Source organism: Mesorhizobium sp. M0598 (genome assembly GCF_040320865.1).
Classification (GTDB): Bacteria; Pseudomonadota; Alphaproteobacteria; order Rhizobiales; family Rhizobiaceae; genus Mesorhizobium.
In genome coordinates, this window is record NZ_JAMYQL010000043.1 from 1 (window position 1) to 41,501 (window position 41,501).

Here is a 41,501-nt window from a genome sequence, read left to right on the forward strand (position 1 = left end):
CGTGTTTAGCACTCACCAGAAGCGAGTGCTAACGCGGCAGTGAGATAGGCCGTAGGCTCCTGCTAGTCAAGACGGAAGAGGGACGGGCGAAGAGCAAACGAGCTTGGAAGCACCGAGCCTTTTACGTGAACGACGTCGGAGATCGGACATGGATGGGGCGGCTCACCATTTGCAACTGAAGGCTTTATTCATTTGGCACGATTGGTGCAGCGAATGATCCGCAAAGGTTGCGCGCGACCGATATAATGAGAGGTGAGCGCCATCAGGATTCCTGCGTTCACCGTCCACTCGGTCTTTACGGTGTGGCCGCCGCGCGGGCGCCAGGACTCCGGCCATCCCGATAGTCACCAATCCAATCTGCGGAGAACAGGAGGCAAGACGAGAGCGACAGTCAGCATGAACTCGAATTTGAAATGTTTGGCCAAAGCAACTGCCATCGCCTTGCTCTGGACGGTCACGGCTACATCGGCGGACGAAGGTATGTGGATGCCGGGCCAGACTGCGGAAGTGTGCGCGGCCATGCGCGCGGATGGGCTCCAGATCGATCCCGCCCAGTTGGGCCGTCTAGACGCTGACCCGCTCAACGCGATCGTATCACTGGGCGGATGCTCCGCCTCGTTCGTCAGTCCACAAGGGCTGGTCGCAACCAATCATCATTGCGTGTTAGAATCCATCCAATACCACAGCAAGGAGGGCCAGGACTATCTCACAGACGGCTTTCTGGCGAAGAGCCCTGGGTGAAGAATTGCCCGCGGCGCCAGGCAGCCGCATCTATGTGATCGAGGACATGCGGGATGTGACCGCCGAAATGCTCAAGAGCGTCTCGGACAAGCTGAACGGGTTTGCCCGCTATGAGCGGCTCGCCACGAACAAAAAGGCCCTGATCGCCGCATGTGAAGGACAGCCCAATCGCCGTTGCGACGTATGGCGGCGTCTCCTACTATCTCCTCCAGAAGCTCGAAATTGAGGACGTGCGCCTCGTCTATGCGCCCGCGCTCGGCATCGGCAACTTCGGCGGCCAAACGGACAACTGGATGTGGCTGCGCCACACGGGCCACTTCGGCTTTTATCGCGCCTATGTCGCTCCTGATCGTTCCTCCCGGCCATATGCGCGCGACAATGTGCCTTACCGGCCGAAGAGTTGGCTACCCATAGCCTGTGAAGGCGTCAAGGAAGGCGACCTTGTGATGGTCGCCCGCTTTCCCGGCGCAACCCACCAGTTCCTGACCGCGGATGAAGTCCGGTTCAACTTCGCGCAATTCGAACCGCGGTTGCAGCGTTCGCTCTCGGATTATCCCGCCCAGATCAATCAGGCAACGGCAGGCAATCGCGAGGCGCAGATCCATTGACCGCCCGCTTCACAAATTGGCTCGGCCTAAAACGCATGGGAGAAGCAGAAAAGGCAACAGATCGGCACCAGAATGAATATGGCCGCGCGAACTGACAGACGCGCCAACAATCGGCATCTCGCATGGTCGGTGGCACTGGACGTCGCTCCCACCCTGCTGGCGCGACTCCCCATCAGGTCGTCGGGGTTTCGCTGGCGAAAAAAACTTCCGCGTGTCTCTGCGCGACCCATCCCGCTTGCGCGTGCCTAGTCAACCAAAAAACTGACCATCTGCAGGATCAGGATCAGCAAAAAAAAGCCAAAGGCAGACGCCAAAACAGCTGCCAGCAGGACGATGCGTTGTTTCTTCACCCACAGTTCCCCCGGGAGAGAGTCTAATGATAATCCTTAAAAAAGGCGCCCTGGAACAGGGCGCCCTACGCTCATTTGTGCAAGTTTAAAGTTGAGCGTGCCTGCTTTACGTAATTAAACGTTTCTTTTATGCGACACGTCTCCAAGTGTTACTTGCACAAATCGAACGTATCGCACATTTAGACGAACTGTACATTCGATAGCGACTTTGACGCATGCGTTCACTGGCGGTATACATCCTTCACCGTTGCCGCAAGGCATTGGCCCACTCGCGCGGCACCTCCTTCACGACAAAGGTTGAAAGCCCGTCCTCGGGCGTTTCATTTCCAAGATCACTTCGATCCACTCATACGGGCTTCCCGAGCGAGACCGTGGGTTCGGACGGTGCGAATGAATTTCTCGTTATAATCGAATTGATTATAAGGGTATATTTCTACGTTGAGTATAAAGGATGTCAAGCCCGCGCCAGCGGCAATTTTGTCCGGGCGACCGCCGTTTCGTCGAGGACATGGTGGCGGAAGCGATAAAGCTTCGCCGGCCGACCGCCGGTGTCAAAAGCACTTTCGCCGGTCTCCTCCACCAGTTCCTGCTGCTCCATCAACCGGCGAAAGTTCTGCTGAAGCGCCCCTGCCGATGTAGTCGTCAACGCCGTCCGCGTCAGCGCATTGCCATCGGCGAGAAGCCAACGACATTGTTGATGACGAACGTAACGATCCGCGGCTTCAGAGAGGAATGCGCGCTTCGTCCAGATGGATGGAGTGGGCTGGCAGGTCCGGGCGGCCGCGCCGTTGAGGATGCAGCATCGAGAGCCGCGCTCGCCGAGGATGACATAGGTCGAGATTCGCGCGCCGGAAGTCTTGCTCCATGTCTCCACGAATCCATTGGCAGGATCCCGGCTTCTTCGCAGTGGTCAGGGTCGAGCGTTATCGAACCGTGGTAGTTGAGGTTTGCTTCGGTGACGTGGATGCCGTGCAGCTTGCCGGCGACTATTTTTCGCATTGGTCCCGTTGTCCTATTCATCTCACAAAGTCAGTCCTGATGTTGAGCAGCTTCGCTGGGCTAAATCCCGACGACGAGCGCCCCGCCGCTGAGTCCCGCACCTGCCGCCGCCAGGAGTATTTTCTTGCCCGGCCGAAACGGCTCCGCTTGATTGGCGAGCGACAGTGAGAGCGGGATCGTCGCGGCCGAAGAGTTGCCGTATTCGGCAATCGTCTTGACAATTGCTTGATCCGCTATGCCGAGGTTACTCCCGACAGCATCGAAAATGCGAGCATTGGCCTGATGCGGCACGAACCGGTCGACATCCTGTGGTCGCACTCCGGCAGCGGCTAGCGCGCTTATCGAGCAATCGGTCATCATCTCGACGGCCTTTGCGAACACTTCGCGGCCGTCGGTCATCGTCATTCGGGTTTGCGCGAGGTCGAGGTCACCGTGGAACGGGATGTTGCTTCCTCCTGCGGGAATCTGGATCAGGCCGTATCGCGAGCCGTCCGAATCCACGGAGGCACCGAGAATCCCCCGACCAGTATCCTCGCACGGACCGATCACGACGGCGCCGGCGGCATCGGCAAACAGCACGGCGCTGGCGCGCTCAGAGGGATTGATGCGGCGGCTGAGGATATTGGCGGCGATAACAAGGCTCGCTTTGCCGTGCAGGCGGGTAAATCCGTCCGCAAACATCAGCGCATAGATGAAGCCGGCGCAGGCGCCGGTCAGATCGACAGCGCCGGCGCGACCCAGTCCCAGCCGATGTGCGACCAGCGGTGCGCTTGGCGGCAGGAGGTGATCGGGCGTCGAGGTGGCAAGCAGCAGCAGACCGATGTCGTGGCGCGCAATGCCGGCGCTGGCCAGCGCCATGGCGCCGGCCTGCGCAGCAAGACCAGACAGCGTGTCTTCGTCCGTTGCCCAGAAGCGCGACCGGATTCCAGTACGCCGCTCGATCCAGCCCGGTTCGAGGCCGAGATTGTTCTCAATTTCGGCATTCGCCACCTTTCGGCCAGGCGCATGATGGCCAAACCCGAGAAGGCGCGACAACCTGCTCATGGGCTCGAACCGAAGCGTTCGCCGGCCTCCTCGATCGCGTCATGGAGCCGATCGAGCTCGTCGCCGGTGATGCAATAGGGCGGCATGAGATAAAGGACATTGCCGAGCGGGCGCACAAGCAGGCCGAGCTCGAGGAAAAAGGCCCGCAGCTTAGGTCCGATCTCGGCCAGATAGCCGGCAGAGCCGGCGCGCAGGTCGAGAGCCAGGATCGTGCCGATCGCGCGGCTGTCGGTGAAGTTGGCATTGTCGCGAAAGCGCCGAAGGCCGGCGGCCTGCCTCGCGCTCAGGGTGGCGATCCGCTCGGCCACCGGCTCGTCACGCCAGATCTCGACATTGGCGAGTGCTGCCGCGCAGGCAATCGGATTGGCCGTGTAGGAACTCGAGTGGAAAAACGTCTTCTTGCGATCCGCTGAATAATGAGCCTGGAAGATCGCATCGGTTGCAAGCGTGGCCGCCAGCGGGATCACGCCGCCGGTCAAGCCTTTGGAGGTGCACAGGATATCTGGAGAAATCGATGCCTGCTCGCAGGCGAACATGCTCCCGGTGCGGCCCCAGCCGGTCATCACCTCGTCGGCGATCAGGAGCGTGCCGGAGGCTTCGGCAATCTTCTTCAATCCGGTCAGAACCGAGGCCGGATACATCAGCATGCCGCCGGCGCCAAGCACGAGCGGTTCGACGATCAGCGCGGCGGCGCGCCGGTCGCGGGAGACTGCCTCGAATCTATCCAGCGTTTCCTGCTCGCGGCCGGCGGCCGGGAAGGGAATGGTGTCGACCTCGAACAGCAAGGGTTCGTAGGCGGCGTTGAACACGCCACGCGCACCGACGCTCATCGTGCCGATCGTGTCGCCGTGATAGCTGTGCTCCATGACGACGATGCGCGAGCGGGGCGCGCCGATGTTGCGGAAATAGCCGAGCGCCATCTTCAGCGCGACTTCGACGCTGGTCGAGCCGCTGTCGGAATAGAACACCCAGTCGAGTCCGGCGGGAGCGAGGCCGACAAGCGCCTTAGCCAAGCATTCGGCAGGCTCGTGCGTGAAACCTGCGAAGATGATCTGGTCGAGGCTCGAGGCGGTCGTCTCGATCGCCTTTATAATGCGGGGATGGCGGTGGCCATGCGTGACGACCCACCAGGAGGAAATGGCGTCCAGAATGCGCGCGCCATTGGCTTTGTGGAGATAGGCGCCTTCAGTCAGGACGATTTCAGGGATCGCTGGCTCGAGCGCGTGCTGGGTGAAGGGATGCCACACACGGGATTGCGACATCATTCGCCTCCGGCAATCAAAGCGAGGTCGAAGCCGGCAATCATCGCTTGTCTCAGCGTTTTGTCCGTCAGCGGATCGAGGTGCGGCAGCCTGCCGAGTTGTGGCACGTCGCCGAATTCCACGATCGTCCGTTGCGTATCGGTCATCTCATCGCCGATGAAGGCGATGCCAGCCAGCGGGATAGCGCGCGCCCGCAGGGCCTCGATCGACAGCAGGGTGTGATTGATTGTTCCGAGCGCGGTGCGGGCGCACAGAATGACCGGCAACTGCCATTGCTCGAATATGTCGATGAACCTTGTCCGGCGGTTCAGCGGCACCATCAGCCCACCGGCGCCTTCGATGACGAGCGGTGTCGGCAGGACCGGAAACGAAAGATCGGCAGCCTCGATCGAAACGTCGTCGATTTCGGCCGAACGATGCGGCGAAAGCGGGCTCTTCAAGCGGTAGGCTTCCGGCAGCACGCGCCCCGACGGCAGCCCGGCAAGCCGTGCAACCGCCTCGCTGTCGGTCTCGCCGTCGAGGCCCGATTGCACCGGCTTCCAGTAGAAACCGTCAAGCAGGCCGGCAAGCCCGGCCGAAAACACCGTCTTGCCAATTCCGGTGTCTGTTCCGGTGATGACGATGCGCTTGGTCATGTCGCCTCCGGTCATGTCTGAGCCAACACCTCGACGAGCGCCTCGACCATGGCGGAAATGTCGGCTTCGCCGATATTGAGCGTCAGTGAGATGCGCAGGCGCGACGTGCCCTCGGGCACGGTCGGCGGACGAATGCCGCGTATGTCGAAGCCGCGGGCCTGCAGGCGCGCCGCCACTGCCATGGTGCGCCTGACATCGCCGATCACCAAGGGCTGGATCTGAGAGCCACTTGGTGTCACGCCGCAGCGATCGACCAATTGGCGGCCTGCGAGGGCGACGCGTTCATGCAGCTGAAAACGCCGCATAGGCTCGTCGGCGAGCATTGCGAGCGCTTCGCGCGCCGCGACCGCCATCAGCGGCGATGGCGCGGTGGCGTAGATGAATGGCCGGCAACGGTTGATCAGATACTGGCACAGTGTCCTCGGCCCGGTCACGAGCCCACCAGATGCGCCGAGCGCCTTGCCGCAGGTGTGGAGCGCGACGATGTTGTCGCGGCCCTCGAAAGCGGCGGCCAGCCCCCGGCCGTCCGGTCCCCAGACGCCGGTCGCGTGCGCCTCGTCAATGACGATGAATGCGTTGTGCCGATCGGCAAGCGCGGCCAGGCTCTCCAAAGGCGCGCAGTCGCCATCCATGCTGTATAGGCTTTCCACCGCAATCCAGACGCATCCCATGCCGCCTTCGGCGCGCCAACGCGTGATCGCATCCTCGACAGCGTTGGCGTCGTTGTGCGCGGCCAGCACGAACTGTGCGCGCCCGGCCTGCGCACCCTCATGCATGCTGGCATGGGCGAGCTCATCGAGGACCAAAAGGTCGCCCTTCTGCGGCAGCGCCGTCAGCAGAGCGAAATTGGCGATGTAGCCGCTGCCGAAGAACAGCGCGCGGTCGGCTCCAAAGAATGCCGCCGCGTCTGCCTCGAGCTGCTCGTGTTCCGGCGCATTGCCGCGCAACAGCCGCGACCCGGTGGCGCCAACCGGCGTGCCACGCGCAATCGCCGCCGCAACCGCTTCGCCAAGTCTTTTGGAGGCGGCAAGCCCGAGATAGTCGTTCGACGAGAAGTCGCGCCCGGCGCGCGGCTTCAGCGTCCGCAGCCGGTCCTTGCGCGCCAGTCCCTGCAAGGTCGCCTCATAGCGGGCAAGCGGTGCCCCGTTCATTGCGCCTCGAGTTCCATCGGCTCGATGCCGAGGCGCCGGAACAGCAGGGTATCTTTGTCCTCGCCGGGATTGTCCGCCGTCAGCAGCGTGTCGCCGACGAAGATCGAGTTGGCGCCGGCAAAAAAGCACAGCGCCTGCATCTCGTCGGTCATGGCTATACGGCCGGCGGAAAGACGGATATGCGATTTCGGCATCATGATGCGCGCCAGCGCGATCACGCGCACGAATTCGATCGGCTCGATCGGCTTGGCGTCGGCAAGCGGGGTGCCGGGGATCGGGATCAGCATGTTGATCGGAACGCTTTGCGGATGTTCCGGCAGGTTGGCCAGCGTCACCAGCATGCCGATCCGGTCCACCGGCTTCTCGCCCATGCCGACAATGCCGCCGCAGCAGACCTTGATGCCGGATTGGCGAACGTGCTCGAGCGTCTCGAGCCGCTCGGCAAAGCTCCGCGTGCTGATGATCTCGCTATAGTAGCGTTCCGACGTGTCGATGTTGTGGTTGTAAAAGTCGAGACCAGCCTGCTTCAGTCGAGCGGCTTGCTCACGATCGAGCATGCCGAGCGTCATGCAGGTCTCCATGCCCAGCGCCTTGACGCCTTCGACCATCGCCACCACCGCATCCATGTCGCGCGCCTTGGGGTTTCGCCAGGCCGCGCCCATGCAATAGCGGGTTGCGCCGGCGTCACGCGCTTCCTTCGCCTCGGCGACGACGCGCCGGACCTCCATCAGCTTCGACGCCTTCAGGCCGGTCTCGTGATGCGCCGACTGGCTGCAATAGCCGCAATCCTCCGGGCATCCGCCCGTCTTGATGCTGAGCAGCCGGCTGAGCTGGACCTTGTTGGGATCGAAATTCTGGCGGTGCACGGTTTGCGCGAGGAAGAGGAGATTGTTGAAGGGGGCATCGTGAAGTGCCCGAGCCTTCTCCAGGGTCCACGCTCCAGGGTCAGGGGATTGAGCCTGTGGCGATGTCTGCGTTGGACTGGCTGTTTGCATGTCCATGCTGTTCCTCCGGTTCTGCCTTGCTTTGCTGTCTGATTGATGACGATCGGAAAGGACAGTTGATTCGATCCTGTCCGTTCCTCAGGCAATCATGAGCCCCAATAGTCGAGGCCGATATCCAAGATCGGCGCGCTGTGGGTCAGTCGGCCGACCGAAATCAGATCAACGCCGGTCGCGGCAATCGCTCGCGCTGTATCGGATGCGATCCCGCCAGAAGCCTCGGTGATAGCACGGCCGCCAACGATTGCGACGGCGCGGCGAAGATCGGCGAGGGACATGTTGTCGAGCAGAACCGCATCGGGACCGAAGCCAAGTACCTCCTCCAACTGGGCCAGCGTATCGACCTCGACTTCGATCTTGACGAGATGACCGGCCCGTCTTCGTGCTCGCTCGAGCGCCGGGCGAACGCCGCCTGCGATGGCGATGTGGTTGTCCTTGATCAGAATTGCGTCGTCGAGGCCGAAGCGGTGATTGGATCCGCCACCTGCGCGCACGGCATATTTTTCGACTGCCCGCAATCCGGGCGTCGTCTTGCGCGTGCAGACGATCTTCGCGCCATATCCACGAACCGCAGCGACGATCGATGCCGTTGCTGTAGCGATGCCGCTCAGATGGCACAAAAAATTGAGTGCGGTCCGTTCGGCTGTGAGAATGGCCCGGGCAGGGCCAACCACTGATGCAATGACCTCTCCATCCATGACATTGCAGCCGTCTGCCCGCTCCACCGAAATTTCGACATCAGGATCAATCAAGCGGAAAGCGAGCATCGCCAGATCGAGGCCGGCGACAACTCCGGACTGGCGCGCCGCCAGCACGGTTCCCGCTTGGTGTTCCTTCGGGACGATGGCCTCCGTGGTCAAGTCGCCGGCTCTGCCAAGGTCTTCAAGAAGAGCTGCCCTTACAAGCGGCTCAAGCATGACCGTGGGAAGCGGTGAGAGCGTCATAACTTTGCCCCTTCGAGGCTTGGCGAGTTTCCGAGTTCCCGCGCAGCGGCCAAGGCGGCTTCGAGGGTGATTTCGGACCGTCGGGCGACAGTCGCATGATGAGGAAAATCTGTCCGGTAATGAGCGCCGCGGCTTTCTTGGCGCAACAAGGCGGCAACCGCGATCATTAGCCCGACAGCCGCCGCATCCGAGGCCGCGTCCTTGCTTTCGGCGAGCGGCAATAAGGCACGTGCGGCTGCTTTCAAACCTTCACCATCCCGGACGATGCCGAGTGCGCGCGACAGGAAAACACGCACGGGTGTCGGCGCCGGCGATGGGTAAACGTCCGCAAACGCAGGCTTTGTTCTGCGAGCAGGCGTTCCGGCGACACTTTCAGCGACCCAGCGCGCGCACACGACGGCCTCGGTCAAGGAATTGCTGGCGAGCCTGTTGGCGCCATGCAGTCCTGTCGAAGCGACTTCGCCGCAGGCCCACAGCCCCTTGACGGAGGTCCTACCGGAGCCGTCCACGGCAACGCCACCCATGTGGTAGTGTTGGGCCGGACGAATGGGGATGAGATCGCGCGCGGGATTGATGCCGGCTCCACGACAGGCTGATGCGATTGTCGGGAAGTGTCGAGCAAATTCCGGGCCAGGCCGTTGCCGCGCGTCGAGAAAAACACGGTGGCCGTTGGCAAGATGGTTCCAGACGGCGCGCGCCAAGACATCACGAGGCGCAAGTTCCGCCCCTGGCACGCTCTGGAGAAAAGCCTGGCCGGTTTCGTCGATCAGGGCAGCACCTTCGCCGCGGACGGCCTCGCTGACCAGCACCATAGGGCGTTCCGGGCCGTCAAGCGCGGTCGGGTGGAACTGGATGAACTCGAGGTCGGCAAGGACAGCTCCAGCGCGGGCCGCAAGCGCCAGGCCCTGTCCGTAACTGCCCCAAGGATTGGTGGTGTCGAGAAACAGTCCCCCGATCCCACCGGTGGCGAGGACGACCCGCCGTGAGCCGAAGAAGACAGGTCCTATCGAACCGCTCGCCCAGACGCCTCGGATCGCATTCTCTCGCACCGCCAGCCGGCGCGCTTCCACCCCCTCCACGACAACAATCGACGGAGTGGAACGCACAGCCGCGATCAGGGCACGCATGATCTCACGCCCGGTGCCGTCACCATGCGCATGAACGATGCGACGTCGGCTGTGTGCGGCCTCCAATCCGAGGCACAGTGATCCTTTCGGCGTACGGTCGAAGGGAACCCCAAAGCCCGCAAGCCCCTCTATCGCCTTGGGCGCGGCTTGGAGGATGCGGCTCGCCACGTCTGTGTCGCAGAGACCATCCCCGGCGGCAAGCGTATCGGCCAGGTGCAGTGCCGGATCGTCGTCTTCGCCGAAACTTGCAGCCAGACCACCCTGTGCCCAGGTGCTCGAATTGTCAGCTCCCAGCAGCGTCCTGGACAGAAGCAGCACCGGCTCCGGCGCCAGTTGAAGCGCGGTCATCAATCCGGCGATGCCGCCGCCGATGATGATGGGCCGCCCGAAGAAGCTGCGGACATCGGCGCTCAAATTGCCAGCATCCGTTCGACCGCAAGCCGCGCGCGCCCGGCGATCCCGGGTTCGATGGTTACGACATGGTGGTTCTGCTCGAGCGCCATGCGGATGTTGGCAAGCGTGATCCGCTTCATGTGAGGGCACAAATTGCAGGGCCGGATGAACTCGACCTCTGGGTGCGCTAACGCGACGTTGTCGCTCATCGAACATTCCGTCATCAGCACGACACGTGCTGGCCTTTGCCTCTCGACATAGTCGGACATGGCAGCGGTCGAGCCGGAAAAATCTGCTTCAGCCACGACGTCGGGAGGGCATTCGGGATGCGCGAGCACGATCACGCCGGGATGGCTTTCGCGCAACTCGCGGATGTCGGCCGGTGTAAAGCGCTCATGCACCTCGCAATGCCCTTTCCAGGCGATGATCTGCACATCGGTCTGGGCGGCGATATTCTGGGCCAGATATTCGTCCGGCAACATGATCACCTGGGGAACGCCAAGGGATTGGACGACCGCCTTGGCGTTGCCGGATGTACAGCAGATATCCGACTCGGCTTTCACTTCGGCCGACGTGTTGACATAAGTGACGATCGGCACGCCGGGATAACGCTGGCGCATCAAGCGCACGTCTTCTGCCGTGATCGATTCCGCCAACGAACAGCCTGCCCGCAGGTCGGGAATGAGCACCGTCTTTTGCGGATTGAGCAGCTTGGCCGTTTCGGCCATGAAATGTACGCCGGCCAGCACGATGACTTGCGCCTCGATCGTCGCAGCCGTGCGGGCCAGTGCCAAGCTGTCGCCGACGATGTCGGCCACGCAATGGAAGATCTCGGGGGTCTGATAGTTGTGCGCCAGGATGATGGCGTTGCGCTCGCGCTTCAGTGCAAGGATCGCCTCGATATCCTCGACGAAAGCCGGCCATTCGATCGGCGGGATCACTCGTCGGACGCGCTCGTAGAGAAACGCGGTCGCAGGCAGCATGGCGCTCATCGACCCCTCCAGCTTATACTCTAGTTGAAAATAACCAGCATATACTTGCTGTGAGTATAAGCGATGTCAACCCCGCGCCAGCGGCAATTTTGTCCCGGCGATGACCCTCTCGTCGAGAACGGCGTGGCGGAACCGGTAAAGCTTCGCTGGCCGGCCGCCGGTCTCCGCGGTTGCCTCTCCGGTCTCTTCGACCAGCTCCTGCTGCTCGATCAGCCGGCGAAAGTTCGGCTTACGAACGAGCCTGCCGGCAAGCGCCTCCACGGTTCGCTGCAGCTGCAAAAGCGTGAAGACCGGCGGCATCAGCTCAAAGACGACCGGCCGGTATTTAATCTTGGAGCGCAGCCGCGCAATGCCGGTCGCCACGATGCGGCGATGATCGGCGACCATAGACTTGCTGGGCACCAGCGGAGGCAGCGTCGCGTCCCGTCCGCTTCCGGCCTCTTGGACCAGGCCTGCTTCGTAGACTAACTCATAGCGTTGAAGCGTGAGTTCCTCGTTCCAAAGGCGGTCGTCGAAGCCGAAGGCTATCGTCGCCCGCTGCCAGCGTTCACGTCGCGTGGCCGCGTCGCTGACGCCGTCTGCCCATTCAATCAGGCGCGGTCGCAGAACGTCCAGCACGACCGGAGGCGTGCCGGAGCGGTGGTCCTCCCATGGAAAATATTCATACCAGCTCTGCCAGCCGCACTTGGGCGAGCTAGCTGCCTGTTCCTTGCGGGTCAATGCGAGATAGCTGATGGAGATGACGCGCTGCTGGCGCTCGGCGCCGATGCGATCCCGATCCGCGAAGGTGTAGAGTTGCTCAATATACCCCAGCGGATGGCCGGTCTGCTGCTCGACCCACCCCCTCAAACCGGATTGCAGCGATCGGTGCTCAAGCGCAAATGGTCCGGAGGGCAGGGTGTCCGCCTGGCCGATGGTGAGGACACAGGGTTCACTGTCGTTTACGGCGACGACAAAGGCGATCAGGTCCACTTTGACTTCGTCGGCCTTGACGGCGGCTCTGTCTTTCCTGGGTCCTTTTGCCTGATTGTCCATGTTCGGGAAAGTGGTTGGCCAGCTCGGGGGCGCCTGAATCGATTTAAGTGTAAGCGCGCCTGTCCGCACGTCAACACCGCACAGCTGCACGGCCATTTTTAGCTCTTCGCACTTGCACAAAAATGTGGCAAACGCGACACCCGCGGTTGGTAACGTTGGGGAAGGAGGGTCCATTGAGTGCGTTTGGTGACACCAAGGCGATCACACCGCCGGATATTCGTTCGCGCAAAGGTGGGACGCCGCTCGTCTGCCTTACCGCCTACACGACGCCAGTCGCCCGGCTTGTCGATCCCCATTGCGATGTGGTGCTGGTCGGCGACAGCGTCGGCATGGTTCTCCACGGCCTGCCCTCCACGCTCGGTGTGACGCTGGAGATGATGATCACGCACGGCCAGGCCGTGCGCCGTGGCCTCGAGCAGGCGCTGATGGTCGTCGACCTGCCGTTCGGTTCCTTCGAGGAAAGCCCCGAGCAGGCTTTCCGCAATGCCGCGCGCGTCATGGCCGAGACCGGCTGCGGGGCCGTCAAGCTCGAAGGCGGCGAAACGATGGCAGAGACGATCCGCTTCCTCGCCGCGCGCGGCGTGCCGGTCATGGCCCATGTCGGCTTGACGCCGCAGGCGATCAACACCATCGGTGGCTACCGCGTGCAGGGCAGAGGCGGGGATGCCGAGCGCATCAGGCGCGACGCGCTTGCGGTGAGCGAAGCGGGCGCCTTTGCGGTCGTGCTGGAGAAGGTTCCCGAGGCGCTCGCCCGCCGGATCACCGGGGAGGTGGCGACCCCGACCATTGGCATCGGTGCCTCGGCAGCCTGTGACGGCCAGATTCTCGTCGTCGACGACATGCTGGGCCTCTTCGGCGACTTCCGGCCCAAATTCGTCAAGCGCTATGCTGAACTGGGGGAGGCCGCTGCGGCTGCGATCGCGGCCTATGCCCGGGAAGTGAAGGAGCGCCAGTTTCCGGCCGCCGAGCACGTGTTTGCCGATGCGCCCAAGCCCGCCGACGCGGACGCCACCAAGAGCGGAGAAGCAGCGTGAGCGTGCCGATTGTCAGGAGCGTTGCCCAGCTTCGCCAAATTGTCGCCGCATGGCGCCGCGAGGGCGTGAGGATTGCCGTGGTGCCAACGATGGGCGTCCTGCATGAGGGCCATCTCAGCCTGGTGCGCGCGGCACTCGAGAAGGCCGACCGGGTGATCGTGACGCTCTTTGTCAACCCGAAGCAATTCAACAGCCAGGCCGATCTCGCCGCGTATCCGAGCACCGAGGACGAGGATGCCGCCAAGCTGGCACCGCTTGGCGCGCACCTGCTTTATGCGCCGGACGCAGAGGAGATGTATCCGGCGGCCTTCGCCACGACCGTTTCGGTGTCCGGTATCAGCGAGGGCCTGTGCGGTGCCTTCCGGCCGGGACATTTCGATGGCGTGGCGACCGTCGTTGCCAAGCTCTTCCTGCAGACCAGCGCTGACTTCGGCTTCTTTGGCGAAAAGGACTTTCAGCAGCTTCAGCTAGTCAGGCGTATGGCCCGGGACCTGGATATTCCAATCACCATTGTTCCTTGTCCGACAGTCCGCGAAGCCGACGGTCTTGCACTATCATCGCGCAATGTCCGGCTCTCGCCAGCAGAGCGTGCTGTTGCCCCCGAGCTATCATCGGTCTTGCTCGAGACGGCTGAGTGGCTTGCCCGCGGCTCGCCCGTCCTGCCAACGCTTGCCGAAGCGCGCGCAGCAATTCTGGCTGCAGGCTATCGCGAGATCGAATACCTGGAACTTCGCGACGAGGCAGATCTGCGACCGATGACAAGCCTTGGCCGACCTGCACGCTTGCTTGTCGCGGCCTGGCTCGGCGGCACACGGCTCATAGACAACGTCAGAATATCACGGGTTTCAACAGGTTAACGGGGTTCTCGGCACGAGCTGTATCCGTCCGGGATCGTTTAAAACAAGGTCTCTGCCTGGCATCGAGCGATCACGGAGGTTACGCAAAGCGCAAATGCATCGCGTGTTTGAGAACTTCGTCGAGCAACTGTCTGCAAGTGTTGATGCTGCCGATCTCCGTGAGGCAATGGCATCCGCTGCAGCCGGCTTCGATTTTCCGCTATTCGCCTATTTCACTTACCCGTCGACCTCCGGCGACGCCCCGCAATTGATCTCAAACTATCCGTCATCCTGGACATCACGTTATCTGCAACAGCGGTACCACAGTCTTGATCCGGTCATCCTGCGGGGGCTGCAAGGCTGGGATACCTTCGATTGGGGTGTGGATCGCGCTCGGCACTGTCTGCCGAATTCGCAGCAACAAATTCTGGAGAGTGCGGCTGAGTTTGGCATCCGCGGCGGCCTGACGATGTCCATGCATGATCATCGCGGCCGGTTTGCTGCCCTGACCTTTGCTTCCGACGAGTCCCGTCCGCCTCTGTTGCGGTCACTGACACGTTACGAAAAAGCATTGCAGCTGGTGGCCATCAACTTTCATATCCATGTCCGGCGCAGGCTCGCCGACGATCGCGTGGTGGATGGTGTAACGCTCACCCCGCGGGAGTTCGAGTGCCTGAAATGGGCGGCGCGCGGCAAGTCGGCTTGGGTTATCAGCCAGCTTCTCGGCGTCTCAAAGCGCACCGTGACCTTTCATCTGGAAAACGCCAAGGCAAAGCTTGGCGTTCGAACGATCAACCAGGCCGTTGCACGACTGGCTGCCTCCGGCCAGGCGAGATCCTGATTCGTCGGCCACGATAGCTGTAAACCTCTACAGGCTGCATCGCTGCCGGCTTTGCCCTTCGATGGCGGGAACACATCCCGCACGGAGGCGACCATGATGCAGCTGATAACACCAGACCTTTACGACGAGTTCGCAAGCGAGCTCAAAGAGATGCACGGGCTCAGGTTTCGGGTGTTCAAGGAAAGGCTCGATTGGGAAGTTGATACCGAAGACCAGATGGAAACAGACCCGTTTGATGGTCTGAAGCCTGTCTATCTGCTCCTCAAGGGATCCGACTGGCGAATTCGCGGTTGCGTGCGTCTTTTGCCCAGCACCGGACCCACAATGTTGCGCGACACGTTCCCGGTGCTGCTGGGTGCTGACGTCGTGCCTTCGACCTCCGACATATGGGAGAGCAGTCGTTTCGCGCTCGATCTCCCTCCGTCGGCGCCCAAGGCAGCGGGCGGACTGGCCCAGGCAACCTACGAGCTCTTCGCGGGCATGATCGAGTTCGGCTTGGCCAAGGATCTGACCCGGATAGTAACGGTGACGGACACGCGCATGGAACGGATCCTTCGCCTCGCGACGTGGCCATTGTCGCGCATCGGACAACCCAAGTCCGTCGGCAAAACGGAGGCGGTGGCCGGGTTTCTCGAGATTTCCCGCGCGAGCCTTTTGCGCATCCGCAGCAGGGGACGTCTGAGCGGACCGGTACTGTGGCAACCGGTTCTAGGCCCGTCGGCATAGCGCCATTGTGGACACCTGAGCCGTGAAGGATGCTGGTCTGCCCAAGGAAGCGACGGTCGGTCTTGTATGCTGGCCGGACTGGCGTCGTCACGAAGCTTACCACTACGCCAGACGATTGCCACGCACTGCCTGGGCCTGGGAGTTTCTTCGGCGCAATCCACAATTTCAGCGCGACCACGCCAAAATGGCACCGTCCGCCTACATTGTCGGAGCCCAGGCCGACATGAAGATAATCGAGTTGACGACAGGATCATCTTTCCTAAGACAATGGAGCCTCCTTTTTCGCGGACGCGCCACAGTCGGACGCTACGTCGGCAAGGGTCTTTTGGGATCCGCGCGACTGCGCCCGTATTCTACGAGCGGCCGCGGAGCCGGTTGGGCTCGACCACGATTTTGAACCGCTTGATCTCCCTTCGCTCTCATGCTGCAAGGACATCCTGCTGACACCTGCCGGCGTGCAGCACGTGCTGCTGAGGGAGGACTGCCGGAGTCTGCAGATCGCCCTTTCCGGTGCATCCGTTCTCCGCCCGTTGCGGCTATATGTCGACGCGATCGTGCAGCCGCAGCACCTGAAGTTCCATGTCGCTGCCCTTCAGTTCCTGAACGACATCAATGGTTGCGGCCGCCTGGCAGCTGCTTGCTTTCCGCCGGAACCCCGCGGAGCGCGTCTGCGTATCGTGCTCCAGGCTTTGGATGGCTCGATTGCGGGAGCATCTCATCAGGAGATCGCCATTGCCCTGTTCGGGAGACGCCGTGTCGAAGAAGATTGGTCTCATCCAGGTAGCCATCTTCGCGATCAGGTGCGTCGCGCCATCCAACGTGGCCGCTACCTGATGGGCGGCGGCTATAGACAGTTCCTGATGTAATTCGGGTGACAGCTTGGTGATTGTCTTATTCGAAAACGCGCAGGCATCAATCTCCATTTCTCACTGCTATTGTGCCTTGTACAAGACGTGACACGCGAGGGCCTAGTTCTTCCGCTGCGGGAATCGGGTTTGAGTAATACGGACGAAGCACTGAGAACCAACGTTTTCGTGATAGTGCATTCATGCCCCGAGAATCCTGATGACCGTTACGAACCCCGACAAAGCCGGCGCTGACTGAAACGGTCGCTGAACGTGCTCTGTGGCCTGCGCCCCCTGACTCGCGGTTTCGGCTATGCCGACTAACAGCGTATTGATAGGCCATCGCGGGCTAAGCTCTACCGGCGAAAGCCGCGTCAAAGCGGCAGGCAATCAGAAACTAGATCGGCGGCGACGATGATTATGATCAACGTGACGAACACGTGGATCATGCCGACGGCGCCGACGTTGCCGATGATGATGATGCCGACCATGCGTCGCTGATGCTGCCTAACTACAGTGCTGTGTGATCATGCCGATCACCGCGTGACCACGAGCGGCGGCGGTTCGTGGTCAGGTGCGTGGCCGGGATGATCGCGCATGGCCGATTGTTCCTTCGTGCCGCGGGGTGTGGGCTTGCGTTCGGTCATGAGGACGTCAGGCGCAACGAGGAAGTTAGATCAGGGCCCCAAACGCGGCTTATCCATGGGGTGGATGATAGCTATCCCTACAATCAATTATACCAATATTACCCAATACTACTAGAAGATCTCCCAATGAAAGCGGCCGGATGGGTATCCGTCTCGCGTAGGCTGAAGCTGCCGGCAAGAATGGGAAGACGAACATGTGCGGGATTGTTGGCATCGTTGGGCAACAGCCGGTGTCGGATCGGTTGGTCGACGCATTGAAGCGTTTGGAATATCGCGGCTATGATTCCGCCGGCGTTGCGACGATCACCGAAGGTGCCTTGCACCGCCGGCGCGCCGAGGGCAAGCTCGTCAATCTCGAGAGGAGACTGAAGGAAGAGCCGCTGAGCGGCAACATCGGCATCGGCCACACGCGTTGGGCAACCCATGGGGCCTCGACGGAACGCAATGCGCACCCGCACTTTACCGACGGTGTCGCCGTCGTCCATAACGGGATCATCGAGAATTTCACCGAGCTGAAGGACGAATTGGCGGCGGCTGGCGCCGAGTTCCAGACTGACACCGACACCGAGGTCGTCGCGCATCTCTTGGCAAGACACCGCCGGGAGGGCATGAGGCGGCAAGAGGCGATGCGTGCCATGCTGAAACGCGTCAGGGGCGCCTATGCGCTTGCCGTCCTCTTCGAAGATGATCCGTCGACCATCATGGCGGCGCGCAACGGACCACCGCTGGCGATCGGTCACGGCGACGGCGAGATGTTCCTGGGCTCCGACGCGATCGCGCTCGCTCCCTTCACCAATGAAATTACCTATCTCATCGAGGGCGACTGGGCCGTTGTCGGCAATTCGGGCGCCCATATCTTCGATTTCGACGGCCATCCCGTCGAGCGTCCGCGCCATACCTCCACGGCCGCGACCGATCTGGCCAACAAGGGCAGCCATCGCCACTTCATGGAGAAGGAAATCTACGAGCAGCCCGAAGTCATCGCCCATGCTCTCCGTCACTATAGCAACATCATAGAAAATCGCGCCGACACGGTTTCTGGCATCGATTTCGCCAGGATCCCGAGCTTGGCGATCTCGGCCTGCGGGACCGCCTATCTCGCCGGACTGATCGGAAAATACTGGTTCGAGCGCTATGCGCGCCTGACGGTTGAAATCGACGTTGCGTCCGAATTCCGTTACCGCGAGATCCCGTTGTCGCCGCAGTCGGCGGCTCTTTTCATTTCGCAGTCCGGCGAAACCGCTGATACGCTCGCATCGTTGAGGTACTGCAAGGAGCGTGGGCTGAAAATTGGCGCTATCGTCAATGCCTGCGAATCGACCATCGCTCGGGAGGCCGATGCGGTCTTCCCGATCCTTGCCGGACCGGAGATCGGCGTCGCCTCCACCAAGGCTTTTACCTGCCAGCTTGCCGTTCTAGCCGCACTTGCCATCGGCGCCGCCAGAGCCCGCGGGACCGTAACCGAAGACGAGCTCCAGGCGCTCGTCAGGAGCCTCGCCGAAGTGCCGCGCGTCATGGGCCAGGTACTCAACAGCATCCAGTCGGAGATCGAGTTCCTGTCGCGCGAACTGTCAAAGTGTCGTGACGTCCTGTATCTCGGCCGTGGCACCAGTTTCCCGCTAGCGATGGAAGGTGCGCTGAAGCTCAAGGAGATTTCCTACATCCATGCCGAGGGCTATGCGGCGGGTGAATTGAAGCACGGTCCGATCGCATTGATAGACGACAACATGCCAGTGATCGTCATCGCGCCCCATGATCGCTTTTTCGACAAGACCGTCTCCAACATGCAGGAAGTGGCTGCCCGTGGAGGGCGGATTATCCTCATCACCGATGAAAAAGGGGCAGCCGCATCGAAACTCGATACCATGCACACGCTCGTGCTGCCGGCTGTCGACGAGATTATCGCGCCGATGGTCTTCTCGCTGCCGATACAGCTTCTTGCCTACCACACGGCGCTCTTCATGGGCACAGATGTAGACCAGCCGCGCAATCTCGCAAAATCGGTCACGGTCGAATGATTGCGAACCTTTACAGGTGGCGATGCTCGTCGATCGAAAGCGCTATCCCCTGTCTGGATCCGAAGCTCGGATGAAATCCAGATGACCATTGTTTGCTGCTGGCGGAAATAGATGGCGCAATGAAAGCTGTTCACTTACCTGACTCGGCCCGGCAGCTGAAGCTGACCGACTTCTGGGATGGCGGGCCGGCTGATTGCAGTGCGCCCATTGAAGTCCATTTGAAGCTCTCGGATTTCGCGACGGATATGGCCTGACGGCGAGGCGTCGCCTGCATCACCTATAACAACGAGTGTGCGATCGAGCTCGAAACCCGTCTCGGCCGCCTCGGCGTGACTCCCGGAGATCGCGCCTTCATCGGCACCGTACATGGGTTTGCGCTGAGCCAGGTGATCCGTCCCTATGTCCGCTGTGTGCCGGTGGGCCTTCCTGCAAACTTCAGGGTCGCGACACGATTGGAAGCACGAGCTGCGGTGGAAGTGGCGTACAGGAACGCCATCAATGGCGCCGACGATCCGCACCGGCGTTGGGAGTTCGCGTCCGAGAAGCGCAAGTGCGACGTCGATCGCTCACGGCCTGAGTGGCGTGGGCGCAATCCCGAACTGGCTGCTTTCATCGAGGCCTATGAGGCTGAACTGCGCCGACAGGGCTTGATTTCGATGACATGCCGCTTCTCGCCTATCGCATGATCAAGGAAAACCCGTGGATCCGTGAAGCTCTTCGCGCGCGGTTCCCGGTCTTGTTGGTCGACGAGTATCAGGATCTCGGCCTTGCGCTACATGAGCTCGTCCTGCTCTTGTGCTTTGAAGGCGGAATCCGGCTTTTCGCCGTCGCGATGCCGATCAATCAATCTATGCCTTTGCCGGGGCCAATCCAGAACTGCTCGAAAGCCTGACGCGCCGACCTGATGTGCGGACTATCAGGCTACGCTTCAACTATCGCTCGGGCGGAACGATCATTCGCGCGTCGTTGGGCGCGCTCGGTGAAGAGCGCGATTATCGCGGTGTCGAGGGCGCCCCTGAGGGAGACTTGAGCTTTTGGCACGTCCCGTACGGCCGTGACTCGCAAGCGCAAGCCATCGCCGACACTATAATCCCAAAGCTCATCGAACAATGATTCGAGCTCGGGCAAATCGCGGTTCTCTATCGCGCGGCGTGGCTCGGCGACAAAGTCGCGACTGCGATTAAGAATGCGAACATACCCCTCGCGCGAACGGATACCAACGCTCTCGTCAGGAGGAACTCCCGTCTCGCGCGCTTCATCGAGGATTGCGCTCGTTGGACGACTGGCGGATGGCGGGATGCCGATCCACTCTATGTGCGGCTTCTGTCGCAGGCGAAGACGATCGTATTCGGGCGCCGTGCCAGCGATCGCGAGGAACAGGATCTGTCCAGGCAGCTTACGGGGTTCCTGAATGCCACGTTTGGGAGGGCGGAGACGACGCATCCCTGGCTACAACGCTTTTACCGAGAACTCTTCATGCCATGGCGCGACATTGCCCGGAATTCGGAACAAGAATGGCAAATTTGCACCGAGATGATCACCAACACGGATCCGGCGCGAGACTTTGATCTTTCGCTTGCTCATTTCGCGGAGCGCGTCGAAGGGGCAGGTCGCGTTAACCTCAGCTGCATAGCGCAAAGGGTAGAGAGTTCGACGCGGTCATCATGTATGGCGTCAACGCCACCGACATCCCGAGCGAGCGCGATAGCCGCACTCCGGCAGGGATTAGGGAAGCACGGCGCCTGTTCTACGTCGGGGTGACGCGGCCCAAAAGATACCTCAGTTTGATCTACCAGGAACACCACCATTCCCCGTGGGTTCTGGAGCTCTATCGGAGAAGCCAGCTTGATTAAGAGACGGTCGCTTGTTCCCAACCCCGCGTCGGAGAAAATGAGTGGCTGACAACAAACGCCAACACTACGTGCCAAAGTCGACTTTGCGCCACTTTGCTTCTGATCCGAACCGACGTCCCAAGCCTCGGCAGATCAATCTGGTGAACATCGCAGCCGCCAAAGTCGTGCGCGGGGCATCTCTAAAGGAGCAATGCTACCAGGATTATTTCTACGGGAAGAACACTGCGATCGAGAAGGCGTTGGGGCAAGTCGAGGGGTACTTTTCGAGCTTGGTCCGCAAAATGATCGGCACGCGAGCAATCGACGAGCGAGATGGCTGGCATCTCGTCCAGATGGTCGCACTTCAGAAAGCCAGAACCTTGCGCGCCGAAGAAGAATTGAACGGCATGATGGAAAAGCTGATCAAGCTGTTTATGTACAATCGTGTCGACGAGCATGATCTTCGAAAATCCAGAATTAAAATCAACGATGCGTCCAATCGCAACGTAGGGCACGCATTAGCGCTAAGCCCGCTGATGCTCGACCTTAAGCGATTTCTGCTCGCCAATGACACCGATGTCCCGTTCGTCATTGGCGACAATCCGGTTGTGACGACGAACTGGTTCGCCAGAATACATCACCCGCAACGCGCCATCGGACTCGCACGTTCTGGGCTGCAGATGCTTCTGCCGATTTCACCTCGCTTCGCGCTGATGATGCATGACAGTAATGTCTATACAACCAACTTTCGGATCAATGTCATCTCCATTTCTCGAGCTGACGAGGTCACTGCTTTGAATGAGCTTCAGTGGTTGAATGCCCATAAGAACGTGTATTTTCCGCCCACCCTCGGCGTGGAGTTCTTGGAGGCGATGATGAATGTTTCGCGACCAGAGGGCGGTCTTTCTGATTTTCGGAGAATGGAACGGATTGCGGATGGCGACTCCTATCGTGCTAGCGACAAAGATGAGTTCTCTCCTCCGACAGATGGTGTGAAGTCAGAGCTTGTTGTTACATCGGCGAAAGCCCTCTCTAGAGACGTGCGGCTGCGTGCCGTTAGCATGCGAAACAAGCCGATTTTCCACGACGATGGATCGCTTGGCTCTCCCCAGCGTGACCCAGCTTGGGAAGACATTGTCGGTGATTTCGCTCGCCGGGTGCTGGTGGGCGAAACGAACCCAACGCGTTTCTGGGATTTTGTGGAAGGGCATCCACTTGTATCATCTATTGGACCATGGCTCAGAAGAGCGAAACGGCAGTCCGATCTGAGGCGACAATGATGATTAGTGGCTTTTGCGAGCGAATACGGTTAGGCTTGGCGTCGCCAAGCCGACAAGATGGGCCATGATGCATCGGCGGCAATGCCGCGATCCGGTTCGGGCCAAAGCACGCTAAGAGTTTCGATGTGGCGCAAATCGCCACGAACATGGCGGTTCAGAGCGACAGTGCCGTCTGGGCTCGAGGGCAGGTCGCGGGCCCGTCTCGGCTCAGTCGATCTGTGCCTGTGCGACATCAGGTGGTAGCGATTTCCCGACTGTCGTCTTGACTGTGATCGTATGACGCGGAAGCACCGTAATAGTACCGGGCGCTTCGTGCTCCTCACCGGCCGTTGAAAGTTCGTCGATCAGCTCACGGATGGCTTGTTGGTCTCCGGTGACGATGCGCTTCACCCGGTCGTGGTCTCTTGGCTCCGACACAATGGGTCCCCAGCGCGTCAAACCCTCGAACGCTCCGTGCGGTGGTCGCGGAGTGAAATGTTCGATAAGGAACCACGTGAGCGGGAGCGCTGACCGAAACGCATCGCCATGCAGCCCAAGTAGACCCGCGGGCTTGCCCTCAATCGACCGAAGCCAGATGCCCGCGTCGATGCCGCCGTTCGATAGCAAGGAGTCCCTCAGCGCAAGGCCAGCTCCAAAATCGAAGATCTGATCGGCCAGATTTCGCGTATGAAGTGCGCGCACTTGCATGCGAGTTTGGTCTGGAAGTGACACTGTTTGCGGGCAGTAGAGACCGTAGCGGAGCGCGCCTTTGCCCAGGAGTGCGGAAAGCCGGTCCAGCCGTGCTTGTTGGTCAGCGTTCGCTGCCTGAAAGCTTGCTCGCTGGTCGTATTCACCGGAGTGAAGGTTTCGAAAGAGCCGCTTCGCTTGAACGAGATAAGCCGTTGACCAGCTTTCATTCGGAAGGATCCGATTTTCGTAGGTCAGCACAAGACCTAAATCAGACTGTGAGACGTGGCGCTCCATCGCCGTGTTGTGTGGATACGTGTCGAGGGTAACCTCAAAATCGATGCCGTCGCCGATTGCGGCAAGGTCGGTGTTGAGTTGGTCCACGCTGTAGGGGAGGCTTTCCTCGGCACGTTGGGTGTCGGCATCGAGTAATGCACAAAGCTCATTGGTGAGAGCCGGTTCATCTGGCGGATGCTTCCGGACCATCCGCTGAGATAGAGCGTAGTCCACGCCGTCAAGGTATCTGATCAGGTGGGTGAGGTGCTGCGGTCCGAGCATTGTCTTGACTTCTTATTGTTGCGCTTCAGTCCGAGCGGCGCTTAGGGTTCTTAACTTGGTTACCTTGTCGGGCGCGGCTAATACGTGTCTGCGAACAGAATCTTCGGGAGCATGTGCGTAGGCGTCCAAGTCCCATGCATACGCCTGACATAGGATTGGCAAAGCCCAACAATCTTGTCGGCATTCCCCAGACGAATAAGTTGTCGTGCGATTTCTGAGCGCCCGGAAAGGGCGGGTGCGCTATATCCGGAGCTGGACAATAGAAGCCCTCGGCTAGCGCGTTTTGCTACTACCACTTCGAAAAACCGTTCCAGGATGTCAGGACTTGGTCTGGAGGGCGCTGTCCAGTGCTTTATCTCCACGAGATAGATCGCTGGTTGGTCGGACTCGATGCAGCGCAGCTCGAGATCGAAGCCGCCGTCGCGCCCAGGGCGGGTTACAACAACCTCAAATCCTAGCACCGAGAGAATCTCGCCCAGCAACCGTTCGAGGTCGCGCCACTCGACATGCACAAGGTAATCGGGGCTGCGGACGATTTCGTGAGCCAGCGCCTGCAACATTGAACGCAGGGCACATTCCACCAATGCGCCGGGAACAGCTTCTTGACCCGGCGGTGGTTCGCGTTCGTCTGCCACATCGGCAAAATAGCGTTTGAGACGGGGGCTTTGGCCATCGTCCGGCCACACAATCCGGCCGCCCGCATCTTCGGCCTCTGCTCGTTCGAATGTGAACCGCCAGTGTCGGCCTTCTGAGGGGATGCGTCCTCTCCACTCGTACTGGAGAAGTGGCCGCAGCCCGCGCATTGTGAGATCGGCGAGCAGATATGGTCCGCGCGGGTCATTGTCCGGATTGCGATATCGGTCCGAATTGATCAGCGGTTGGGACTTGAAGCGCCGACCCGTAGCTTGAATGCTCACGATTTATCCTCGCTGCCTGGCCAATTGCCGCCTGTTTGGATGTCGGCGATGTCGGTAGAGCCCTTGGGCATCTGTAAGGAAATGCGCCAATCCAAGGGTTTGGATTGTTTGGAAGCGAATTCGACGCGTTGAATAGCGGGTTCCTCGGATGATCCATATTCGATCCGTTGCGCCTCCTCGATCGGAACCATCTCCGGCTCAATCCATAAGGCAACACCCAGGAAAACGTGACCGAGTATCTGAGAGCCATCGGGCCTCTCGATTGTGACATTGCCGGAATACGGAATTCGAGCCGTTCGAATGATTGGCGGTGCGCCCTTCTCGATATCGGCAAAGGGGTTCAATGCCGCCTGCACCTCACGCCAAATATCATTCACTGACCAAGTGGACCCGTTGTCTATGTTTCGAAATAGCGGCGCAAATAGATCGGTACCGTCCGACAGAGCAAAGTCGAATTCATTAGGCGGCGGCGTGTCCGGCTCGGCGGAACGAAAAGCTCGAATTCCGACACCGGCGAGGGCGCACGATTTGTGCCAGAAAAGAACGAAATCGAGCTTCAGCAGCTGATTGATGTCGGCAACGGAGACCTCCGACGCCCGACGAAGCGAAATGCCATGTCGACGCGCAACGGCCTCTGCGTCAGCTGAAAAACCTGACGCACTGACTGCGATTGTGCGGTCTGCTCCGATTGCCTGCCGTTTAGCCGCAAGCTGCTCGATCCAGGTAACATCCTGCGTCTTGTTTCTACGACGACACTCCACCGTGATGAGGAGCTCTGAAGTGCCGGCTCGGGTGCGAATGCTCGCATCGACCTCCCGCAGCCGGCCGGTGACCAGACACTTGATGCGATCAGGAGATGTTACGACGAGTCCAGCGGGGCCGGCGTCGGCCTCGATCCGCGCAATTAGACGTTCAAACGCCCGCCATTCAGGATCTTGATGGCGCCGGGCGGTCACTGCCCACCACTCTTTTCTTTCGTTCCCGCTTTCAGGAACATAGGGAAGAAGCTTCGCTGGGTCTTCACCTTGATGACGTCATTGATGCTGATTGTGTTGGCCTTTCGTCGCTCCCCGCCTGCTGGGGTGATGACCTCCAAATCGGGGTTCTCGATGATCGCTGTATGTACATCGTCCGCATGAGCGGGTGTGATGTTGTAGATGCTCTCGTAGAACTCCATGACGGACATGGCATCGCCGGATTCCGTCACGAGGCGCGGTATATCCCCCAGGAGCTGGTTCTTGGCGGAAGCGCGGCCGCTATCGTCAAAGAGATAGAGCATGCCCTCGTCGTGTCTTGGATCGTAGGACAGCATATTGAGGCCGGAGCGACCAAAATGAGCCTGAAGGCTGGAATTGTCATGAAGGATATTGTTGTAGACCTGCCGCGCCCGATAGGCGTTGGCAAAGTGGATCAACCAATACCGCCATCCGCCCGGATTGTTAATGGAGAAGGGACTGACATAGGGCGCGCATAGACGAAAGGCATCAAAGACGATCTTCTCCGCCGTCCCCAGCCAATAATTCTTGCTCATGACTCCGTTAAGCGCATCGATGTTCGCGCTTGTCAGCCCAAGATAAGCGAGCCGCGCTTTTAGCTGCTCCGGTTGGTTCTTTTGTAGGAACGCTAATAGTGAGCTGATCATAAAGGTGTAGAAGATCTCCGCTGCGGGATAGGAGCGCATTATGTCAAGGATCGTATCCCGTTCGACGTGGCTATCCCCACATTGGTCCAGATTGAAGATGACGCTTCTGTAGCGTCCTTGCTCCAAAAGCATCTTGATCGTTGGATACGCGATCTCGAAGAAATCGTTCAAATACTCCATGCGCAGATGCAACTTCGGGCATGTCTGCGCGATGGCGGCTTGCATCGGCGCAACGTGCGTCTTCAGCAATTCGATGGCGTCGCGACTAGCGTCATTGAATATCAGAAGGCACTCGACCTCAATCGCGCCCAGCCCTTGAGCTGCGCGATGTGTGTTCACCGCGTCGACCGCACGCATCAATTCTTCGATGAATATCAGTGGCGACCCAGGCGTGCCGCACTGATACCGCCCACCCCCGGCAAAGCCGTCGACGATTGCCAGTCGGAAGCGCTCCTGTTGCGGCAGCTTGCAGCGGACAGTCAGATAGTCGAAGACGTACTCGCGCAGGATTTTATGTTTGCGCTTGGAATGCTCCTCGAGCTTTGCGCCATCAGCCCATTCGTATTGCTTTTCGACCACGTCGCCCCCCAAACCATATTTGCCTTATCAAGGGACGGTGAGGGGAACGGTGGGCATCTCGTCCCAGGTCCGCCCCCGATATTCGCGTCCGTTGGCCTTTTTTGAGCGCTTCTTGTTGTCTTTGCCCCAAGTGCCCCACTGTTTGAAGAAGAACGCTGTCCCTGCTGATAGGCACTGCCGGTGGATTTCGTCGATCCATTCTTCACGGATTGGTCGAGCTGCCTTCCCGCTTTCGCCGCCGACGATGGCCCAATGGATGCTCCGAAGATTGACGGTGCCGACGGCTCCAATAAGGGGCTCGAACGAAATGAACCGAATGGCTGCAGGCGCTTGGCGCAAATGATCTAGGCGTCCGACGACGTCTGCGTTCTCGATGCTTGTGCCGAGCCAGACATTGGGTAGGACATCACCAATGACGGTGGCGAATTTGGCCATGCGTTCGGGGCGCTTTGTCAGAATCTGGTAGTTGTGATCCGGTGTGCCACGCATCACCTGCCAGACGTCGCGAATGAATTCATCGCTGACTTGTTCGTGAAACAGGTCGCTCATAGAGTTTACAAAGATCTTGCGGGGTTTGCGCCATCGGTGCGGAATGGAAAGCGCCTCACGGTCCTCACGTACGATGCCGTTCCAAACTGTGCGCTTTCCGGTTCTGCGAGTCACACCAGCATATTTCTGAACGCCCATAGACTCGAGGCGCTTCGCCATCTCCATGGCATAGCAGTTCGTGCAGCCGGCGGTCACGATTGAGCAGCCCGCAACTGGATTCCAAGTAGAATCCGTCCACTCGATTTGAGTTTCAGCCATCTTGTCTCCCGTGCCGTTTTCGAGTCAGCCAGCGCATTAGGCAGTTCCTGTCATCGAGCGTCAGCCGGCTTTCGACCGCGGGCGACGGTGCGAACTGGAACGCTTCTGTCGACGCCAACATCGCCAAGGCTATGCAGCCGAATTGTGGGGTGCGTCGGAAGTTTCACGGTCAATTCGAGCTTCCCGCCAAAGGCCTCGATATAACTTCGCAGTGTTGAGAGATACATATCCGCCTGCTTTTCAATCTTCGAGACAGAGGGCTGTTTGATGTTTAGTGCGGTCGCGACCTCGTCGCAAGCAGCCGGCAATGACGAGAGGTCGACGGCTCACGCGGCTTCCATAAGTACGGCCTTGCGCTTCTTTTTGCCAAAAGCTCGCGGACGAATTTGTCCCACGTTGCCATGGCAGCCCGCTTTTCAGGCATATAATTCCAGCGGTTATAGCTCTTGGAACTGACATCCTGAAGTGTATGGTTTTCCAATCGGTCTCGTATCTCCTTCGACAGACCAGCCTTGCCGGCGAGAGTCTTCCAGGTTCGCCGAAGGTCACGGTTCGTCACGACAGGGATGACGTCGCGATCGCGCTGCCGCCACATAAACGAATAGAGGGTGCCATGGCTGACGGGCTTGGATGGATCGGTCGCTGATGGAAAGAGCCAACCAAATTCATTTGGTTTGATCGATTCGATGAGGTCGGCTGCGATCTTCGTGACGGGGATCGCATGCGGTTTTTCGTTCTTGGTCTTTGACCAGTCGATAATGCGTTCGGCTGAATGATCTCTTCGGCGCGTTGACCCGTCAACATGAGAATTCTGACGGCGCGCGTGTAGGGTGGGTGAACTGGAGCGTCCGGGCACTCCAGCCAGCGATAGAGCCGGAGAAATTCATCCTCGTATAGTCAGCGTGTTCCCACTTTTTTTGGTTCGGTCGGAATGCCCGCAGCTGGATTGTAGACAAGGCGAAATCGACGGGCTGAGGTCGAGCGGCGGTCATGCTCTGATTTCAAGCCCCAGCTGTAGGCGGACCGGATGTAGCTGCGGACGTGATCCCGCCATGGATCGTTTGCCACACTCGTAGATTGGGGGATGATATTGGTGATTTCGTCGGGCTCCTCCTTCCAGGATGGTTTGCCGGCCGCTTTGAGCGACGCGACGTATCAGCAACTGTCCCGGGACGCGTGTCACCGGCGATCTTGATGCTGCGCCCTTTTGGATCATATCGGCGAAGTCGCGCTTAAATAACTCGCGCGCCTGGCTCAGGCTCATCGAGGGGTAAGAGCCGAGCTTTTTCTTGAATCGGTTTTGGTCTCGCCATTGTTGGGCCATCCAGTCTGCAGTTACGCGAGTTGGCATTGGCTTCATTACTAGGACCAGTCGGCCTGTTCCATGACCCTCACCATCGACAAGGCTCTGCTGCTTTCCGGTCTCCTCAACCTGTTTCAGAGCGCGGCGAATTTCTCCATCTGTAAGGCTTGGCACTTGGGGTCTCCCGTAGACTTTCAAGTGGGATCGGCTGACGGGTAGTAGGGGTCTGTGGGTCCAAAACCAGCTTCGATCCCCCTAAAACCGACCCCAATATGCCACGATAGCCGGCTCTACGACAAGTCAGAAGATCGTTATTCTTCAATATGCTAGATCGTGATCGAGCGTGATCTAAACGGAGCGAGTGGGATGGTTGTGCATCACGATCAGTCATTCTGGATCACGACAACGCACGGTAAAGCAGGGTGCCGCAATATGACCGTCGCGCTGGTGAACACCAAGACACTCAACGGAGTTGCTGTGTGGCGCAGACTGGGGCAGGGGATTGGGAGTTGGAGCAAGACCGCTATCGCTTGGCTTGCCGGTGCGCATCTCACTTCCGTACAGATTGCCTTGTCGGCCCGATGATGGAGGGGTCAAATTTCGGGCCGATTAGCAGATTTGTCTCGCGTGGCCCGACACCGCCCTATGCATGCGAATGCGAGGCAACGGGCGATTTGGACACGCAATGTCGTTGCCACCCCGTCACGGTTCGCTTGGGACCTCGAGGAGGTTTAGTGGCTGCGGCTTCGCGCGGCACGCCTCGAAGCTGGCAAAAAGCTGGTGGCTCTCAGGAGATTTGGTCAGCCGGTCATTTGCGTAAAGCATCCGCAACTCGAAGTTTGGATGGCTGTAGCCTGCATCCTGGAATACCGCACGCGAACAAAGCACCGACGCGCCAAAATTATCGAGAAGGCGGATTGCCGACAGGTTCCATGATAGGTTGGCTAATGCTAGCTGCATTGATTGGGCCTCTAGCCAGCCGTCGAGCGAGTCCATATCTGTTGAGGCCGCAGTGAGCAGGTCGAGGGCGAAATTATCGGCTTGCTCCTCCCGAGTTTTTTGCTCGGTTTCATCGAGATTTAGGGAGTTCGGATCCTTCGCCGCTTCAAACTCGCCAGGATCACTGTGCTCAACATGTCCGAGCTCGTGCAAAAGCATGAACGCTACTATGTCGCTTGGTGTGACAGACAACATATGAGGCACGGATATCGAGTATCTTGCTATCCACGCTTCCAGCGCCTTTGGCTGAATGAAAACACAGCCGCAGTTGTTTGGAACCATTATGCTGTAGACCGCCGAAACGCTCTCGGGGCTGATAAGATAGACCTGCACAAACTCGGTCTTACTCTCTGAGGGCGACGTCAATTGCCATGATCCAACAAAGCGATGAGTATCGCGGAAGCCCAGAATGTTGTTCGCCTTAGCTGCGGAGTCTTCAATCAACTGGCGTCCGTAGGTAGTCTCTTGCAGACCGAGACGCTCGGCAGAATTCTCTGAAGCCTTGTCGGCCGTGCAGCCGGCTAGGCTCAATAGGGCAAACAGCAGAATGCGCGAATTCACAGCCGCGTGATCTTCAGAACCATCTCGTCAAGGGCATCGCGAGCCTCCCGCTCGGTGGCAGCGTCCTGGACGGCCTTAACGGCTTGGTTGATTAGGTCGCGTGCCTTGTCGGCCCGGTCGTAGTCGTCGTTCCCCCGATTCGCGGCGAGGCTGCCGCCCGCCGTAAGCACTGCACCAAGCGCTGCGACAAATGCAATTGTGCGCGTCGTTCCCTGTGAAAGCCCGCCCGTATCTGTGGTCCCGGCGCTACCAGCCGCCGGAACTCGCCCATAGTAGCCGGCGATAAGGGTGATGGCGGCGGTGCAAGCAAATGCAAACCATGAACAAAGGTCGCCGGAGACACTGAACCAGCGGCCCCGCTCGTTTATCGCGACCATGCGTTCGCGAGCCTGGTTCCAGCGCTGTTCAATTTCTTCCTTTGGCAATTGGGCCGTGCCTTCGAACGCCTCGCCGAGGTCCATTACCTCAGGCGCGGTGCGCCAATTCTCGTGAGACCACAACGAAAGGGTGATCCAGATCACCAGCCCGACTGCAAGCATAGTACCAAGGTAGCGAGCGAATACCATTGTGGTTCTCCGAGTATATGTCCTCTTTGGTCGCGCTATTCATATAGATTGCTACGCCTGGTCAGATGGTGTCTATGACAGGACAAGGTCAATCTGGATCGGGCAGTGGACATGCGAGTGTCATCGGGGATCTTCTTTCCCTGGCAACAACGTTCTTTTCATCCCGGAAATCCAACTCACACTGTGCCAAACCGCATGGAGTAGCAAACGCCGTCCTGCGAAGCATCTGCCTCTGACAGCAAGAAAATCCCTAGGCTCTATTTCAGTTGCTCAGCACCAGCAGCGACGCGGGGCAATGGTCGGAAAGCCGCTTTGCGTCGGCCGCAATCGCGTGCGGCCACGCCACCTGTCGACCGCTGTTCGGCACCACCATAGCGCTGGCTTTGGTGCCGAAAAGGAAAAACTCGATCGGCAGCAAATTGAAATCATCGGCATCAGCCAGCGTGGCCGGGTTAGGGTTTCGGAACTCCCCCCAGCACACGGAAGCCTCTTTGTATGGGGAACGGAACATTGGAATATCCGGCCGTGTATCGGTGTCGTGGCCCGTCTTATCGGGAATGTAGCCGGAGAGCGCCTTCCAGACCTCGTCTTGGAACGTGCCCGACCCAGCGTCCAAGCGACGATTAAAGTCACCGACTACCATCCATGCCTCGCCTGCCGCTTCACGCAGCGTGATCCACGCGCGCAAAGGATAGAGTTGGCGGCCGAGCGTGTCGCAGGCCCAACTCGAAGGGGGATCAACCGGTGGGCTCAGCCAAAGACTCTGCTTAATTTGGTCGTCAAAACATCCCGATTTGAGGTGGACCACAAGTACGCGCAGCTTGGCCTCCCCGAATCCAAGCGTAACTTCCAATCCCCAACGGATGTCGCGTTCGACACCCCCGTCAAGTGACTTAACGTTGAGATCGGGATCATCGGCTGTGTCAAGAATCGAGAACGGCGAGCCCGCCCGCAAGGCAACCGCGGTATACTGAGCGCGCGTTGGCCCAGTCGGCTTGTGCGGCGTGTCACCAGGGCCTGAGCAAACAGGTTTGATGGGCAGCCCTTCAGCTTTGGCGTACTGGCCGCTAATGCAGTGCCTCCAGCCTTCCACGACCGGAAATACCTCGTCGATGGCCGCAGGGCTTGTCACTTCCTGTAGGAAGTACACGTCGGCAGCGACCAAGTCCCGCCAGCGTCGCAGATCTTTGAAATCGACGTCCTCGCGATGGAAGTCTCCGGGAAAGACGGTGATCGGATCGCCATTGTACGTGAGCGTCTGCACGTTCCAGTTGGCCAGTGTCGCGCCGGCCGCGTTGGAGATCGAGACAATGTTTGTGTTTGTCAAGAGATACAGACCAAGTCCAAAGCGCGCAAGCATGCCACCCTCCGATGATTGCGCCTTCCACTAGACTACCTCCGGGCACAGGACAGAGGTAAGAAATCCACTCGGTGCAAGATATTTTATGTTGCTTCGGCAATCCAAAATCCGACTCGCATGCTCATTCGACTTGCGCATCATTGCCAGCCTCATCGATGATCCAACTACCCACCCGCAGGGCGTTGGCAACAACAGTCACCATCGGATTGAGACCGAGACCGGTCGGCATGAAGCTCGAGTCTACGACGTACAGGTTCGGGACATCGTGGACCCGGCAATGTCGGTCAACCACGGACTTTCTTGGGTCGTCACCCATGCGGCACGTGCCCATCTGATGATCGCCAATAAGGCCGACATCTGCATCGCTGGACTTCGGAACGGTTTTCACTGGCAACGACGTATAGGTCTCCCAGACTTTCTCTAGGAGCGGCCGCGTCAGACCGAACATACGCCGTTCTGCCGGTCCGAAATCGCGGGTGATCCTCGCGACCGGAAAACCGTATTCATCGACATATTCCGGATCCAGATCTACCCGATTGGCAGGCATCGGCAGGTCGTCGCCGGTGATCCGGACCTCCATTGTACGGTTGTAGTCCTCCATGCTCTCCAGCAGTGGCCGCCCGATCAATTTTCCCTTCTCGACCTTGGAAACGGCATTCTCCATAGGATTCTTTTTGGCTGTGCTTACAACGTTGCCCGCCTTCCACCAACGTTCACCCGCCCCGGTCTGTTCTTTCACGAAGTACAGATCGAAACTTGTCGTGTTGCCGGTGTGACCCAGTTCGCCGTGTAGCATACCTTGAAAGTATGGCCCCGGCAGAACGTAGGTGCTGCCTAAACCGAACAGATGGAACATCACGTTGCGCCCGACCTGATCGTGCCGGTTGCCGAGCCCGCCCTGCGGACCAGACATCAGCATCAGTCGTGCCGATTGGACCGCCCCGCATGAGACGACGACCGAACCAGCCTGCAACACTTCAACGCGCGGGTCGTCTGGGTCACGAACATTAAGGTAACGAACGCCCGTCGCCCGACCGACTCCCTCGTCGTACACAATCTCGAATGCTCGTGCGTTTGTAATGACCTCGACATTCGGGAGGTCCCGAAGCTCCTGGAGCGTGCTCGCAAGTGCGCCGGACTTAGGCCCGTTTAGACCCCAGCAAAGGTACTCGCCACAGAAACCGCACATGTTGCACGGATCGCGAGCTCGGCTTGACCAAAGTTCCTCGACTGGCCGATTCCAGAATTCCGGTCGCTTTTTCTCGTCCCACAACCGAAGCGTTTCGGCAATCGCGGCCCGAGTGCTGTAGGGCCCACTACCTGGAGCGACCATTCCGCTTGGAAGCGGCGCAGCAGTCCAACCCTGCTTATCCATGCCGCGCTCCACTGCGGCACCCACCGGCGTGATCGGGTAGGGCGGGCTGGGGAAGGCGAAGTTTGGTTCCCATTCACTCTCAGGCTGGAAATGGGCATAGTGCTTGAGGGCCTCATACCAGGTACTCTTCAAAACGCTGCGCGTGATCTCGTTTCGGCTGCCGCAGACGGAAAGGAGAGCCTCGGCAATATTGTAGTAGGGCTCCATCTCCGCATAGCCGATCGGCCAGTCAACAACCGAGTATCCTTCCTGCGCGTTGAGTTGATCCAATTGGCCGGTAGCGCCGAAGTGGGTCCCTAGCCGAAAATCAATGGGCAGCGCCCGGAACGACCATGCACCCCAGATAACTGACCCACCGCCCAACATCGAGGCTGTCCAACCAGTCCCAATTGGCGCGGACTTCGCATCGGCTTCCGAGCGCCGGTGGGTATTGTAGTCGCCACGTGGCCGGCGCTTCAGCTCCGGTCGCGCGAGCCGAAATCGGTGCTCGTCGTGCATGATCGGATTGTATTGAAGACCCTGATCGTGAAGAGGTTTGCTCCAATCTGCCCCGAGTTCGAGCACGACGACTCGGAACCCTGCTTTGCCCAGCTGCCAAGCAATTGTGCCGCCACCGCCGCTGCTACCAATCACGACGAAGTCTACTTTTGCCATGGCACCCCCCGTCAGCCGTACGCGAGATCGCGTTTCGTGATCGGCGGCGAACCGACTGGCGGGTGGACAGCCGCGACAATCCCTTCCCCTTCAGGAACGGGCATATTGGCGACTTCTTGGTAGCGCTTCATGAAATCCTCGACATCCTTTCGGGCATCCTGAGGTCCATAGGCGTTGCCAACTCGGCGGTGCTCCCCGAGTTCAATCAGAAGAGCGATCTGTTCGGGGGGATCTACCGGATTGCGCATGCTGAGCATCGCGCGCAGGCAGTCCTTGGCGAACTGCCATACGAAGGCCGAGGACTTGGGAGCGCCAACTGGCCAAAAGGCTGACTGGTCTTTGGAGAGGTCGTCTACAAACCCCTCCCAACTAAAGCTTGGTGCGGCTTGAGCGTCCGCCAGGGCCTGCAGGAGGACAGGAAAATAGTCGTGGTAAAGGGTCTCCCGAACAACCGGCTTTCCATCAACGAGCGGCAAATTGCCACTTTCAACGATACCGAACCGAGGCTTAGACGAGAGCCCGCGAACTGCTCGCCACCGCTGCATATCGCCGATGGGGCAGAACGTCAAAGGATCCGCGGCTGCTTTGTTGAAGCGCTCCAGAAGGTGGATTTCAGCGGGCGCGCTTGCAAAAAGGCCCTCTATGAAGGCAATAATTCCGAGCTCCCTTGGAGCGATCGGTTTTCCATCTCGCCAGGGATACTTGCCGGGCGGAGTGTATGCCTTCTGATCAATCCAGGATTGGAGTGGAAATAGAACGGCGGCCATTCGCTCGAGAAAATCGACAACGGCAGGCTCAAGATTCAACTTGGGCGATGGCATCTGTCTCCCCACGGCTTCCGCGTTGCAGAACTGCTGGGCAAACCAAGGCGCAGCGGCTCAATTTTTTATTGTGAATTATTATCAGCAAGCGTGCAACATGCAATTGCGATGAGGACCGCAAAGTAAACGGTGCGGTGGTGGACTGTCATCTAGTTATCCTTCTTACACGATGATTCGTCGGCCGGTGACACTGAGCGGGATCCCTGTCACGCGCGGCACGGAATCAATGTGGACTGGTCGCTCTGTTGAGCTAATTGACGCCTCATGTCCGGAGGCGAACGTCCGGCATAGCGTCGCGGAAATGCATGGAAATGGAGCAATGCTTCCTTTTCAGTCTGGTAGATGTCGAAGCCTCCGAGTTGAGGATCTCAGAAGTCCTGAGTGAGCTTCTGCAACGCCTCAAGTGTCTTCGGGTTACCAGAGACCGAAGCATCCCCGTTGGTTAGCGCGTCGCCAAATCGCTCTATCGCAGCAATTGCGGCCATTAGCAGTCGCAGTTTCTTACGAACTATGGGAGGGAGCTCGCTGCAGCCGCCCACTCCACCCGCAGCGGTATCCAATCCGGAAATCCAGAACTCGACAATCGGACGCCACCCTTCCACCGTCTTTATCTGCGTTCTAGTTGCTTCGTCTCGGTCTTCGGCAAATTCAAAGATGCTGAGGTAGTCGAGCGCCTCAAAAACACGCTTCTGATAGTGAGCAACATCGCCCAGCCTTGCTGGATGAGGAACTCCTTGGGAAGCAGATGTGATGGCAGCAGTTCGTCTCCGAATATCTCTTCAGGTGACCGAAAAGCACTCTCTGAGATAGGTTTTGTCGACGTAATCACCCCAATTTGACAAATAAATCCGCATTTTTGCGCATAGGTTTCAAGGTTGTTCTAGATTTGTTGAATAGCCTCGATTGGAAACATATTAAGGTAGACGAGATCACCGCAAGGCAGTGGCGACGCCGGGTCTGCAGAATAATAGCGACACTCAGTGTGGATCTCCTTGCATGCCACCGTCAGGACATACGGAGGTGCGCAAAGCACTCTCCTGGCTCGATCTTCAGCCGCCATCGAGTCGACTAGCTCCCGCAGCTTCCCGCGCCTGCCCTCAAGCAGCAGAACCAGCTGATTGCGTATATTGCTCAGGGTGACCATAGCGCGAGCCACTGAATTTGATTTCGCGCTTGAAAGGGCCGATTTGAGGTGCCCGCGGGCTTCCTTGATGTCCTTCTCCTGCTGAACTTTGGCAAGTTTCAACGCCTCGAGCGCAGCCTCCCGTGACTGAGAGTCCCCGGCCGTGGTTGCACTCAACAGCTGCACCAAGCTGTCCAGATGATCTGTTTCAACCTCAACGAATGTGTCGAACCAATCAGAGAAGCGAGCGACGTTCTTGTTAACTACAAAGCGTTCGACGACGATTTCCTTTTCCTGTGCCAGCAGGACGTCAATGGCCGCTATTATTTTGAGCAACTCTTGGCCGACTTGTTGACTGTCAATCGCATAAGCCGCGCGCTCTTGGATGCGCGTCGTGGCTATGAGCGCTTCACTCTTGCGCTGCAACTCCTCTGCGAAGCGCAACTTCAGTCTTTCGATTTCCGCATTGGTTTGATCGCGGGATTGGCCCCACGCACCGAAGGTCACCACATCAGGAAGGGCATCCCCCAACTGCGCAAGATCAGCTCGAGCAGCAGTCGACCAGCACAGGTTGCCGACGAGCGCGATCGTGGCCGAAATCCGAACCCATCCGGTCGTCACTGGCACTTGAGACCCAACTGCTTGCTGCTGAGCGGATTTGCAACGCGGGCTTCGAGTAGCTGCGGGAACACAGGCGCGTCAAACAATCCTCTCTTTGCGCGCACGGTGAGATGGACCGACTCTTGCGCGCTGTAAGATTGAGCGTTGTCGGCGACACAGTAGTCGCTGAGCTGAGCGACTCCGTAAACCCAGCTTTGGTCGCCAATCGGACCGCTGGCAGAGGCCTCGACGCATTTGATCATCTGCGAGAACTTGTCGATCACCTCGCACGCTACCGGCGTCTGAGGTTGCAGGTACGGATAGCAGCGGATCCGTTGATTCAGAATGCCGTGCTCAGCAACCAATTGCATTCTCTCGCCGCAAGCACGAACTGGAACTCGGCAAGGCCTATCACACTGAAACGGCGCGCCTTCGGGATGTCTCCGGCATGGAGGTGGCAAATGATAGAGTCGCTGCGGCGGAAAAGTCTCTTCAGAGCTGGTGAGGGCCATCATGGCGCAGCCGGGAACAAGCGTGGAAGGATTGCTGATCAAGGCACAGGCGATCAGCACCTTTGAAAGGGCGTCTGCGCGCAAATTCCGCTTTTCCCTTCAAGCCGAGCATTGGGTTTCGCAGTTGGCGGCATCGGTTCTCCAGTTGGCTCCACACGGGCGATCATCATTATGAGCGACGGCAGCGACAAGATGACCTTCCACGACCTGGAGCCGCTTATCAGTGATGCGGATAATATGTTGGATGTTCTCGTGAACACGCTGGATAAGACCGGCCTTACGTCGAACGACGTGGTGCTTACTGACCGGGATCGGGAGTTGATTTCCTTCATGGTCAACGTCGCAGTTGATATGACACAGAAGGTGAGGAAGGCTTATTACGCCATCGAAGGAAAGGGGCCGGGCGATAAAATTGCTGACACGTTTGTCGAATTTCTCGAAGGACCGTCCTCTGGGCGGCACTGAAAAACCGGTGCCACGACGGAACCGGTAAACAAGCCCGCTGCCTCGTGGTGGCGGGCTATTTACCTTGCAGGTCGCTAGTCAGAACTCTAACGCGGCCGGCTTCGTCCAACTGCCCCGCATCGTACTTTTCAGATGCCATTTCACGGACGGCATCCAAGCCGAAGTCTTCGATCGCTTCGGTCGATGTCACGACGAGGACGCGCTCTGTGCCATCAAAGGCTTCAAGCACCAACTCGAAACGCTCAGTGGTTCCCTCTTCGCCAGTAAAAACCAGACCCATATGCCTTCTCCCTTCCGGTTAAGGTCTCGCCGCTGAAAACAGCCGAAGAACAGCGACCGCTGCCGACCCTTTTCAACCTTTTGAGTGTTCGATCTGGGGCCTATGTGAAATTCTCGCTACCGAACAGGTCGGAAGGCATCACCCTGCTTAGGCGGGTAATTCGGGACCGATACGCAAGTTTGCGACCCCATAAAAAGAGCGTCTGAAAACAGATGGGAAACAGGGAAAAGTCCAGTATTATAGAGCAAACTTTGGCTTTTTACGCAATGGTCGGTTCCATCAGCATGAGCTTGAAGCAGCATTCCTAGGAGAATTGGCGGGGCCAAGTTAAATCGCATCTTATCTCCCCCGGTTGACATAGGATGCTGAGCACGAGCTAAGTTATCGGCGATTTAATGACGGCCTGTTCGTCCATCTCGGCTTCGGGCTCACCGGCTGACGCCCTTCGCTTCCCGGCCCCGACCATCTGCACATTGTTAAAGCCCTGCAGCCAGGCATCGGCGTATTCGCGCCAGAAATCAGGGACCTGGCGTTCCTTGCCGTCCTTGCAGGCTTGAGAGCCATACATCCGCGCGTAAGTGATGCGTTCCTGGTCCTTTTTTGGCACGGCCATTCAAAACACCCTGTTCAATAGATTTGCACCCCAAGCCGGTCATTCTTCCTCCATCGCAACGCCGCACGATATTGAGTGTCATCCGCCGGTATGTGAAGGATAAAACGTTCAGGGATAACGATGCTGGGGTCCACACGTAACTCGCATCCGTGAGCATGCTGGTTTCTGACGGAGCATCTGATGGTCGCATTCTCTGTGATAATGGTTCCATCCTTTAGAACAGCCGCTCGCGCATGAGAGCGACGCTCATTTTGCGGACCTTTCGGAGTGCTCATCTCATTCCTCCCGAAAATCCTGCAAAGAGGCATCCCGCAGATCCTCCTCGCCGCGCAAGTGCTTCACAAGGCCGATCAGGCCCGGCTTGACCCATCGCTTCGCCGGCCGCTTCATGCCCTTGGACGCCAGGCCTGCGTGCTCTTGGACGCGCTTCCAGAGACGCTCGCGCAATTCCCGGTTCAAGGTGACGAAGGCGCTGCCGACATAGCCCTGTGCCGCGTTCGGCCATCAGGGCCCGTGACAAGGCTACCATTAAAACCGTCGAACGGCTCACTCGCGAATGAAGCATCGGCACCACTCAAACGAATGGTAATTTTGTGCCGGAATGCGTTTAGGGTCCATTCTCGGAGACCTACGCATTCCGTTGCGTGGGAGACACAGTAGCTCCCCTTTTTAAAGGCGTCGAGATTGCCACCAGCACCGAAAACTCAGTTCCTTAGAGCTAAAGATCGAGCGATCTGCCAGCGGGTTGTCGACCAGATAGCCGCCGACGCCAAATCGTACAGCACCTCGATAGACAGCCAGATTCTCGCCTCGACCACGCTGTCTCTCTTTAAATCCGGGGTCGTCAATGAAGTGAATTTGCTGGCACATGTTCGCGCGCGCCGCCATGACTTCACGAAGCAGGCCGGCACCGCTTCGTAGGTCGCTTCTTGACGCCCTCAGGAACTGCACACAACATGAACGCGACATGGGGGGAATGCAGATGGGCGTAATTGAAGACGTTCGAAAAGCGTTGGCCGACATGCCTTTATGGCGGCAACTCGGGAAGACCGGACCTTAGGTTCATCGCCCGCCCTGTGCTTTGCCGTAGGCGCTCGGGCTGGTGTCGGGCGTATAGATCAGTCCAACGCGCTTGCCGCCGCACTTGGCGCATTTCAGCTTCGATGAGATCGTCCGCCATCGCTGGCGCGTCCGGACCGAACTAGTCCCGCAGCTTCACGATGTCGAGCACTTGGCGAGGATGGCATGGCGCCGTTTGGCAGTGCGCCGCACTTGCGGTCGCCGCATCATGACAATCGCCATCCTTTTTTCGGCCGGTCGGGCGATTGCACAGGGCAGCCGGATCGAGCTTGCTCAAGCCGACGTCAGCACAAAAGCCCGTGGCCCTTTCGGCTGTTTGCTCGGCGCCTCATCCTTTCGGCCTCCGAACAAGCATCGGCGGCTTAAAAAATTTGGTTACAGCGGTGATCGATGTGTGATTCAAGCACAAGCGCGTCTTTCGCTGCATCGGCGGTGGAAATTGGTCGAGGCATCAGCGTCCGCGAGGCTGGATGGACGGTGCCGCGAATAGCCACTGGAGGCGTCAGGGGGAGTTCGAGTTGCTGTTCAAGAAAGCCATCGGCGAGAATGAGTCGTGTAGGATCGCAGGTCGAATGCGCTACAGCCGATCAGGCCATCTCAGGGTGGGCAGGTTCTTAGAACTTGATAAGAAGCAGGTGAGCCGCCATATTCCGACCCGGCTGCCAATTTCAAGTGGCCCATTCCATGGATGAGGCCGGTCCGGCCGAATGGACGTCCATTTTTTTGATTTGCTGGGTGTGCGCCAGGGTCGGGGAGGAAATCTCCCGATTTGTCAGGCGCTCCTATTTTCTTGGAGATGTCTATGAAGGATTCGCGCATTCCCGAGCCAGTCTTGACGGCTATGTCGCAGGGGACCCACATCATCCGCGCTTATCGTGAACACCTTGGGTATTCGATCGAGGACCTCGCGGTGGCGTGCGGGCTTGCCGCTCAGGAAATCCAAAACATCGAGCGGGGTCTAAAGTACAACAAGGGCTATCGGAATCGGATAGCGAGATCGCTGTCCATACCTGTGGGAATTCTTGAGGCAGAGTCGGACATATCGGACGCCGCCTGATCAGTCGGATAATCTGCAATGGGTGGAAGACCGCTCTTGTGATGTGACGTTTGCGGCTGATAGTCGTCGCTTGATTCCGTTGGACGCGAATGCCTTCTGGCGCAGTACCGCCAAGAGAATTCTCGTCCACTGTCCGAGTCAGGAACTGCACACGGGCTCGCCGAGCAGGAAGTTGGAACGCTTCGTCATGCTGTCTTAGGCGATATAGCCGCCCGGAGTGCTGCGACACGTGCACGATAGCATTGGCTCGCGAGGATGGATTGCTAACGGCGAACCCATGCTGGTCGGCAAGGCGATACTGGCTGGAGCATCAACTCGGCCGACGAGAGTGGCCCCCCATCCTAGGCAGGATCGGCCGACATGGCCGGCATCGCGAGCCGCTCTGAAAAGAGCACAGCGGGCATCCAGACGCTGCCGGGTTGACTATGGGTGTCGGAACCGCAAAAAGGGGCCGCTCTTCATGAGTGGCGTGCGCCGGCAGTCTAACCCCAAGCCCCCCGCCAGGCTGCCGGCGCGCTTCTAGCCGCCTTGATGCACGGCGATAAGCTTTTGACGGCCTGAAGCGACGTTGTGGTCGCCGTTGCGGTGCTTTTCCACGCGCCTCGTCAGGCGCCGGGATTGC

41 protein-coding genes and 4 pseudogenes are annotated in these 41,501 nt (G+C 59.1%); 17 read left to right on the plus strand and 28 right to left on the minus strand.

Annotation, left to right across the window (positions count from 1 at the left end):
* Nucleotides 1-396: 396 nt before the first annotated feature.
* Complete coding sequence (locus NKI59_RS30895; protein WP_352708404.1) at nt 397-741, plus strand: S46 family peptidase; 345 nt, start codon at nt 397-399, stop codon at nt 739-741.
* Nucleotides 742-745: 4 nt separating this feature from the next.
* Nucleotides 746-1,349: pseudogene (locus NKI59_RS30900) on the plus strand (S46 family peptidase).
* A gap of 804 nt (nt 1,350-2,153) precedes the next feature.
* Here NKI59_RS30900 and NKI59_RS35215 read toward each other — a convergent pair.
* From NKI59_RS35215 to NKI59_RS30950, 11 genes and pseudogenes are all read right to left on the minus strand, one after another.
* Nucleotides 2,154-2,360, minus strand: a pseudogene (locus NKI59_RS35215) (NrtR DNA-binding winged helix domain-containing protein); the annotation flags it as partial.
* A 29-nt stretch (nt 2,361-2,389) separates the two neighbouring features.
* Nucleotides 2,390-2,698: pseudogene (locus NKI59_RS30905) on the minus strand (aspartate 1-decarboxylase); the annotation flags it as partial.
* A 60-nt stretch (nt 2,699-2,758) separates the two neighbouring features.
* Nucleotides 2,759-3,742 (minus strand): 3-oxopimeloyl-[acyl-carrier-protein] synthase BioZ, encoded by a 984-nt coding sequence (gene bioZ, locus NKI59_RS30910; protein ID WP_352708405.1) that lies wholly within the window; start codon nt 3,740-3,742, stop codon nt 2,759-2,761.
* Nucleotides 3,739-5,004, minus strand: a complete 1,266-nt coding sequence (locus tag NKI59_RS30915) for an adenosylmethionine--8-amino-7-oxononanoate transaminase (RefSeq protein WP_352708406.1) — start codon at nt 5,002-5,004, stop codon at nt 3,739-3,741. The genes bioZ and NKI59_RS30915 overlap by 4 nt, the downstream gene beginning before the upstream one ends.
* Nucleotides 5,004-5,639 carry a dethiobiotin synthase gene (gene bioD, locus NKI59_RS30920; protein WP_023679599.1) on the minus strand — a complete coding sequence of 212 codons (636 nt, stop codon included), beginning with the start codon at nt 5,637-5,639 and terminating at the stop codon, nt 5,004-5,006. Before bioD ends, NKI59_RS30915 begins: the two co-directional genes overlap by 1 nt.
* Before the next feature lie 11 nt (nt 5,640-5,650).
* Nucleotides 5,651-6,790: an 8-amino-7-oxononanoate synthase gene (locus NKI59_RS30925; RefSeq protein WP_352708407.1), complete on the minus strand. Its 1,140-nt coding sequence runs from the start codon at nt 6,788-6,790 to the stop codon at nt 5,651-5,653.
* Nucleotides 6,787-7,785, minus strand: coding sequence for a biotin synthase BioB (gene bioB, locus NKI59_RS30930; protein ID WP_352708437.1), 999 nt, complete (start codon nt 7,783-7,785; stop codon nt 6,787-6,789). The genes NKI59_RS30925 and bioB overlap by 4 nt, the downstream gene beginning before the upstream one ends.
* Before the next feature lie 95 nt (nt 7,786-7,880).
* Nucleotides 7,881-8,735 carry a carboxylating nicotinate-nucleotide diphosphorylase gene (nadC, locus tag NKI59_RS30935; RefSeq protein ID WP_352708408.1) on the minus strand — a complete coding sequence of 285 codons (855 nt, stop codon included), beginning with the start codon at nt 8,733-8,735 and terminating at the stop codon, nt 7,881-7,883.
* The gene (locus NKI59_RS30940) at nt 8,732-10,276 is read right to left on the minus strand and encodes an L-aspartate oxidase (protein WP_352708409.1); all 1,545 of its coding nucleotides are present in this window, start codon (nt 10,274-10,276) and stop codon (nt 8,732-8,734) included. Before NKI59_RS30940 ends, nadC begins: the two co-directional genes overlap by 4 nt.
* Entirely contained in the window at nt 10,273-11,247 is a 975-nt protein-coding gene (nadA, locus tag NKI59_RS30945) for a quinolinate synthase NadA (protein ID WP_352708411.1), read from the minus strand. Before nadA ends, NKI59_RS30940 begins: the two co-directional genes overlap by 4 nt.
* A 66-nt stretch (nt 11,248-11,313) precedes the next feature.
* A complete protein-coding gene (locus NKI59_RS30950; RefSeq protein ID WP_352708438.1) occupies nt 11,314-12,282 on the minus strand; it encodes an NUDIX hydrolase in 969 nt (322 codons plus the stop codon).
* A 173-nt stretch (nt 12,283-12,455) separates the two neighbouring features.
* On the opposite strand from NKI59_RS30950, the gene panB reads away from it, so the two are divergent.
* The 11 genes from panB to NKI59_RS31005 all read left to right on the plus strand — a co-directional run bounded on the left by panB (nt 12,456) and on the right by NKI59_RS31005 (nt 22,341).
* Complete coding sequence (panB, locus tag NKI59_RS30955) at nt 12,456-13,316, plus strand: 3-methyl-2-oxobutanoate hydroxymethyltransferase (RefSeq protein ID WP_352708412.1); 861 nt, start codon at nt 12,456-12,458, stop codon at nt 13,314-13,316.
* Entirely contained in the window at nt 13,313-14,173 is an 861-nt protein-coding gene (gene panC, locus NKI59_RS30960) for a pantoate--beta-alanine ligase (RefSeq protein WP_352708413.1), read from the plus strand. The genes panB and panC overlap by 4 nt, the downstream gene beginning before the upstream one ends.
* Before the next feature lie 94 nt (nt 14,174-14,267).
* Nucleotides 14,268-14,993, plus strand: coding sequence for a LuxR family transcriptional regulator (locus tag NKI59_RS30965; protein WP_352708414.1), 726 nt, complete (start codon nt 14,268-14,270; stop codon nt 14,991-14,993).
* A 93-nt stretch (nt 14,994-15,086) separates the two neighbouring features.
* The gene (locus NKI59_RS30970) at nt 15,087-15,719 is read left to right on the plus strand and encodes an acyl-homoserine-lactone synthase (protein ID WP_352496585.1); all 633 of its coding nucleotides are present in this window, start codon (nt 15,087-15,089) and stop codon (nt 15,717-15,719) included.
* A 22-nt stretch (nt 15,720-15,741) separates the two neighbouring features.
* A complete protein-coding gene (locus NKI59_RS30975; protein WP_352496584.1) occupies nt 15,742-16,116 on the plus strand; it encodes a transcriptional regulator domain-containing protein in 375 nt (124 codons plus the stop codon).
* 157 nt (nt 16,117-16,273) lie between these two features.
* Nucleotides 16,274-16,585, plus strand: coding sequence for a DUF2285 domain-containing protein (locus NKI59_RS30980; RefSeq protein WP_352708439.1), 312 nt, complete (start codon nt 16,274-16,276; stop codon nt 16,583-16,585).
* 820 nt (nt 16,586-17,405) lie between these two features.
* The gene (glmS, locus tag NKI59_RS30985; RefSeq protein ID WP_352708415.1) at nt 17,406-19,229 is read left to right on the plus strand and encodes a glutamine--fructose-6-phosphate transaminase (isomerizing); all 1,824 of its coding nucleotides are present in this window, start codon (nt 17,406-17,408) and stop codon (nt 19,227-19,229) included.
* A 92-nt stretch (nt 19,230-19,321) separates the two neighbouring features.
* On the plus strand, nt 19,322-19,483 hold the full coding sequence (locus NKI59_RS30990) for a hypothetical protein (RefSeq protein WP_352708416.1): 162 nt from the start codon (nt 19,322-19,324) through the stop codon (nt 19,481-19,483).
* 407 nt (nt 19,484-19,890) lie between these two features.
* A complete protein-coding gene (locus NKI59_RS30995) occupies nt 19,891-20,121 on the plus strand; it encodes a UvrD-helicase domain-containing protein (RefSeq protein ID WP_352708418.1) in 231 nt (76 codons plus the stop codon).
* A 733-nt stretch (nt 20,122-20,854) separates the two neighbouring features.
* Nucleotides 20,855-21,082 carry a 3'-5' exonuclease gene (locus NKI59_RS31000; protein WP_352708440.1) on the plus strand — a complete coding sequence of 76 codons (228 nt, stop codon included), beginning with the start codon at nt 20,855-20,857 and terminating at the stop codon, nt 21,080-21,082.
* A 41-nt stretch (nt 21,083-21,123) separates the two neighbouring features.
* Nucleotides 21,124-22,341 (plus strand): DUF4238 domain-containing protein, encoded by a 1,218-nt coding sequence (locus NKI59_RS31005; RefSeq protein ID WP_352708420.1) that lies wholly within the window; start codon nt 21,124-21,126, stop codon nt 22,339-22,341.
* Nucleotides 22,342-22,548: 207 nt separating this feature from the next.
* On the opposite strand, the gene NKI59_RS31010 is transcribed toward NKI59_RS31005, so the two are convergent.
* From NKI59_RS31010 to NKI59_RS31075, 13 genes and pseudogenes are all read right to left on the minus strand, one after another.
* On the minus strand, nt 22,549-23,565 hold the full coding sequence (locus NKI59_RS31010; RefSeq protein WP_352708421.1) for a hypothetical protein: 1,017 nt from the start codon (nt 23,563-23,565) through the stop codon (nt 22,549-22,551).
* Nucleotides 23,566-23,642: 77 nt separating this feature from the next.
* Nucleotides 23,643-24,482, minus strand: a complete 840-nt coding sequence (locus NKI59_RS31015; RefSeq protein ID WP_352708422.1) for a restriction endonuclease — start codon at nt 24,480-24,482, stop codon at nt 23,643-23,645.
* Nucleotides 24,479-25,438, minus strand: coding sequence for a restriction endonuclease (locus tag NKI59_RS31020; RefSeq protein WP_352708423.1), 960 nt, complete (start codon nt 25,436-25,438; stop codon nt 24,479-24,481). Before NKI59_RS31020 ends, NKI59_RS31015 begins: the two co-directional genes overlap by 4 nt.
* Nucleotides 25,435-26,703, minus strand: coding sequence for a three-Cys-motif partner protein TcmP (locus NKI59_RS31025; RefSeq protein ID WP_352708425.1), 1,269 nt, complete (start codon nt 26,701-26,703; stop codon nt 25,435-25,437). The genes NKI59_RS31020 and NKI59_RS31025 overlap by 4 nt, the downstream gene beginning before the upstream one ends.
* 27 nt (nt 26,704-26,730) lie before the next feature.
* Nucleotides 26,731-27,510 (minus strand): DUF5131 family protein, encoded by a 780-nt coding sequence (locus NKI59_RS31030; RefSeq protein WP_352549665.1) that lies wholly within the window; start codon nt 27,508-27,510, stop codon nt 26,731-26,733.
* A 271-nt stretch (nt 27,511-27,781) separates the two neighbouring features.
* Nucleotides 27,782-28,987, minus strand: a pseudogene (locus NKI59_RS31040) (site-specific integrase).
* 528 nt (nt 28,988-29,515) lie between these two features.
* Entirely contained in the window at nt 29,516-30,373 is an 858-nt protein-coding gene (locus NKI59_RS31045; RefSeq protein ID WP_352708427.1) for an ImmA/IrrE family metallo-endopeptidase, read from the minus strand.
* Nucleotides 30,370-30,939, minus strand: a complete 570-nt coding sequence (locus NKI59_RS31050) for a hypothetical protein (protein WP_352549670.1) — start codon at nt 30,937-30,939, stop codon at nt 30,370-30,372. Before NKI59_RS31050 ends, NKI59_RS31045 begins: the two co-directional genes overlap by 4 nt.
* Before the next feature lie 262 nt (nt 30,940-31,201).
* On the minus strand, nt 31,202-32,299 hold the full coding sequence (locus tag NKI59_RS31055) for an endonuclease/exonuclease/phosphatase family protein (RefSeq protein ID WP_352708429.1): 1,098 nt from the start codon (nt 32,297-32,299) through the stop codon (nt 31,202-31,204).
* 121 nt (nt 32,300-32,420) lie between these two features.
* Nucleotides 32,421-34,328: a GMC oxidoreductase gene (locus tag NKI59_RS31060; RefSeq protein ID WP_352549674.1), complete on the minus strand. Its 1,908-nt coding sequence runs from the start codon at nt 34,326-34,328 to the stop codon at nt 32,421-32,423.
* Nucleotides 34,329-34,339: 11 nt separating this feature from the next.
* Entirely contained in the window at nt 34,340-35,149 is an 810-nt protein-coding gene (locus NKI59_RS31065) for a hypothetical protein (RefSeq protein WP_352708430.1), read from the minus strand.
* 880 nt (nt 35,150-36,029) lie between these two features.
* Entirely contained in the window at nt 36,030-36,899 is an 870-nt protein-coding gene (locus NKI59_RS31070) for a hypothetical protein (protein WP_352708431.1), read from the minus strand.
* Nucleotides 36,890-37,243, minus strand: a complete 354-nt coding sequence (locus tag NKI59_RS31075) for a hypothetical protein (RefSeq protein ID WP_352708432.1) — start codon at nt 37,241-37,243, stop codon at nt 36,890-36,892. Before NKI59_RS31075 ends, NKI59_RS31070 begins: the two co-directional genes overlap by 10 nt.
* Nucleotides 37,244-37,385: 142 nt before the next feature.
* Between NKI59_RS31075 and NKI59_RS31080 the strand changes: the two genes are divergently transcribed.
* Together NKI59_RS31080 and NKI59_RS31085 are read left to right on the plus strand one after the other, a co-directional pair.
* On the plus strand, nt 37,386-37,559 hold the full coding sequence (locus tag NKI59_RS31080; RefSeq protein WP_352708433.1) for a hypothetical protein: 174 nt from the start codon (nt 37,386-37,388) through the stop codon (nt 37,557-37,559).
* Nucleotides 37,556-37,849, plus strand: coding sequence for a hypothetical protein (locus NKI59_RS31085; protein WP_352549683.1), 294 nt, complete (start codon nt 37,556-37,558; stop codon nt 37,847-37,849). The genes NKI59_RS31080 and NKI59_RS31085 overlap by 4 nt, the downstream gene beginning before the upstream one ends.
* Nucleotides 37,850-37,904: 55 nt before the next feature.
* Here NKI59_RS31085 and NKI59_RS31090 read toward each other — a convergent pair whose 3' ends face one another.
* From NKI59_RS31090 to NKI59_RS31105, 4 genes are all read right to left on the minus strand, one after another.
* Complete coding sequence (locus tag NKI59_RS31090; RefSeq protein ID WP_352549684.1) at nt 37,905-38,129, minus strand: hypothetical protein; 225 nt, start codon at nt 38,127-38,129, stop codon at nt 37,905-37,907.
* 376 nt (nt 38,130-38,505) lie between these two features.
* Nucleotides 38,506-38,742, minus strand: coding sequence for a hypothetical protein (locus NKI59_RS31095; protein ID WP_352708434.1), 237 nt, complete (start codon nt 38,740-38,742; stop codon nt 38,506-38,508).
* A 14-nt stretch (nt 38,743-38,756) separates the two neighbouring features.
* Nucleotides 38,757-39,050 carry a PilZ domain-containing protein gene (locus NKI59_RS31100; RefSeq protein ID WP_352708435.1) on the minus strand — a complete coding sequence of 98 codons (294 nt, stop codon included), beginning with the start codon at nt 39,048-39,050 and terminating at the stop codon, nt 38,757-38,759.
* Nucleotides 39,019-39,189, minus strand: a complete 171-nt coding sequence (locus NKI59_RS31105) for a hypothetical protein (RefSeq protein WP_352549700.1) — start codon at nt 39,187-39,189, stop codon at nt 39,019-39,021. Before NKI59_RS31105 ends, NKI59_RS31100 begins: the two co-directional genes overlap by 32 nt.
* 237 nt (nt 39,190-39,426) lie before the next feature.
* Here NKI59_RS31105 and NKI59_RS31110 point away from each other — a divergent pair, with 237 nt between their 5' ends.
* Entirely contained in the window at nt 39,427-39,663 is a 237-nt protein-coding gene (locus tag NKI59_RS31110) for a hypothetical protein (RefSeq protein WP_352708436.1), read from the plus strand.
* A 961-nt stretch (nt 39,664-40,624) separates the two neighbouring features.
* A complete protein-coding gene (locus NKI59_RS31115; protein ID WP_352549690.1) occupies nt 40,625-40,879 on the plus strand; it encodes a helix-turn-helix domain-containing protein in 255 nt (84 codons plus the stop codon).
* Nucleotides 40,880-41,501 lie beyond the last annotated feature (622 nt).

Excerpts from the sequence above, each read along its gene's own strand:
- NKI59_RS31085 (WP_352549683.1), top strand. The coding sequence starts at position 37,556 with ATGAGCGACGGCAGCGACAAGATGACCTTCCACGACCTGGAGCCGCTT.
- NKI59_RS31050 (WP_352549670.1), bottom strand. The coding sequence starts at position 30,939 with ATGGTATTCGCTCGCTACCTTGGTACTATGCTTGCAGTCGGGCTGGTG.
- NKI59_RS31090 (WP_352549684.1), bottom strand. The coding sequence starts at position 38,129 with ATGGGTCTGGTTTTTACTGGCGAAGAGGGAACCACTGAGCGTTTCGAG.
- NKI59_RS31095 (WP_352708434.1), bottom strand. The coding sequence starts at position 38,742 with ATGGCCGTGCCAAAAAAGGACCAGGAACGCATCACTTACGCGCGGATG.
- NKI59_RS30995 (WP_352708418.1), top strand. The coding sequence starts at position 19,891 with ATGCCGCTTCTCGCCTATCGCATGATCAAGGAAAACCCGTGGATCCGT.
- bioB (WP_352708437.1), bottom strand. The coding sequence starts at position 7,785 with ATGCAAACAGCCAGTCCAACGCAGACATCGCCACAGGCTCAATCCCCT.
- NKI59_RS31055 (WP_352708429.1), bottom strand. The coding sequence starts at position 32,299 with ATGCTTGCGCGCTTTGGACTTGGTCTGTATCTCTTGACAAACACAAAC.
- bioD (WP_023679599.1), bottom strand. The coding sequence starts at position 5,639 with ATGACCAAGCGCATCGTCATCACCGGAACAGACACCGGAATTGGCAAG.
- NKI59_RS30925 (WP_352708407.1), bottom strand. The coding sequence starts at position 6,790 with ATGAACGGGGCACCGCTTGCCCGCTATGAGGCGACCTTGCAGGGACTG.
- NKI59_RS30915 (WP_352708406.1), bottom strand. The coding sequence starts at position 5,004 with ATGTCGCAATCCCGTGTGTGGCATCCCTTCACCCAGCACGCGCTCGAG.
- NKI59_RS30950 (WP_352708438.1), bottom strand. The coding sequence starts at position 12,282 with ATGGACAATCAGGCAAAAGGACCCAGGAAAGACAGAGCCGCCGTCAAG.
- NKI59_RS30970 (WP_352496585.1), top strand. The coding sequence starts at position 15,087 with ATGATGCAGCTGATAACACCAGACCTTTACGACGAGTTCGCAAGCGAG.
- NKI59_RS31060 (WP_352549674.1), bottom strand. The coding sequence starts at position 34,328 with ATGGCAAAAGTAGACTTCGTCGTGATTGGTAGCAGCGGCGGTGGCGGC.
- NKI59_RS31030 (WP_352549665.1), bottom strand. The coding sequence starts at position 27,510 with ATGGCTGAAACTCAAATCGAGTGGACGGATTCTACTTGGAATCCAGTT.
- nadA (WP_352708411.1), bottom strand. The coding sequence starts at position 11,247 with ATGAGCGCCATGCTGCCTGCGACCGCGTTTCTCTACGAGCGCGTCCGA.
- NKI59_RS31075 (WP_352708432.1), bottom strand. The coding sequence starts at position 37,243 with ATGCAATTGGTTGCTGAGCACGGCATTCTGAATCAACGGATCCGCTGC.
- nadC (WP_352708408.1), bottom strand. The coding sequence starts at position 8,735 with ATGACGCTCTCACCGCTTCCCACGGTCATGCTTGAGCCGCTTGTAAGG.
- NKI59_RS30895 (WP_352708404.1), top strand. The coding sequence starts at position 397 with ATGAACTCGAATTTGAAATGTTTGGCCAAAGCAACTGCCATCGCCTTG.
- NKI59_RS30965 (WP_352708414.1), top strand. The coding sequence starts at position 14,268 with ATGCATCGCGTGTTTGAGAACTTCGTCGAGCAACTGTCTGCAAGTGTT.
- NKI59_RS31080 (WP_352708433.1), top strand. The coding sequence starts at position 37,386 with ATGGCGCAGCCGGGAACAAGCGTGGAAGGATTGCTGATCAAGGCACAG.
- NKI59_RS31100 (WP_352708435.1), bottom strand. The coding sequence starts at position 39,050 with ATGCCTCTTTGCAGGATTTTCGGGAGGAATGAGATGAGCACTCCGAAA.
- NKI59_RS31065 (WP_352708430.1), bottom strand. The coding sequence starts at position 35,149 with ATGCCATCGCCCAAGTTGAATCTTGAGCCTGCCGTTGTCGATTTTCTC.
- NKI59_RS31010 (WP_352708421.1), bottom strand. The coding sequence starts at position 23,565 with ATGCTCGGACCGCAGCACCTCACCCACCTGATCAGATACCTTGACGGC.
- bioZ (WP_352708405.1), bottom strand. The coding sequence starts at position 3,742 with ATGAGCAGGTTGTCGCGCCTTCTCGGGTTTGGCCATCATGCGCCTGGC.
- NKI59_RS31115 (WP_352549690.1), top strand. The coding sequence starts at position 40,625 with ATGAAGGATTCGCGCATTCCCGAGCCAGTCTTGACGGCTATGTCGCAG.
- glmS (WP_352708415.1), top strand. The coding sequence starts at position 17,406 with ATGTGCGGGATTGTTGGCATCGTTGGGCAACAGCCGGTGTCGGATCGG.